At 73.6% G+C, this 49,143-nt stretch carries 38 protein-coding genes and 1 pseudogene (1 of these 39 only partly in view); 18 read left to right on the top strand and 21 right to left on the bottom strand.

Features of this window, described 5'->3' with window-relative positions:
• Positions 1-618: 618 nt before the first annotated feature.
• The gene (locus AB0N04_RS10390; protein WP_363363947.1) at positions 619-2,673 is read right to left on the bottom strand and encodes a hypothetical protein; all 2,055 of its coding nucleotides are present in this window, start codon (positions 2,671-2,673) and stop codon (positions 619-621) included.
• 275 nt (positions 2,674-2,948) lie between these two features.
• Between AB0N04_RS10390 and AB0N04_RS10385 the strand changes: the two genes are divergently transcribed.
• The 3 genes from AB0N04_RS10385 to AB0N04_RS10375 all read left to right on the top strand — a co-directional run bounded on the left by AB0N04_RS10385 (position 2,949) and on the right by AB0N04_RS10375 (position 6,098).
• Positions 2,949-3,158: a hypothetical protein gene (locus AB0N04_RS10385; protein WP_360222319.1), complete on the top strand. Its 210-nt coding sequence runs from the start codon at positions 2,949-2,951 to the stop codon at positions 3,156-3,158.
• Positions 3,145-4,536: an amidase gene (locus AB0N04_RS10380; RefSeq protein WP_360222322.1), complete on the top strand. Its 1,392-nt coding sequence runs from the start codon at positions 3,145-3,147 to the stop codon at positions 4,534-4,536. Before AB0N04_RS10385 ends, AB0N04_RS10380 begins: the two co-directional genes overlap by 14 nt.
• A gap of 365 nt (positions 4,537-4,901) precedes the next feature.
• Positions 4,902-6,098 (top strand): enoyl-[acyl-carrier-protein] reductase FabV, encoded by a 1,197-nt coding sequence (locus AB0N04_RS10375; RefSeq protein WP_360222343.1) that lies wholly within the window; start codon positions 4,902-4,904, stop codon positions 6,096-6,098.
• A gap of 137 nt (positions 6,099-6,235) precedes the next feature.
• Here the strand turns inward: AB0N04_RS10375 and AB0N04_RS10370 are convergent, their stop codons facing one another.
• The 4 genes from AB0N04_RS10370 to AB0N04_RS10355 form a co-directional block, all read right to left on the bottom strand.
• A complete protein-coding gene (locus AB0N04_RS10370) occupies positions 6,236-7,507 on the bottom strand; it encodes a bifunctional GNAT family N-acetyltransferase/ATP-binding protein (RefSeq protein ID WP_360222325.1) in 1,272 nt (423 codons plus the stop codon).
• A 182-nt stretch (positions 7,508-7,689) separates the two neighbouring features.
• Complete coding sequence (locus AB0N04_RS10365; RefSeq protein WP_360222328.1) at positions 7,690-8,784, bottom strand: serine hydrolase domain-containing protein; 1,095 nt, start codon at positions 8,782-8,784, stop codon at positions 7,690-7,692.
• A 288-nt stretch (positions 8,785-9,072) separates the two neighbouring features.
• Positions 9,073-15,207, bottom strand: coding sequence for a DUF5979 domain-containing protein (locus tag AB0N04_RS10360; protein WP_360222331.1), 6,135 nt, complete (start codon positions 15,205-15,207; stop codon positions 9,073-9,075).
• Between the two features lie 419 nt (positions 15,208-15,626).
• Positions 15,627-16,127: a diadenosine tetraphosphate hydrolase gene (locus tag AB0N04_RS10355; protein ID WP_360222334.1), complete on the bottom strand. Its 501-nt coding sequence runs from the start codon at positions 16,125-16,127 to the stop codon at positions 15,627-15,629.
• Between the two features lie 295 nt (positions 16,128-16,422).
• Between AB0N04_RS10355 and AB0N04_RS10350 the strand changes: the two are divergent.
• Positions 16,423-16,635 (top strand): annotated as a pseudogene (locus tag AB0N04_RS10350) (kinase); the annotation flags it as partial.
• A gap of 109 nt (positions 16,636-16,744) precedes the next feature.
• On the opposite strand, the gene AB0N04_RS10345 reads toward AB0N04_RS10350, so the two are convergent.
• Positions 16,745-16,972 carry a hypothetical protein gene (locus tag AB0N04_RS10345; protein WP_360222337.1) on the bottom strand — a complete coding sequence of 76 codons (228 nt, stop codon included), beginning with the start codon at positions 16,970-16,972 and terminating at the stop codon, positions 16,745-16,747.
• Positions 16,973-17,454: 482 nt separating this feature from the next.
• Here AB0N04_RS10345 and AB0N04_RS10340 point away from each other — a divergent pair, with 482 nt between their 5' ends.
• The 3 genes from AB0N04_RS10340 to AB0N04_RS10330 all read left to right on the top strand — a co-directional run bounded on the left by AB0N04_RS10340 (position 17,455) and on the right by AB0N04_RS10330 (position 20,147).
• Complete coding sequence (locus AB0N04_RS10340) at positions 17,455-17,658, top strand: cold-shock protein (RefSeq protein ID WP_035850027.1); 204 nt, start codon at positions 17,455-17,457, stop codon at positions 17,656-17,658.
• A 371-nt stretch (positions 17,659-18,029) separates the two neighbouring features.
• Positions 18,030-19,583, top strand: a complete 1,554-nt coding sequence (locus AB0N04_RS10335; RefSeq protein ID WP_363363940.1) for a DEAD/DEAH box helicase — start codon at positions 18,030-18,032, stop codon at positions 19,581-19,583.
• 183 nt (positions 19,584-19,766) lie between these two features.
• Positions 19,767-20,147, top strand: coding sequence for a CBS domain-containing protein (locus AB0N04_RS10330; protein ID WP_360215641.1), 381 nt, complete (start codon positions 19,767-19,769; stop codon positions 20,145-20,147).
• 157 nt (positions 20,148-20,304) lie between these two features.
• Here the strand turns inward: AB0N04_RS10330 and htpG are convergent, their stop codons facing one another.
• A complete protein-coding gene (gene htpG, locus AB0N04_RS10325) occupies positions 20,305-22,263 on the bottom strand; it encodes a molecular chaperone HtpG (protein ID WP_360215644.1) in 1,959 nt (652 codons plus the stop codon).
• 199 nt (positions 22,264-22,462) lie between these two features.
• Entirely contained in the window at positions 22,463-23,173 is a 711-nt protein-coding gene (locus tag AB0N04_RS10320) for a type III effector protein (RefSeq protein WP_360215647.1), read from the bottom strand.
• 299 nt (positions 23,174-23,472) lie between these two features.
• Here AB0N04_RS10320 and AB0N04_RS10315 point away from each other — a divergent pair, with 299 nt between their 5' ends.
• The gene (locus AB0N04_RS10315; RefSeq protein WP_360215650.1) at positions 23,473-24,006 is read left to right on the top strand and encodes a DUF4383 domain-containing protein; all 534 of its coding nucleotides are present in this window, start codon (positions 23,473-23,475) and stop codon (positions 24,004-24,006) included.
• Between the two features lie 172 nt (positions 24,007-24,178).
• Here the strand turns inward: AB0N04_RS10315 and AB0N04_RS10310 are convergent, their stop codons facing one another.
• Entirely contained in the window at positions 24,179-26,155 is a 1,977-nt protein-coding gene (locus AB0N04_RS10310) for a glycosyltransferase family 4 protein (RefSeq protein WP_360215653.1), read from the bottom strand.
• Positions 26,156-26,465: 310 nt separating this feature from the next.
• On the opposite strand from AB0N04_RS10310, the gene AB0N04_RS10305 reads away from it, so the two are divergent.
• The 5 genes from AB0N04_RS10305 to AB0N04_RS10285 all read left to right on the top strand — a co-directional run bounded on the left by AB0N04_RS10305 (position 26,466) and on the right by AB0N04_RS10285 (position 31,595).
• Positions 26,466-27,812: a glycosyltransferase gene (locus AB0N04_RS10305; protein ID WP_360215656.1), complete on the top strand. Its 1,347-nt coding sequence runs from the start codon at positions 26,466-26,468 to the stop codon at positions 27,810-27,812.
• A gap of 673 nt (positions 27,813-28,485) precedes the next feature.
• The gene (locus AB0N04_RS10300) at positions 28,486-29,187 is read left to right on the top strand and encodes a DUF4232 domain-containing protein (RefSeq protein ID WP_360215659.1); all 702 of its coding nucleotides are present in this window, start codon (positions 28,486-28,488) and stop codon (positions 29,185-29,187) included.
• Between the two features lie 215 nt (positions 29,188-29,402).
• Positions 29,403-29,843 carry a VOC family protein gene (locus AB0N04_RS10295; RefSeq protein WP_360215662.1) on the top strand — a complete coding sequence of 147 codons (441 nt, stop codon included), beginning with the start codon at positions 29,403-29,405 and terminating at the stop codon, positions 29,841-29,843.
• Between the two features lie 213 nt (positions 29,844-30,056).
• Positions 30,057-30,962, top strand: a complete 906-nt coding sequence (locus tag AB0N04_RS10290) for a ribosome-inactivating family protein (protein WP_360215665.1) — start codon at positions 30,057-30,059, stop codon at positions 30,960-30,962.
• Positions 30,963-31,178: 216 nt separating this feature from the next.
• Positions 31,179-31,595, top strand: a complete 417-nt coding sequence (locus tag AB0N04_RS10285; RefSeq protein WP_360215668.1) for a hypothetical protein — start codon at positions 31,179-31,181, stop codon at positions 31,593-31,595.
• A gap of 75 nt (positions 31,596-31,670) precedes the next feature.
• On the opposite strand, the gene AB0N04_RS10280 is transcribed toward AB0N04_RS10285, so the two are convergent.
• Positions 31,671-32,063 carry a MerR family transcriptional regulator gene (locus tag AB0N04_RS10280; RefSeq protein ID WP_360215671.1) on the bottom strand — a complete coding sequence of 131 codons (393 nt, stop codon included), beginning with the start codon at positions 32,061-32,063 and terminating at the stop codon, positions 31,671-31,673.
• Between the two features lie 60 nt (positions 32,064-32,123).
• Between AB0N04_RS10280 and AB0N04_RS10275 the strand changes: the two genes are divergently transcribed.
• The 3 genes from AB0N04_RS10275 (at position 32,124) to AB0N04_RS10265 (ending at position 34,646) form a co-directional block, all read left to right on the top strand.
• Entirely contained in the window at positions 32,124-33,533 is a 1,410-nt protein-coding gene (locus AB0N04_RS10275; RefSeq protein WP_360215674.1) for an MFS transporter, read from the top strand.
• 209 nt (positions 33,534-33,742) lie between these two features.
• Entirely contained in the window at positions 33,743-34,147 is a 405-nt protein-coding gene (locus AB0N04_RS10270) for a hypothetical protein (RefSeq protein ID WP_360215677.1), read from the top strand.
• A gap of 139 nt (positions 34,148-34,286) precedes the next feature.
• Positions 34,287-34,646: a hypothetical protein gene (locus AB0N04_RS10265; RefSeq protein WP_360215680.1), complete on the top strand. Its 360-nt coding sequence runs from the start codon at positions 34,287-34,289 to the stop codon at positions 34,644-34,646.
• Positions 34,647-34,767: 121 nt separating this feature from the next.
• On the opposite strand, the gene AB0N04_RS10260 is transcribed toward AB0N04_RS10265, so the two are convergent.
• Both AB0N04_RS10260 and AB0N04_RS10255 read right to left on the bottom strand, forming a co-directional pair.
• A complete protein-coding gene (locus tag AB0N04_RS10260; RefSeq protein WP_360215683.1) occupies positions 34,768-35,397 on the bottom strand; it encodes a TetR/AcrR family transcriptional regulator C-terminal domain-containing protein in 630 nt (209 codons plus the stop codon).
• Between the two features lie 18 nt (positions 35,398-35,415).
• A complete protein-coding gene (locus tag AB0N04_RS10255) occupies positions 35,416-35,892 on the bottom strand; it encodes a hypothetical protein (protein WP_360215686.1) in 477 nt (158 codons plus the stop codon).
• A 147-nt stretch (positions 35,893-36,039) separates the two neighbouring features.
• Here AB0N04_RS10255 and AB0N04_RS10250 point away from each other — a divergent pair, with 147 nt between their 5' ends.
• A complete protein-coding gene (locus AB0N04_RS10250) occupies positions 36,040-36,606 on the top strand; it encodes an isochorismatase family protein (RefSeq protein ID WP_360215689.1) in 567 nt (188 codons plus the stop codon).
• Positions 36,607-36,686: 80 nt separating this feature from the next.
• Here the strand turns inward: AB0N04_RS10250 and AB0N04_RS10245 are convergent, their stop codons facing one another.
• The 3 genes from AB0N04_RS10245 to AB0N04_RS10235 form a co-directional block, all read right to left on the bottom strand.
• The gene (locus AB0N04_RS10245) at positions 36,687-37,595 is read right to left on the bottom strand and encodes an SDR family NAD(P)-dependent oxidoreductase (RefSeq protein WP_360215692.1); all 909 of its coding nucleotides are present in this window, start codon (positions 37,593-37,595) and stop codon (positions 36,687-36,689) included.
• Positions 37,596-37,652: 57 nt separating this feature from the next.
• Entirely contained in the window at positions 37,653-38,864 is a 1,212-nt protein-coding gene (locus tag AB0N04_RS10240) for a phosphodiester glycosidase family protein (RefSeq protein WP_360215695.1), read from the bottom strand.
• Between the two features lie 176 nt (positions 38,865-39,040).
• Positions 39,041-39,661: a hypothetical protein gene (locus AB0N04_RS10235; protein ID WP_363363930.1), complete on the bottom strand. Its 621-nt coding sequence runs from the start codon at positions 39,659-39,661 to the stop codon at positions 39,041-39,043.
• 523 nt (positions 39,662-40,184) lie between these two features.
• On the opposite strand from AB0N04_RS10235, the gene AB0N04_RS10230 reads away from it, so the two are divergent.
• A complete protein-coding gene (locus AB0N04_RS10230) occupies positions 40,185-40,886 on the top strand; it encodes an alpha/beta fold hydrolase (RefSeq protein WP_360215701.1) in 702 nt (233 codons plus the stop codon).
• A 427-nt stretch (positions 40,887-41,313) separates the two neighbouring features.
• Here AB0N04_RS10230 and AB0N04_RS10225 read toward each other — a convergent pair whose 3' ends face one another.
• From AB0N04_RS10225 to AB0N04_RS10200, 6 genes are all read right to left on the bottom strand, one after another.
• A complete protein-coding gene (locus AB0N04_RS10225) occupies positions 41,314-44,970 on the bottom strand; it encodes an ATP-binding protein (RefSeq protein ID WP_360215704.1) in 3,657 nt (1,218 codons plus the stop codon).
• A 404-nt stretch (positions 44,971-45,374) separates the two neighbouring features.
• Positions 45,375-46,082: a hypothetical protein gene (locus tag AB0N04_RS10220; protein ID WP_360215707.1), complete on the bottom strand. Its 708-nt coding sequence runs from the start codon at positions 46,080-46,082 to the stop codon at positions 45,375-45,377.
• Positions 46,083-46,121: 39 nt separating this feature from the next.
• Positions 46,122-46,523: a hypothetical protein gene (locus AB0N04_RS10215; RefSeq protein ID WP_360215710.1), complete on the bottom strand. Its 402-nt coding sequence runs from the start codon at positions 46,521-46,523 to the stop codon at positions 46,122-46,124.
• 224 nt (positions 46,524-46,747) lie between these two features.
• Positions 46,748-47,404, bottom strand: coding sequence for a DedA family protein (locus AB0N04_RS10210; RefSeq protein ID WP_360215713.1), 657 nt, complete (start codon positions 47,402-47,404; stop codon positions 46,748-46,750).
• A 60-nt stretch (positions 47,405-47,464) separates the two neighbouring features.
• The gene (locus AB0N04_RS10205) at positions 47,465-48,109 is read right to left on the bottom strand and encodes a dihydrofolate reductase family protein (RefSeq protein ID WP_360215716.1); all 645 of its coding nucleotides are present in this window, start codon (positions 48,107-48,109) and stop codon (positions 47,465-47,467) included.
• Positions 48,110-48,733: 624 nt separating this feature from the next.
• A protein-coding gene (locus AB0N04_RS10200; RefSeq protein WP_360215719.1) for an alanine--tRNA ligase-related protein crosses the window boundary here: on the bottom strand, positions 48,734-49,143 show its 3' end. It continues 757 nt past the right edge of the window; the window shows 410 of its 1,167 coding nt (coding positions 758-1,167); its start codon lies beyond the right edge, outside the window — the gene reads right to left on this strand; the stop codon is at positions 48,734-48,736.

The following is a 49,143-nucleotide window of genomic DNA, read 5'->3' as shown; positions in this document are numbered from 1 at the left end:
ACCCCGTACCCCAGCGCCGACAACCGCTCCGCCACCCGCCGACCCGTCTTACCCGTACCACCCACCACCAGCACCACACCGGCATCGACCGGAAGGTCCACAACATCCTTGGCAACCACGGTGACCACTCCCCTCGGAGACGTCGAATCAACCTGCGGACCCGGGCCCGTCCGTGCGTCCCGTGCGTCCGTCCTCGTGTCCACCAGTCAATTCCACCGCGGGCCGGCGAGCCATAGCCCCCGCACTCACGTCCATGCGCGAGCGTCTACGTCCCTTCCGCAGCCCCGAAGTCCGAGGCCACCGCCCCTCCGCCACCCACCAGAACACAGCCGACCCGCCACGAACCACCGTGTTCCACCCGCTCTCCAGCGGCCCTCTAGCGCCCGCACAACGCCCCCACACACCGCCGCGCGCGGCCGCGACCGGCGGGCCCCGGCGCCGACTCCGGGCAGCCCGGGCGGACTCGGCGCGAACCCGGTGCCGCGGCCACGCGCTCCGGCCACGAACGGTCGACGCCCCACCGCGGCAGGTGGGCCCGGCGGCGGCACCGGGCCCACGACCCTTCCTCCCGTCGAGGTAAAGCCCTTCCGGGGGCGGGCCGTCGGCGAACGCCGGCGGTCAGTGGTGGGCCAGGACGGCGAGGTCCGCGCCGAAGCCGACGGCGAGCCGCCCGTCCGGGGCGACGGCCAGCCCGCGGATCCCGGCGGGGAAGGCGTACCCGCCGATCTGCCGGCCCGTGCCGGCGTCCCACACCCGCACGGTCCCGTCGTCCCCTCCCGCCGCGACGACGGGGCGGCCGTCCAGCAGGCCCACCGCCCCCGCCCGCACGTCACCGCCGGGCACCGCGAAGGACGGGCCCGCCGGCTCGCCCGTGGCCACGTCCCACAGCCGGACCGCCTCCGTCCTGCGCCCGGTCAGCAGGACGGAGCGGCCCCCGAGCGACTCCAGGGCCATGGCCCCGGACTGCTTCGGCCGCTCCCCGACCCACCGGCTCTCCACCAGGTCCCACACCCGCCCTTCCCAGGTGACGCCGACGAAGCGCCCCTCCACCACGGCGAAGAAGGTGATGGACGGGCTGGTGTACTCGCTCGTCGACCGCCCGTGCAGCGGTTCCCGGGTGGCGAGGTCCCAGATCCGCACCGTCTCCACGGAATCGCGGGCCAGGAGGGCGGGCCGCCCGTCCACCGCGCCCACCGCCAGCAGCCCCACCGCGGTGTCCCCGGCGGCGAGCGGCTCCCCCGGCTCCCCGCCGTCCAGGTCCCAGCACCGCACCCGGGCGTCCGCACCGCCGCTGAGGACGACGGGGCGGCCGTCCACGACGGCCGTGGTGACCGCGTGCACGGGGCCCGCGTGACCGGTCGACCAGGCACCCGCCCGCTGGTCGCCGTCGAGGTCCCAGACCCGGACCGATCGGTCCTCACCGCCGGTCAGGGCGAGGTGGCGCCCCTTCGCCACCGCCGTCGCCACTCCCCGCACCGCGCCCTGGTGGCCGATCAGCGGCAGGCGCAGGTGCGTGCGGGCAGACAGGTCCCAGACCTGGACCGGCCCCCTGCCCTCGAAGGCCACCACGGCGGCGGGGCGGCTCCCGAGCGTCGTCACGGCCGCCGCCGCCACGTACGCCGGGCCGGGCTCGCCCACCGGCTCGCCCGTGGCCAGGTCCCGGACGGCGGAGTCGAAGGTGGTGGCGCTGACGGCCAGCGGGACGGCGGCCTCAGGGTCCGTCGCCAGCAGGTGCGTCCTGGCGTTGAGCTCCATGGTGACGCAGCGGCGGTACCCCCCGCCGTCGCCCTCGTCGTCCTCGTCGTCCGCGTGGTCCTCCCGGTCACCCTCGGGCGCCTCGACGTGGTCGCCGCCGGCGCTCAACTCCCGCCCGGACAGCAGGTCCCACCGCCGGACGACCCCCTCGTCGTGACCGGTGACGGCGACGGGGCGGCCCTCCAGCACCGCCAGGGCCAGCGCGTGCACGCTTCCGGTCCGCACGGTCAGGAGCGCACCGCCGCCGGTGCGGTCGGCCAGGTCCCACACCCGCAGCATTCGGTCGGTGCCGCCGCTCACCACGACCGGCCGGCCGTCGACCAGTCCGGTGGCGAGCGCGTTCACCCACGAGTCGTCCGCGCCCCGGTGGGTGGCGACCAGTTCGCCCCCGGCGAGGTCCCAGACCAGGACCGTCCCCCGGGAGTGGCCGGTGACCGCCACGGGGCGGCCGTCCACCACCGCCGTGGCCAGCGCGCGGACCGCGCCCATGGAGCCGGTCGTGACCGCCCCGGCCTTCCCGCCGGTCACCACGTCCCACCAGGCCAGCGTGCCGTCCTCGCAGCCGACGACGGCGAGGGCTCGATCCGCCGCGACCACGCCCGCCACCGCGACCACCCCGGCCGGCGCGGGCACCGCGTACCGCAACCGGGAGTCCAGATCGGTACCGGTCGCCCACCGCACGCCCCAGGCCTCGCCGGGCCCGCCGGGCTCCCCGCCGGCCGTCACCGCGGCCAGGCTCCTCGCCAACTCCCGTCGTCCGTACCGGGCGGCGTCCAGCGCCAGCAGCTGCCGCCGCACCCGCGCCCCGGACTCCCGGTGCACGTGCCCAGACGCCCGGTACACGGCGGCGGCCGCCAGCTCCTCCGGCCCGACGGCCCCGTCCAGCGCCGCCACCACCTGCTCCGGATCGCCGTTCACCAACCACCCCGGATCGGCCAACCGCCCACCCGTAGCCCCGCCTTCACGGCCCGCGCCGTCCCCCGGAAAGTCATCGGTCATGCCCCGCACCCTACGGCCCGGCCCCGGGCCGCGCCCTGGCCGCACCCGGCCGCACCCGGGCCGCCCGAGGGAGGTAAAAGCAAAAGATTTGCTTTAAGAGCCCAGCGGACCCTACAGTCCACTAACGCAAACATTTCGCTTTTGTGGCGAGAGGGCTCCGCTGCTCCCGCCTCGACCGAAAGGAACGACCCGCCATGTCCACCGCCGGACTCACACCGCCGGAGGCGGCCCGCTGGGCCGCCCTCGCCGGTCTCCCGCTCGCCGCCGACCGGCACACCGCCGTCGCGACCACCGCGAACCACATCCGGTCCGTCGTCGCCGTCCTGCGCGAGCTGGACTTCGAGGACACCCCGCCCGCCGCCGCCTACCGCGCGGAAGGAGGAGGCCGCCGTGCAGCCGTATGAGCTCTCCCTCACCGCCGCCTCGGACGCGATCCGCTCCCGGCGGCTGTCCCCCGTCGAGCTGGTGGAATCGGTCCTCGCCCGCGTCGACCAGGTCGAGCCGCAGCTCGGCGCCTACGTCGCCGTCACCGCGGACCGGGCGCGCCGGGCCGCCCGCGCGGCCGAGCACGAGGTGGCGCACGGCCGGTACCGGGGGCCGCTGCACGGCGTCCCGATGGGGCTCAAGGACCTGATCGACATCGCGGGAACGCCCACCACCGCCAGCTCCCGGGTCCGTGCCGGCCACCGTGCCCGGGCCGACAGCACGGTCGCCGCCCGGCTGGCGGACGCCGGCGCGGTCCTGGTCGGCAAGACGCACACCCACGAGTTCGCGTACGGCCTCACCACCCCGCAGACCCGCAACGCCCGGGCCCACGACCGGATCGCCGGCGGTTCGAGCGGCGGGTCCGCGGTGGCCGTCGCCTCGGGAACCGCGACCTTCGCCCTGGGCACCGACACCGGCGGGTCGATCCGGGTGCCCGCCGCGCTCAACGGGGTCGTCGGCCTCAAGCCGACCTACGGGCTGGTGCCCCGACACGGCGTCACGTCGCTGTCCTGGTCGTTGGACCACGTCGGCCCGATCACCCGCACCGTCGAGGACGCCGCCACCGTCCTGACCGCCCTCGCCGGGCACGACCCGCGCGACCCGGCCTCGCTGGACGTGCCCGCCGCGGACTACCGGCCGGCGGACGACCCGGACCTGACGGGCCTGCGCATCGGCCTGCCCCGGACCCACTACTTCGACCACGTCGACCCGGAGGTGGAGAGCGCCGTCCGGCACGCCGTCGGGCACCTGGAGGCCCTCGGCGCGCGGCTGGTCGAGGTCGACGTCCCGATGACCCGCTACCTCCAGGCGACCCAGTGGGGCCTGATGGTGCCCGAGGCCACCGCCTACCACGAACGCACCCTGCGCACGGTGCCCGAGCTCTACCAGGCCGACGTCCGCGTCCTCCTGGAGGCCGGCGAGCTGCTGACCGCCGGGGACTACCTGCGGGCCCAGCGCTCCCGGACCCTGATGCGGCAGGAGTGGGCCCGCCTGTGGGAGACGGTGGACGTGATCGCCGCCCCGGCCGTCCCGCTGACCGCGGTGCGGGCGGGTGAGGAGACGGTCACCTGGCCGGACGGCACCACCGAAGGCGTCTCCGACGCCCTGGTGCGCCTCTCGGCACCCGCCAACATCACCGGGGTACCGGCCCTGACCGTCCCGGCCGGCCAGGACGCGGCGGACCTGCCGATCGGCCTGCAACTCCTCGGCCGCCCCCTCGGGGAGCACACCCTCCTGCGCGTCGGCCACGCCTTCGAGCGCACCCGCCCCACCCCCGCCCCGACACCGGCGGCCTGAACGCGCGGCGGCGTCGGCCGCTCCGGCGCCGACCGGCCGCGGGGCGGCTTCCGGTGGGAGCCGGATAGCCCACGAAGGACTCCGGTGGCAAGGGCGGACCCTACAACCGCGGCGGGGATCCTCCGTCGTGCTCTGGCACGGGCGGCGGTCGGCGGGGCGAAATACGATCACCGACGACGCACACCCCGGGCACGGTCACGGGGTCGCCGGCCGCGCCCCGCGTGCGGCCCACGGCGCCCCGTCATGCGCCCGGACGTCGCCCGTCCCGGGCGAGCAGGTCGGCCACCGGCGCCCCGCCGGCGGCCCGGCGGGCCTGTTCGATCGGCACGGCCGCACCCCACTGGAGAGGGCACCACCGCGTGAGCATGCAGCAGATCACCCCGAAGCAGCGGGGCTACCTGATCGTCAACTCCCACCCCACCGGCAGCGCGGCCGGTGTCGAGGAGCTCTGGGGGTCCATCGCCCCGGCCGCTCCCGCCGGGCGGGCACCGGTCGTCCTGGTGCTCGGTTCGAGCGCCGGGTACGGGCTGGCCATCCTGGTGGCGGGGCTGCGGCGTCTCGGCGTCCGCGGTGTCGGTGTCGGCTTCGAGGCGGCCGCCAACGAGCGGCGCACCGCGACCGCCGGCTGGTACCGCACCGCCGCGACCGCCGGGCTGGTCGAGCAGGCCGGCGGCGACTTCACCTTCGTCAACGCCGACGCCTACGCGGACGCCACCCGGGCGGAGGTGCTCGGGGTGCTGGCCGAGCACTACGGCCCGGTCGACTACCTCGTCTACTCGCTCGCCTCGCCGCGGCGCACGGACCCGGCGACCGGTGAGGTCCACCACTCGGTGATCAAGCCCGTCGGCGCGGCCTACACCTCCCCCTCGCTGCTCTTCCCGGACGGCCTCCCCGAGGTCGGAGCGGTCGACCTCGCCCCGGCCGACGAGGCGGAGCGCGCCGCGACGGTGAAGGTGATGGGAGGTGAGGACTGGCGGCTCTGGGTGCAGGCCCTCGCCGACGCGGACCTCCTGGCCGAGGGCTTCACCACCGCCGCGCTGTCCTACGTCGGCTCGGAGATCACCGCGCCGGTGTACCGGCAGGGCACCATCGGCGCCGCCAAGGAGCACCTGGAGGACACCGCCGGGCGGCTGCAGCGCGAGGTGCTGGGCGACCGGGGCCGGGCGTTCACCGTCGTCGCCGGGGCGGCCGTCACCCAGGCGTCCACCGCCATCCCGTCCATCGCCCTCTACACCTCCCTGCTGCGCAGCGTGCTCGGTGCGGACGGCTGGCGGACGACCGCCGACCAGGCCGTGGACCTGTGGGAGCAGCTGAGCGGGGCGAAGGCGCCGGTGCTGGACGAGCGGGGCCGGATCCGGCTGGACGGCTGGGAGCTCGACGCCGACGTGCAGGACGGGGTGCGGAAGCTGTGGGCCGACCCCGCGGCGGCGCTGGCCGCCGATCCGGACGCCCCGGCCTGGTTCTACAACCAGTTCCGGCAGCTGTACGGCTGGGACGTGCCCGGCGTCGACTACTCCGTCGAGGCGGAGGCGGTCGTCCCCTGGCCCGCCCGGCGGCGTTAGGACCTCGGCCGGGGTGGGCCGACATCAGCACCCGCCCAGGCCCACCCACACCCGCCCAGGCCCACCCGAGCCCGCCCAGGCCCGCCCAGGCCCGCCGCGGCCGGACGAGCCCCGGGTCACAGCCTCGCGGCCCCGGGTCACAGCCTCGCGTGGGCGCCGATGTCGGCGCGGAAGGCCTCGACCATCGCGGCGGTGACCGTCGGGCGGCTGGCGCCGATGGCGGCGAGGTGGTCGGCGGTGGTCGCCCCCGGGACGGCGTCGTCCCGTTCGAAGGCGGTCTGTGCCGCCATGCGCGCGGCGTGCTCGATGTCGGCGGGTGAGAAGCGGTCGCTCGCGGCGACGAGCGCGGGGACGTCCACGTCGGCGCGGTCGGTGTCGAGCGCGTAGCGCGACCAGATGGCGGCGCGGGCGTCCGGGTCGGGCGGGCCGATCGGGATGACGTAGTCGAAGCGGCCGGTGCGCAGGAAGGCCGGGTCGAGCGAGCGTACGGAGTTGGTGGCGCAGACCAGCAGGCGGCCGTCGCGTTCGCGGAAGCCCGGGATGAGCTTGAGCAGTTCGTTGGTCACCCCGTGCATCGCGCCGGCCTGCCCGGCCTCGCCGCGGACGGGGGCGATCTCCTCGACCTCGTCGATGAAGACCAGTACCCGTTCCAGCTCGCCGATGCACGCGAACGCGCTGCGCAGGGCGGCGGCGAGGTTGCCCTCGTCGGCGAGGCGGGAGGGCAGCAGTTCGACGAACGGCCAGCCCAGGCGGGAGGCGATGGCCCGGGCGAAGGTGGTCTTGCCGGTGCCGGGCGGGCCGAAGAGGGTGATCGCGCGCGGGGGCCGGACGCCGTGGCGGGCCGCGCGCTCGGGTTCGGCGAGGGGGAGCACGATCCGGCGTTCGATGAGCTCCTTCTCGGCGGTCATCCCGGCGACGCGCTCCCACAGGTCTCCGCCCAGGAGCCGACCGCCGAGTTCGTCGAGGGTGCCGGCCGCGGGGCCGGCGGCGGGTTCGGTCTTCTCGAAGTAGGCGGCGGCGGGCCGTCGTTGGTAGCCGGCGTTGTGCAGTCCTTCGCCGAGCAGTTCGTCCTCGGGCAGCACGTAGGCGATGCGCCGGACGCGGGCCTCGACCAGCCGTCGCTCCAGTTCGCGCAGGAGTGCGCTGGCCAGGCCCCGGCCGCGCCAGGGCGGGGCGATCGCCACGCGCATCACCCAGGCCCGCTCGCCCGTCCCGGCCAGCTGGGCGAGGGCGGCCCCGATCGGCGTGCCGTCGTGGACGGCGACGACGGCGGGCTGGCGCGCGGTGAGCGCGGTGATGCACTCGGCGAGCGAGAAGACGGATTCCTGCCCGAGGGCGGCGGTGCTGTCGATCAGGTGGACGACGGCGGCCAGGTCGTCCTCGCGGTAGTCGTGGATCAGCCAGTTCACGTGCGGCGCTCCCTGCGGCGTCCGGTGGTGCGGGTTGCGGCGAAGGTAGGCGGGCCCGGGCGGGCCCGTCGTGCGCCGCCCGGGACAACACGGTGTGGACGAACCGTACGGGGAGGCGTCTTGCGTTCGGGTGCGGTGGACCCCGTTCGCCGCACCCGGGCGGACTGCGGGCGACGCTCCCGTCAGCTCGCCTTCGGCCCGTCCTGGAACACCGCCTTGACGAGCTTGTCCATCACCTTCGGGAACACCTCCGCCGGGTTCAGCTCGGCGTCCCCGGTCGTCACCCCGGCGGTCAGCGTCCTGCTGCCGTCGGGGTTGCTGTACATCAGCGCGCCGTACCCGCCCGGGGCGCCGCCGTTGTGGTGGTAGACGGTGCCGCCGGTGTCCGGGCCCAGGTCCTGGACGAACAGCCCGAGGCCGTAGCCGAGCGGCCCGTGCGGCGTGCGCATCTCGGCCAGCAGCGGCGCCGGCAGCAGCGTGCCGCCGTTCAGCGCGGAGATGAAGGTCTGGAGGTCCCGGGTGGTCGAGTACATGCCGCCGGCGCCGAACAGGAGGGAGAGGTTCTGGCGGGAGACGTCGGCGACCTTCCACTCCTCGCCGTCCTGGTAACGGTAGTAGCCGTGGGCGTGCGGCTCCGGGAGGTCCGTGACGTCGCCCGACAGCACGGTGTCCCGCAGTCCGAGCGGCCCGAGGATCCGCCGCTGCATCTCCTCGCCGTAGGGGCGGCCCGCGAGCCGCTCGATCAGCAGCGCGGCCAGCGTGTAGTTGGTGTTGGAGTAGCTGAAGCCCGCCCCCGGCTCGAACCGCGCAGGCTTGGAGAGGGCGAGCGCTATCAGCTCCTGCGGCCGGTAGCTGCGCAACCGGGTGTCCACCCACTCCTTGCCGGTGGCGGGGACGCCCAGCACGATCGTGCCGTCCTCGTAGTACTCGCCGGTGTAGTTGAACAGCCCGCTGGTGTGCTGCAGCAGCATCCGGACCGTGATCCGCCCGTCCAGCCCGAACTCGGACAGGTGGTCGGCCACCGGGTCGTCCAGGCCGATCCTCCCCTCGGCCACCAGCTGCAGCACCGCGGTCGCGGTGAAGGTCTTGACGACGCTGCCCGTCCAGAACCGGCCGTCCGTCGGCGGTTCGGCACTCTCGCCGAGCTCGCGCACCCCGGCGCTGCCGACCCACTCGCCGCGCTCGTCGTGCACCCTCAGCTGCACCCCGGCGAAGCCGGCGTCGACCGCTTCCTGGATCGCCTGCTGCAGTTCGGGGCGGGGGTCGATCGTCTGCATGATGCTTCTCCCGTGCTTTGCGCTTCGTGTTTCTGACAACGGAAAAGCTACGTTGCTTTCCAGATGCCAACAACCCACTCGTTGCGCAAAACTGACATACACGCAGGTCATGGCCGTGAAATCGTTGCAGAGGCTCTAAATCTAACGCAACGACAGCTGGCGATTCATTGCAATGGATGAAGACTGAACGCTCTGCGTGGAGCGGGCCCTCCCACTCCGGGGCCGAACAGCCCTCCGGCTCCCGGCGCGAGCGCCGGGAGCCGGAGGGCTGTTGCCGCGGTGCCGCCGCTACCGCGACCTCCTCCTGAACACCACGAGTCCGAGGCCGAGAGCCGCGGTGACCAGCGCGATGACGGCCAGCCGGGTGCCGTCGGTGGTCGTCCCCGTCCCGGGCAGCGGTCCCGGGTGCGGGGACGTGCTGGGGTGCGCCGGGTGTGAACCGGAGTGGGAGTGCGTCGGAGTCGGGTGGGGCGAGGGGCTGGGCGACGGGCTCGGCGAGGGGCTCGGCGAGTGCGAGTGCGTCGGCGACGGGCTCGGCGAATGTGAGTGCGTCGGCGACGGCGAAGAGCTCGGCGACGGCGACGGGCTCGGCGACGGCGGGTTCACGGGGAACTCGTTGGTGAAGGTCACCGCCCCCTGGTCACCCACCTGGACCGTTCCCGCGGGTGTCCCCGGGTCGGTGTCCTCGACGGTGACGACGGCGTTCGCCGGCGGGTCGACCTCGGTCACCGTGCACCGCGCCCCGGCGGGCACCCCGATGGTGCGGTGTCCGTCCGCGTCGAGGGTGAACCGGGCGTCCTCCGGCGGCAGGGTGACGGGCAGTTCCCGGCCGTCGGCGTCGAGGAGCACGCAGGTGACCGCGAAGGCGTACGGGCCGGAGCCGGTGCCCTTCACCTTCTTGTCGACGGTCAACCGGGCCCGGCGGAAGGTGTTGACGGCGGTGACGGCGACGGTCCGGCCGGTGCCGATGACGACCGCCGTGTCCGGCGAGTGGTGGTCGACGGCGTGCGTCGTGGCTCCGCCGGTGCGGCTCTCGGTGGCCCAGCAGCGGGCCCCGGCCGGCAACGGGTACCCGAGGTCGTCGATCTCGCGCTCGCCCGCGCCGTCGAGCGTGTACGGGCGCCGGTCCACGAGGGTGCGGACGGAGCCGTTCCCGGAGGCGACGGTGCAGGTCAGGAGCAGGGTGAAGCTGCGGTCCCGGGCGAACTCGGCCGCGTCGCCGGTGACCTGCTTGACCAGCTTGAGGCCGCCGGTGGTGAAGGTGTTGGTCGCGGTGACGGTGATGTCGGGGTTCGCGGTGGTGACGACCGCCGCGTCGGCGAAGCCGCCGTGGTCGACCGCGGCGTCGGTCGCACCCGCCTTGTCCGGCTCCTCCGCCCAACAGCGCGCCCCGATGGGCAGGTCCGGGATGCGGATGCTCCCGCCCGCCTTGAGGTCGTAGCGCTTGCGGACGACGAAGGCGACGGCCGGTGCGCCGTCGGTCCCCTCCGCCTCGCGGACGCAGGTGACGCGGAGGCTGAAGACGGCGTCCCGCACGTACGGGGCGTCGGCAGGGGCGCCGGTGACCTCCTTGGTGACGGTCAGGGTGCCGAGCGAGAAGGTGTTGGTGACGTCGACGACCACGGTGTCGACCGGGCCGCCGCCGGGCCGGACGGTCACCGGGCCGACCGGGGGCGGAGTGCTGTCGGCACCCGCGGTGTCGGTCTCGGTGACGGTGCACTCGGCGCCGGCGGGCAGGTCGTCGACGGTCCCGGTGAGGCCGGGGGCCTTGAGGGCCAGGCCGCGGACGACCGCGTCCGGCTTCCCGTCGAAGGAGCAGGCGATGCGGAAGCGGAACGTGCGGTCGGCGTACCGGGTGCCGGGGCCGTCCAGCTTCTTGGTGACGCGCAGGGATCCGGTCGGGAAGTCGTTGGTGACGGTGAGGCCGGCGGCCTTGCCGGGGACGGAGTCGACGACGGCGGTGCCGGTGCCGCCGCCCGCGGAGTCGGTGGCGCTGACGGTGACGGTGGTGGCGCCGCCGGCGGCGGGTTCGGTGGCGGTGCAGCGCGCTCCGCCGGGGACGTGGTCGAGGGACTGGAGGCCCTCGCCCGCGAAGACCAGGTCCTTGGGGAAGCCCGTCAGGGGCTGTCCGGCGAGGGTGCAGTCGACCCGGACGGTGAAGGGGCCCTTGCCGACGTCCTTGGCGGCCGCACCGGTGACGGCCTTGCGGATCCGCAGGCTCGCGGTGCGGTACTCGTTGCTGATGACCAGGTGCTGCCCCTCCTGGTCGGGGGTGGCCGGGGTGATCACCACCTGCTGGGCGTTGGCCTCGCCGAGGCTGGGGCTGGTGGCTCCGGCGGGGTCGGTCTCCCAGACCCGGCAGGTCGCTCCGGCGGGCACGCCGACCAGCGCCATGGGCGTGTACGGGGTGATGTCCCAGGTGCCTTCGCGGACGGTCCGGGCCGGGCCGCCCTCGGGGGTGACGGTGCACCGGTAGGCGAGGGTGTAGGGGCCGGGCGGCAGGCCCTCGGGCAGGCCGGTGACGGCCTTGTCGACGCGCAGGTTGCCGAAGCGCATGCCGATGCCGACCTTGGGCGGCTCCGTGGTGGGGAGGTCCTCGGGGGCGCCGTCGCGCACGACGGTCTCGGAGTGCGCGAAGGAGTTCCAGGCGATCGACGGGTCGTGCGGCTGGGTGAGGTCGACCGGCGCGGACATCGGCAGGCTGATGAACACCTCCGCGCCGGGCTTGAGCAGCGGGTCGAAGCCGATGCCCAGCTCGATCCCGGTGGCGTCGGGGGTGAACGCGTCCTGCCAGTTGCCGGGCTCGCACGCACGGCCGGGCGTCCGGACGGTGGCGCCGCAGGGGCTGGTCACGGTGGAGTACCGGGTGGTGAGGGCGCCGGGGCCGGTGAGGACGGGGGCGCCGGCGAGGGCCGGGCGGGGCTGCCACTCGGTGCCGCGCTGCTGGTCGCCGAGGAGGACCCCGGTGTCGCCCTGGTGCGGGAGGACGTCGAGCAGCCTGATCCGTTCGGCCGGCTCGGTCCCGGTGTTGACCGCGTGGATCAGGTATTCGTACTTCTGGCCGGGCAGCACGAGCGCGGTGCAGGGGTACTGGGTGTAGGTCCGACCGCCCTGCCGGAGGACGGGGCAGCCGGGTGAGTCGGTGGCCGCGTAGCTGCGGGTGGCCGCGTTGTAGAAGCCGAGGCCGGGATCGCCGGTGACCCACTTGGCGGCTTCGAACGCGGTGCCGGCCAGGGTGCTGATCTCGGCGCGGGACGTGCAGTAGGTGCCCGGCCCGAAGTCGGCGGTGTCGTCGACCGCCTTGCCGTCGCGGTCGGAGTCGTGTCGGCAGTCGAGGTCGGGCCGGGCTCTGGAGCCGGCCCCGGCGGTGTTCTGGACGACGGTGTCGCCCGGGACGCCGGGGGCGAGCCGAACCTGGAAGGTGATCCTGATCTCGGCGCCGGGGAGCAGCGTGAATCCGCTGAAGTCCCAGACGGCCTTGGTGATGCGGCCGGTGGCGTCGCGCTGCGGCTGGTAGGCGGGTGCGGGGGGCGGGTTGGTGCCCGGTCCGCTCGCGGTGATCCGGAAGGGCAGTCCACCGGCGCCGGCGTAGGTCTCGTCGAAGCGCAGCAGCGCGGGGACGGGGTCGGCGACGACCGGGTCGGGCAGCGGGCCGGTGCCGGTGTTGCGGACGGTGATGGTGAAGGGCGCGCTCTCGCCGGGGCCGATCCGGCTGTCGGGGGTCTTGGTGACGGCGATCCTGGCCGTGCCCTCCTCGAGGGTGAGGGTGGCGGTGCTGTCGCCGAAGGGGAAGAGGGTGCCGGGCTGCTGGAGGCTGCTCTCGCCGGCGGCGCGGGCCGTGTCCCGGAGGGTCCCGGGCACCTGGGTGGCCGGGTCGGAGCGCAGGGTCGCGCGGGCGGCGACCTTGAGGCAGACGGTGGCCTGCGGGCAGGGGCCGTCGGGGTGGTAGCCGGCGCCGGGGGTGAGCACGTGGCCGCCGCCGGATCCGGTGAAGGTGAAGCGCAGGCCCCTGACGTCGCCGGCGTCGACGCCGGCGGGCAGGGCGGGTGTGGTGTCGCCGGTCGGGGTGCCGGTGGTCCAGCCGGCGGCGGGTGTGTCGCAGGCGGCGGTGCAGGCGTCCACCCGGACGCGGTCCGCGCCGGGCGGGAAGCTCACTCCGGCGATCCGCAGGAGGTCGACGGCGTCGAAGAAGTCCGCGTCGGTGTCGGTGACGACGAGCTGCCGGAGGTTGGTGTTGCCGGTGTTCTCGGCGCGGATCCTGAGGTCGACCTCCGGCCGGGGGACGCCGGGCAGGGTGCGGGCGACGGTGGAGGGGGCGAGGCTCTTCTGGACGGATCCGCCGGTGCGGGCGGGGGCGGTGGTGGTGTCCTCGTGGGTGCAGGCGGGGCCGCCGACCGGGTTGCCGCCGCTGGTGATCTGCATGCAGTTGCGGAAGCTCCGGCCGTCCGGCACGCCGTCGCGGCGTACGACGGTCACGGTGACGATCAGTCGGCCGTGCGGGGCCAGGTCACCGTCCACACGGGCGCGGACGCCCCGGGCGCGGTCCAGCAGGGCCCGGTCGGCGGCGTCGTACGGGACCCACCCGCGGGCGGTGGGGTCGTACACCTCCAGCTGGACGGGCAGTCCGTAGGGGTAGCGGTAGGAGACGGTCAGGTCGGTGAGCCCGGCGGCGTCGAAGACGGTGCCGCTCGCGGTGGGGTCGGCCGGGTCGGTGATCGCCGGCCGGGCCATCGGGCCGTTGCCCTCGTTCGCCAGGTCGAGGGTGAAGGTCACCGGCTGGCCGGGCGGCAGGTCGTTCTGGCTGGCCGTCTTGGACTGGCGGACGTCCGTCCTCGGGTCCTCGACCGGCAGGGACCGGCAGGCGGTGGAGGTCCCTTCCCCGGCCCCGTTCACGGGGTTGCCCGCGGTGGCGTCCACGCAGTTGCGCACGCCGTCCCTGGTGTCGTCGGCGGTGACCCGGTCGTTCAGCGTGCCGTGCAGGGCCAGGCCGGCGGCCGCGTTCGGCGCGATGGTGCCCAGGCCGGTGGCGTCGGTGCCGGTGAAGGTGGCCGACACCCGGCTCGGGGGGCTGCCGGGCGGGCACCCGGTGGCGGGGAGGTCCTGGGTGGTCGGCGGCTGGGCGAGGCTGACGGCGGCGGGCGTGCTGCCGTCCCGGCAGGTCACCCGCACCGTGGCGGCGCTCGCGCCGGCGGGGAAGGTCACCCGCAGCCTGCCGACGTCCACCTTGTCGAACGCGCTCGGGGTGTGCGTCGAGGGCTCGGTGACGGTGATGGAGGCGACCGGGAAGGAGGCGGTGTTGCGGCCGGTGGCGAGCACGGTGACGGGGGCCCGGGTGCCCAGGACGGCGCTGCCGTCGGCGGTGAAGTCACCGTCGGTGTCGGAGAAGAACTCCTTGCCCGCCTCGACGGTGGCGATGTTGGGCAGGATGTCGTAGTCGGCGCAGGCCTGTTCACCCGTCACCTTCCCGGCGACCGGGTCCTCGGCCGTGGTGGCGGCGCAGTTGCGGACGCTCTGGCGGGTGGTGGGCGCGAGCGGCTGACCGGTCGAGCGGACGGTGTCCCGCAGCTTCAGGTGCAGCGGCACCTCCCCGCCCTCCCGGTCGTACGGGAGCGGTGTGCCGCCGGAGCCGGTGAACTCCAGCCGCACCCCGGTCACCGAGCCGGCCGGGGCCTGACCCGGCAGCTGGAGGTCGGGGCCCGCGGTGGGCGGCCCGGCCAGGTACTCGTCCGCCGCGCACGGCGAGCCGACGGGCTTGGTGCACACCAGGACCCGCACCCGGTCGGCACCGGCCGGGAACCGGGTCACCGGCCCGACGCCGGTGAGGTCGAAGTGGTCGAACGTGGCCGGGGTGTCGTCCTCGACGGTGAGCCGGGACACCGCCGCCGAGGTGGACGATCCGTTGCGCACCCCGAGCGTGACGGTGCTGTCGGCGCGCGACTGCGCCACGGCGGACCCGTCGGCCCACTTCTTGCTCGTGACCGGCCGCACGACCCGCGGGATCCGCACCGTGACGTCGGCGCCGTCCTCGGCCGGGGAGGCGTTGTCGGCCTTGATCGTCGCCGTGTTCCGGACGGTCGCGCCGTCCTGCAGGGTGGTCTCCTTCGGCACCCGCATCCCGATCGGGAGGTTGCGGCTGGCGCCGGCGGGCAGCCCGGTGCTGCCGGCCGGCGCCGGCGGGCTCGGCAGCGGTTCGGCGAAGGTGATGGTCAGCTTCCGCGTCGAGGCGTCGTAGACGACCGTGCGGGTGTCGGTGGTCCTCGGCAGCGAGGTGATGTCGAACTCCGCCGGCAGGACGTCCTCGATCACCGGGTTGACGCAGGAGGTGGTGAGCGAGGAGCAGCTCGCCGTGAGCTCGTAGGAGAACACCCCGCCGGCCTCCACCGGCATCGTCGCGCCCGTCACCCGCTTCTGGATCCCGACCACCGCGTCACCCGCGGCCCGCGCGGCGCCCGCCCTCTCCCCGCCCGACGGCCGCCCGCTCGGCGGGGGCCCGGCGGACGCCCCACCCGCCAGGGTGACGGCGAGGAGCCCGCCGATCGCTGATGGAACGACCACTGGCCAGAGCCTGGCGAAAGCCGGTCGAACGAACATGGGACCCCTCATCGGCGGTGGCACGACTCACACGGACGGGGCACATGATGTAACGGTCCAGTGACATGATGTGACTAATGCACGCGTGTCGCGCCCTTGATCAACCGATCAGCCGCCCACCCTCAGCCATCCGGCACCCCGCCCGCGACGCCCGCCACTCCCCTGAGCCACCCCCGGTGGCACCGCCCCCGAGAACCACCCGAGACACCCTCACCGCGGGAAGGCCCTGCCCGCCCCTCCCCCGTCCCGTCTCATCCCGCGCGTTCCGGACCAGCATCCGGGGCGGACAGCACGTCGAGCGCGTGGCCGATCGCCTCGCGCAGGGCGTCGTGTTCGGGGCCGAGCGCGCTCGCCGGGTCGCGCCAGTTCTCCGCGGGGTACCGCCACACCGGGTGGCGCACGAGGTCCGGGCTCTCCCATTCGAACCGGGGCCACACATGCGCGTGCAGGAAGCCGTCGGTGTTGCCGAGGATCTCCAGGTTCACGCGCCGGAACTCCGGGTCCAGCCGCCGGCAGGCCCGCTCCACGGCCTCACCCAGCCGGTCCATGTCCGCGAGGAAGGCCAGCCTCTTGCTCCGCGGCAGTTCGGACAGGCGCTGCACGTCGGGCTCGTCCACCAGGAGAACCGAATACCCCGGCAGGAACTGCACGTCACCGATCACCGCGAACCCGGCGTCGAGCCGCCGCAGCACGGTGGGGTTCGTGCCGTTCAGCGCACTGCCGATCCTGTCGTCCCGCCAACTCTCGACCATGACGGAAGACCCTATCCGCGCGTGGCCGGAGAGGACCCGGCCGGTCGGCTCGCGATGCTCGCCGCCGCCGTACGGGTCGAGTGCTGAACGCCGAGTGCCGAGCAGAAGTGGCGTGCAGCGCCGACCGGGGCGGCGGCCCGGGCGTCGTTCCCACCGAAGGGCTCCGTTTCGGTCCGGCCCGTCAGCCTGCCGCCACCGATGCCGCAGGAGCGGCCCGGACGGGCGTGGTGCGCAGGTTGACGAGGCGCAGCCCGCCCGGCTGGCGGGCGGGGGGGGCGGCGCGAGGGCGCCGGACGGCGTGAGGGCGGCGGACGGCCGGGGGATCGCCGTCGTCGGCCAGGACGTCCTGCGGCGCGACGTGCTGCGGGAGCGCGACGTCGCGGGTGGGGCGAACGTCGGCCTGATCGACCTGGTCGCCCGTCACGCCCTCGACCACGGCTTCCACGTCGTCGTCGAGGGCATCCTCGCCGCCGACCGCTACGGCCCCATGCTGGCCCGGCTCGTCGCCCCCCGGCGCTGGGGGGCTTGCGCCTGGGGCGCGCGGAGCTCGGGCAGATCGCGCGGAGCCCGTGGTGGTGCCGGCACCGGTGATCTCGGAGAACCGCGTGCGTTCGGTGTCAGAGTTTGAACATCGTGGCGTAGGGCTGGGCAATGCGTTCCTGCCGCGATCCGAAGTCGACGAGCACCGCGATGGCGCTGTCGCCTTCGACACCGATCGCCCGGCCGAGGCCGTACGTGTCGTGGGTGACGCGGTCACCGACGGCGAAGTGCTTGCGCGGTGCTTCAATCGGGGCTTTGAAGGGGCTGGCGGGCAGGACACGGCGGACTGCTGGAGATTTCTTCATCCCCCGCAGTATGCGCCGAAAATCGCGGGAGCGCGCCTTCTTCGCGCACTCGATTCCGGAGTGCCTCCGGCCGGCCGGTGGGCGTGGCACGTCGCTTTCGCGGGCCCGCCGCGCCGGGGGAAGGATCGTCGCCTACGCGGCTCGCCCTCCCCGGGGAGCGACCGACCGGTGCCCGAAGGTGGCGGATGATATTCCCAACTAGGTTGCCAGGTAGTCACTTTGAAAGCACTACTACCTAGTGACCAGCGCCTCCCGGCAAGGGCGGCCGCAGAACCGGGGTCGGAACATCCACCCACGGCGGGCCCGGGCCTGCTAGAGTCGTTGTAGTTGCAGTAGTGGTTCCCATGAACTTTGTGTGCGCCTGCTGATGTATTCGCAGGCGCATTTTTGTGTCCCGGCTCTTCCCCGGGTGGGTGCTCATCGCGGCGACTCGGAGCGCGCACTGTGCGCGCTCCGGACAGCCCCTCTAAGGAGATTTCTTTATGGCTAATGGCACTGTGAAGTGGTTCAACGCGGAAAAGGGCTTCGGCTTCATCGAGCAGGAGGGCGGCGGCGCCGACGTCTTCGCCCACTACTCGAACATCAACGCCAACGGCTTCCGTGAGCTGCTCGAGGGCCAGAAGGTCGAGTTCGACGTCACGCAGGGCCAGAAGGGCCCGCAGGCCGAGAACATTCGCCCGCTGTAGTACTTCTGCCACGGCACCCGCCTGGTAGCGAGGGGCCCGCACCGCGTACACGATGCCCGGTGCGGGCCCCTCGGCATTGCTCCGCCCTGCACGTCCCCGGCCTTTCAGGCCCCTTGGCTCCGCCACCGGCGGCCATCCCCACGCGAGACGAGCAGCGCCGCGTCCGGACCGCCGCCCCTGCCGTGACATCCCACGGTTCGAGGATCTCCGTTCCCGCCCCGGCGGTGAGCGCCGACCCGAAGTGACGTGCCGAACGGGTTTCACCGTCCACGCCCCGCGCTCCACACTCTTCGGCCCGTTCCTCGCGACCTCCTGCCGGCGCCCCGCGCCGCGGATCCGCCTCGCGACGTGCCACCCCCAGGAGGTTTCCCGTGAACCGCTCCCACCGCTCCCAGTACCAGAACGCCGACTTCCGTTCCTCGGCCTCCTCCCGATCCGCCGGCGCCGCCTACGGCTCCCGCTCCCGCGGCGGCTCCTTCTACGGGGACCGGCCGTCCGGTGGCGGCCGGAGCAGTCGTCAGGGCGGCGCCCCCCAGGGCGAGTTCTCGATGCCGGTGAGCACCACCCCGGCGTTGCCCGCAGTCGAATCGTTCGACGAGCTGGACATGCCCGAGGCCCTGCAGTCGGTACTGATCCGCCAGGGCGTCACCACGCCGTTCCCGATCCAGGCCGCGACACTGCCGAACTCGCTGGCCGGACGTGACGTCCTCGGACGCGGACGAACTGGATCCGGCAAGACCATCGCGTTCGGTCTCGCGGTCCTGGCCCGCGTCGCCGGCCATCGCGCCGAGCCTCGCCGCCCGCTGGCCCTGGTGCTGGTCCCCACCCGCGAGCTCGCGCAGCAGGTGACCGACGCCCTCACTCCGTTCGCGCACGCCGTGCGGTTGCGGATGGCGGCCGTGGTGGGCGGGATGTCGATCAGCCGCCAGGCTCAGGCGCTCAACCGCGGGGCGGAGGTCGTGGTGGCCACCCCCGGCCGGCTCAAGGACCTGATCCAGCGCGGCGACTGCCGGCTCGACGGCGTCGGCGTCACCGTACTCGACGAGGCCGACCAGATGGCCGACATGGGCTTCCTGCCCCAGGTCACCGAACTCCTCGAACAGGTCGCCGCGGACGGGCAGACGATGCTGTTCTCCGCCACCCTGGACCGCAACGTCGACCGCCTGGTGCGGCGCTTCCTGAAGGACCCGGTCACGCACTCGGTGGACCCGTCCGCGGCTGCGGTCAGCACCATGGAGCACCACGTGCTGCAGGTGCAGAACTTCGACAAGAACGCCACGATCGCCCACATCGCCTCCCGCGAGGGCGGGGTGATCATGTTCACCGACACCAAGCACGGCGCGGACAGCCTGGTCGAGGACCTGCTCGCGAACGGGGTCAAGGCCGCGGCCCTGCACGGCGGCAAGTCCCAGCCCCAGCGCACCCGCACCCTGGAACAGTTCCGCACCGGCCAGGTGACCGCGCTGATCGCCACCAACGTCGCCGCCCGCGGCATCCACGTCGACGGGCTCGACCTCGTCGTCAACCTCGACCCGCCGAGCGACCACAAGGACTACCTGCACCGCGGCGGCCGCACCGCCCGGGCCGGCGAGTCCGGCACCGTCGTCACCCTCGTCCTGCCCAACCAGCGCCGCGCGACGGCCCGCCTGATGGCCACCGCCGGCATCACCCCCGTCACCACCAGGGTCACCGCCGGCGACGAGGAGCTCGCCCGCATCACCGGCGCCCGCGTCCCCACCGGCGTGCCCGTCGCCATCCCCGACCCGGTCGTCGAACGCCCCCGCCGCAACGCGGCCACGAACCGCGGCCACCGCGGACGCCCCGCCCCCACCGGCGGCGAGACTCGCGCCAACGGTGCGAGCCGCGGCGCCCGGGGCTCCTCCGGCCGCCGCCGGACACCCAGGCGCATCGCCCTCGCGGCCTAGCGGCTTGTCTGACGATTCGCGTCGCATCAGCACGCGGCGGGAAGTGTCAGACAAGCCCTGGCGGACAGGCCCGGGCCGGACCGCTCCCGCGGTTCGGCCCCGGCGGACCAGGCGGCCGTCCCGCCGCCCGTACCCCGACCACCGCCGGCCCCGGCGAGAACGACACGACACCACGGAGCCCCCATGGCCCTCACCCTCCAACGCCCCGCGACCACCACCACGGTCCACGACCTCATGACCGACCCCGAGCTCCAGATCAGCGACGACGTCATGCTCGACATGGCGATCCACATCCTCGACGGCTCCGGCGCCGACCACCTCCTGGTGCGCGACGACGACGGCCGCTGCGCCGGGCTGCTGACCCGCCGGCACCTCGCCCCCTTCCAGGTCCGCACCCGGTCCACCGAGCGCACCCCGGTCCGTGGCATCACCTTCGACCGTGCCCCGTTCGCCACCGGCGACATGCTCGCCGCCACCGCGGCCTCCGCCATGCGCGCCCGCGGTCTGGCCGTGTGGCCGGTGGTCGACCCCGACGGCCACGCAATCGGCCTGCTGAGCTTCTAGACCGGCGGCCCGGGCGCGCCGGGACGACCGGGCGGCACGGGATCCTGGAATCGCGTGCCGCCCCGGCTGGTGTGCCGGTCGGCCCGGGCGGTCCCGGCCGAGTGACGCGGGTGCGGCCGGCCGGGCACTGCCGACGACGGGCCGCACCCGCGGACGGCTACAGGGTGCGGGCGAGGCGGTCGGTGAGCAGACGGGTGAAGCGGGCCGGGTCGGGCAGGTCGCCGCCTTCGGCGAGCAGGGCGCTGCCGTGGAGGAGTTCTGCGGTGTCCGCGAGCGCCGGGTCGTCGGGGTTCGCCTGGTGGGCCTGGTGCAGGGCGGTGACGAGCGGGTGGCCTGGGTTAAGTTCGAGGATGCGCTTGACCTGGGGGAGGTCCTGGCCCATGGCCCGGTACATCCTCTCCAGGGTCGGGGTGAGATCGTGGGCGTCGCCTACGAGGCACGCGGCCGAGGTGGTCAGGCGGGTGGAGAGGCGGACCTGCTTGACGTGGTCGGCCAGGGCGGTCCGGAGCCACGCGAGCAGAGCGGCGAAGTCCTGTTCGCGCTGGGCCTTCTGCGCCTTCGCCTCCTCGCCGCCGTCGCAGTCGGCTTCGTCGTCGAGGTCGACCTGACCCTTGGCGATGGACTGGAAGCGGTGGCCGTCGAAGGCGGGGATCTGGTCGGTCCACACCTCGTCGACGGGGTCGGTGAGGATGAGGACCTCGTAACCCTTGGCGGTGAAGGCCTCCATGTGCGGGGAGTTCTCCGCCATGGCGCGGTTCTCGCCGGTCAGGTAGTAGATCGCGTCCTGGCCGTCCTTCATCCGCGCGACGTACTCGCGCAGCGTGGTCGTCTTCTCCACGTCGTGGGTGGAGGCGGCCGAGACGAGTTCGAGGAGGGTGTCGGTGTTGTCGCGGTCCTCGAGCAGGCCTTCCTTGAGGACCCGGCCGAACTGCTCCCACACCTTCGTGTAGGTCTCGCTGTCCTTGGTCTGCATGGTCTTGATGGCGGCGAGGACCTTCTTGACCAGGCGCCGGCGTACCGCGGTGATCTGGCGGTCGTGCTGCAGGATCTCACGGGAGACGTTCAGCGACAGGTCGTGGGCGTCCACGACACCCTTGACGAAGCGCAGGTAGTTCGGCATCAGCGCGTCGCAGTCGTCCATGATGAACACGCGCTTGACGTACAGCTGCACCCCGCGCTTGGTGTCGCGGGAGAACAGGTCGAACGGGGCGTGGGCGGGGATGAACAGCAGCGCCTCGTACTCAAACGTGCCCTCGGCGCGCATGTGGATGGTCTCGGCCGGGTCCTGCCAGTCGTGGCTGATCTGCCGGTAGAACTCGTGGTACTCGCCCTCCGTCACCTCCGAGCGCGGGCGTGCCCACAGGGCCTTCATCGAGTTCAGCGTCTCCGGCTCCCCCGCGGCCTCGTCCCCGGAGGCGGACTCGGCAGCGCCCTCGGCCTCGCCCGTGGCGCCGACGGGCTCGGGGGCCATGCGGATGGGCCAGCGGATGAAGTCCGAGTACTGCTTGACGACCTGGCGGATCTTCCACGCCGCGAGGTAGTCGCCGAGACCGTCCTCGCCGTCCGCCGGCTTGAGGTGCAACGTGACCGAGGTTCCCACCGGCAGACCGTCCGCCGGCGCGATGGTGTAGGTGCCTTCTCCGTCGGACTCCCACACGGTGCCCTGATCGGTACCGGCTCGGCGGGTGTGGAGGGTGACCTTGTCGGCGACCATGAACGCCGAGTAGAAACCGACGCCGAACTGCCCGATCAGGTGCTGCGCGGCGTCCGCGTCCTTGGCCTCCTTGATCTTGGCCAGCAGGCTCGCGGTGCCGGACTTGGCGATGGTGCCGATCAGGTCGACGACGTCCTCGCGGGTCATGCCGATGCCGTTGTCCCGCACCGTCAGGGTGCGGGCCGCCGCGTCGACCTCCAGCGTGATGTGCAGGTCGGAGGTGTCGGCTTCGAGGTCGGTGTCGGTGAGGGATTCCAGGCGGAGCTTGTCCAGGGCGTCTGAGGCGTTGGAGATCAGCTCCCGCAGGAAGATGTCCTTGTTCGAGTAGATCGAGTGGATCACCAGCTGCAGCAGCTGGCGTGTCTCCGCCTGGAACTCCAGCGTCTCGGTCGGGCTGGCCACGGGAGGCGTCTCCTTCAGTCGAAAGGCTATCGGGCAGTGAGGGGTTCGAGTCTGGTTGTCGGGCCGTGCGGGCGTGCCGCGCGGCCGGCGGCGGGCATCTCCTCGGTGGCGGCGCCAGCGGGGCAGGGCCGCCGGCATCGGTGACGGTCCACCACCGTTGCCAGCCAGGGGACACGGGGGCCGCACGGCGTCGACTCGCTCAGGCCCCGACCTGGCCGGCGCCGTCACGCACCGGCCGGGGCGTGCGGCGGTGCCGACCGCTGTCGGCGCGCAGTCGGTCGGTGCGGACGGTGAGCTCATCGAGGCGGCCGGCGATGGCCGGGTGGGCCGCTTCCAGAAAGGGCCGGGTCGCAGCGAGCGGGGCGAGCAGGTGGACGGCGTCGTTGTCGCCGAGCGCGTCGAGCAGTCGTTCCATGACGGGCGCCGCCGAGGCGTTGAGGCCGTCCAGAGCGCCGATCTGTCCGGCGAGGCGGCGCAGGTCCGCCGCGTTGTCGCGGGCCCAGGTGGTCACCGCGCGGTCGGCGGCGCGCTGATCGCGTGCGGCCTGGACGCGCTGCTCCCCGGTGCTGCCGGCCTCGGTGCCGGCGTCGGCGTCGGGGCGCATGCGCAGGTAGCGGCGTTCGGCGGCCTGGCGGCTCTGGACGCCCATCGGTTCGGCGAGGTCGGCCCAGGTGGCGCCGGCGCCGCGGGCGGTCTCGATCAGACCGGTCTCCCAGCCGGCGAGTTCCTCGCGAAGATGGCGCAGCAGCAGGAGCGCGGACAGGGCCTGGGCCGGGTCCTGGTGGCCTGCGTCGTCCGGGGGCGCGTGGCGGGCGGTTCGGGCGGCGGCGTCCATCGCGCCCAGCGCGGCGGCGGCGGCCAGGAACGAGGCCGGCCCCACCCTGGCGGCGCCGACGTCCGGAGTGTCCATGTCGTCACTCTTTCGCTGACTTGATGTGTGTCATCGTCCGGATGACAGATTACAACATCCGGTGCCGCGCCACACCGGTGAGAACCACCCGGAAGGCTCGACCTGCCCGGCGCCCTGCCGGAGACCGGCGAGGCCGACCACCTGTGCCGGGTCCCCAGAAGCGAGAACGCGCTGGGCAGGGGATCGAAGCGCAATCGATGCGGCACCGCTGCGACTACGCCCCTGGGCTCATCTGGCCGAGTCTGCAGAACGGGCCGCACGGTGCGCGCCCACCGGATCCTCCCGAGATGGAGCACACCATGAAACTGCACGATGAACTGCCGGTCGACCACCGACTGTCCCAGGTCTACCGCGTCGGGGCCGGTCTGTGTGGTGCGGCCCTCCTCGTGTTCGGCTGCCTCGGATTCGCGGACGGGCTGTCCTTCTTCAGCACCTCCGGGGAGACCGTCGCGGGCTTGTCCAGCAACGGTCTGCTCAGCCTCGTGTCGGTGGTGACGGCCGTCGTACTCGTCGGCGGTGCGGCCGTCGGCGGGAACACTGCTTCCACGATCAACATCACCGTGGGCGCGCTGTTCGTCCTCAGCGGCTTCGTCAACCTGGCACTGCTGGACTCGTCGGCCAACGTCCTGGCCTTCCGCATCCAGAACGTGCTGTTCAGCTTCGCGATGGGACTGGTGATCGCCACCTTCGGCATGTACGGGCGGGTGAGCGGCAGGCTGCCGCTCGACAACCCCTACTGGCGCCACCGCCACGCGCGGTCGACTGCTCGCAACCGGCCTGCGGGGGTACCCGGCGTGGTGGCGCGCTCCGGCCTTCCCGGGCGGCCGGCGTGAGCGGACCGCTCCCGCACCCGGGTGTTCGCCGATCAGCCCGGGCCGCGCTTCCCCGCCCCGGGGAAGGGCGGCCCGGGTTCGGACGCCCGGTGCTACTGATCGAGGCCCGCCCGGTGCTGCGCGCCGGCGGGTCGTGGAGCCGCCGCCGTACGCCGCCTCCCTCGGCGGGATCTCACCCATCGCCTTCCCGACCTGCACCGGCCGGGTCCGTGCGGCACGTGGCCCGGTAGGCGTCCGCGAGGGATGCCGCCACGGCGTCGATACCGAACCGCTCCCGCACCGTCGCAGCCCCGGCTGCCGCCATGGCCGCGAGCTCGGCCGTCGAGGTGAGGACGAACGAGCGCAGGCCCTCGGCAAGCGCGTCCGCCGATTCAGTGGCCAGCAGCCGCCCGTTGACTCCGTCGTGCAGATAGTGGGAGGCCCCGCCGCGCCGGGGGGCGGCCACGGGCAGACCGGCTTCCATGGCCTCGAGCACGGCAAGGCCGAACTCCTCCTTCGCGCTGGGGCACACGTAGAGCGCCGATCCCGGTCCGCGCCGTGCCAACGCCTTCTCCAGGAGACGGACACGCCGGTTGGGCAGGGCGGGCCACAGTGCCGCCCGGCTTCGTGCGACCGGGTCCGCGGCCAGGAGTTCGGTGACCCTGGTGCTGACCGCCGTTTCGATGGTGGTCGGGTCGGTAGGCGACCCACCGACCAGCAACAGGGTCGTGCGGTGGTGCAGGCCGGCGAGCAGCCAGGCCTGCACCAGCCGCTCCTGCTGTTTGACGGGGTGAAGCCGCCCCACGCAGAGCAGGAGGGGGAGCTCACGATCGGTGGCGTCCAGGCCGCCGCCGTTGCCACCGCCGCGGAACAGGCGTGCGAGCATGCTGTGTCCGGTCGCGGCGTCGTCAGGAGCGGGCCTGAACGGCGCAATGCCCTCGGGCTGGACATGGACCGACCTTCCGTCCAACTGCGGGAAGTGTTCCGATAGTTCCTTCACTCCGTTCCGCCCGGGCATGGCGACCAGCAGGTCGGCGCGGTCCACGAGGCGGTCGGCGACGAAGATCCGGTGCATGTCCAGGCGCAGCGTGCGGCCTGCATCAGTGGTCTGCTCAGGGGCCAGGCCGGCGTGCCGTTCGTCCATCGTCCGGTGCGGATCGGGGGTGACCGTGAAGGCGAGCTTGGCGCCGTAGCGGCGTGTGGCCTGGGCGATGGCGAGGGAGGCGTCGTCGGCGAACCTGACGTGAGTGATGTCCGGTCGGGCGCCCGGGAGTTCGAAGACTCGGGTCGTCCACCATGCCAGTGCGGGCTGATGTGCGGCTGCGTTCTGCGGATCGAGTGCCTCCGGTGAGTCCACGGGCAGTCGCACAAGCAGGTGCGCCGCGCTCAAGCGGCTCACCTGCTCCGAGCATTGGGCTTCCGAGGGCTGGGCGGCCGTCAGGGTGAGGACCCGTGCCGCGCGCGCGTGGGTCGTCAGGGCTTCGCCCAGAGCGGTCAGCAGCACGCTCATGCCACCGCTGAGTCCGGCACCGGGTTCCTCCAGGCGGCCCAGCAGCATCGACTGCGCGACGACCGGATAGGCCGTGAAGGGCTTCGTCAGCGAGTCGAACGCCGCCCTGAACCGCTGTCCCGCCGACGACCCGGGGCGGGCCCGCTCGTGGCATGCGGCGAGGAGCAGTTGCTCGTAGGCGTCCAGGCCGATGTCCGAACCCGGCAGCACGAGGCCCCCGTCCGGCACTCCCGAAAGGTAGCGCCAGAGCGCATGCCTCTGGAGCCGTCCGGTGGGCTGCAGTCCGGCGGCCTCCCTCGCGGAGAGGGGGCGGAGGCTGTTCGCGTCCGCCACATCGAGCAGGAAGGCGGTTCCGGCGGGACCGGGAGTCGCGAGCAGCCGTCGGCGGATCTCGGCGCTGGCGCTGAGGCCGTCGTCGGGATCGCAGCTGCGTTCCCATGCCTCGGCGAGAGCGGTCCGTTCCCACGGTTCCAGGTCCGGGATTGCGCCTGCGGCGGCCAGCACCCTGGTCGGCATCGCGCGCTCGCGCCTGGCCAATCGCCTGAGCCGTGCCGCACGGCGGTCCGAGTGGGACAGGAGTGAGTCCGGACGGGCCCGGGTTCCCCCGTACTCGGCCCGCGCCAGGCGTCCGAGCAGATCACCACCGGTGACGGCGCCCACGCCCTGGGTCCAGTGGAACCGCCGCCAGGCGGCGAGAGCCCCGGCGCCCGCGGCACCGGGCCGTCGCGCTGCGGCGGCCGGACCAGGCGTGACTTGGTGTGTCATCGGTCTTCCTCCCATACCTCCGAACGGTCACCGGCACGTTCGGAGGCAGGTAGTGGAACGGATTGGACACGGTGCGTCGGGTCCCGGCACCACGGCATCCGCCCTGCGCCGCACGGCCCGGCCGCGTCGTCCATCCGTGGCTCTCAGGGGATTCCTGGCATCATCGGAAGCCGCACGCGATCCGAAGCCCTTGACGGAGGACACCATGGCCCGCGTCGCCGTGATCAGCCCGCCTTTCCACTCCCATGCTCGGCCGCTCGCCGCGCTCGGTGCCTCACTGGCCCACCACGGCGCACGCGTCGACTTCGCCTGCACCCGTGCCTTCGACGACCTCGCCACCCGGAGCGGGCTCGGTTTCACCGAACTCTCCGTAACCCGAAACGCCAACCACGGCATCGCCGAATCCACCCGCCAGGACGACGCCGAGGCCCAGCGCCTTCGCGAATTCCTGGACGCGACGTTCGACGGGCCGACGGCAACCCTCCTCACCCAGGCGCGCCACCGCGGCGACGACATGCTCGCCGAACCCGAACGCGTCCTGCGCGACCTCGCGGCCCTTGACGCACAGCTGCGCCCGGACTGGTACCTCGTCGACCAGCTCTCCTACTCCGCGACCCTCGCCCTGCACTGCCTCGGCCTGCCCTACGCCACCTTCTGCCCCGGCCACCCCAGCTATCTGCCGGCCCCCGACGCCTACTTCGGGCTGCCGTACGCGTGGCCCGAAACGCTCCGGCCCGCTCCCGCCGATCTCGACCGACTGCGCGCCGCGGTCGCGGCCAACGACGCCGCCTTCACCGCCGTCTTCAAGGCGATCGCCCGCCTCCACGCTCCCGGCAGGCCCGAGCCCGACCGGGCCTTCACCCTGTGCTCACCGCACGCGGTCGTGTTCAACTACCCACGTCTGCCCTGGCTTCCCCCCGCCCCGCGAGGCCCCAAGGCCTTGTACGCCGGCCACCTGCTGCCGCACCGCGGCACCGCGGTGCCGGACGCGCCGTGGCGGGCCGTGCTAGCGCGCATGACCGCAGACGGGCGCCCCGTGGTGCTGGTGGCGCTGGGCACCTTCCTGTCCGCCCGCCACGACGTCCTGGCGACCGTCACGGCAGGAATCCTCCGCCACACCTCGGCCTCCGTCATCGTCGCCGCCGGCAACCGTGTCGCCGATGTCACGGGCCACGCGTTGCTGCACGACGCCCCGCCCGAACGGCTGCACGTGGCCCCGGTCATCCCGCAGCAGGAACTGCTCTCCCATGCCGCCGCCATGGTCCACCACGGAGGCAACAACTCCTTCACCGAATCCGTGCACGCCGGCGTCCCCGCACTCGTCCTGCCCTTCTCCAGCGATCAGTTCGCCATCGCCCACGACGCCGAGCGCGCCGACCTCGGCCGCTGCCTCGACCCCAACACGCTCACCCCGGAATCCGCCGGATCCGCAGTCGCGGACCTCCTCGCCGGAGGCGTCAGCGGGGCCGCCGAACTCAGCAAGCGCATCCGCGCCCGTGGCCCCGACTGGACCGCAGCCGCGCTCCTGACACACATGCCCGCAAGCCGCTGAACACACGGCTCGGGCACCGCGGGCGAGCGAAACGCTGCGAGTGGCGACCGGCTGCAGCCGACGGACGCTGGAACTGCACCGACGGGTCGAAGGAGCCACCACCGTGAACGGACCCGGCTGCGGGCGGGCCGGCTGCGCCCGCGGCAGCTGTCTGGGCGATCGTGCTCGCGCTCGTCCTCCGCCGGCTCGCCTCGCGCACCGTTCCTGCGGGCGGGTTCGGGCGCCTCGCGGACGCGGTGACGCTCCCGATCCCCCGGGTGCCGGCGGGAGCATGACCAACAGGGGTGCGCGCGATGGTCGCCGGGCCGCTCGCCGCGCACCGTGAAGGCCCTGGATCGGCCGGCCACGCGGGTCGGCCCCGGTACCTGCTGCCGTGGTCGCGACGTCATCGCGGGCCCAGGTCAACGGCGTCCACGTCACGGATCCGTCCCGGCGGGCGGCCGCGACGTGGGAGGTGTGCGGAGGCGTCCTGAAACAGCGTCAGGGCAGGTCAGCGGTGGTTTGCGGGACGGCGTGGCGGGTGGCGGCGCGGGTGGTTCCCGGCCGTACATGTCACAGCACTGTCCTGGCCGCGGCCCGGGCGGAACGGTTCGCCCGGCGGAACGGTCCCGATCTTCGGAAACCCGCTCACACCGAGCACCGAGCACCGCCCGCCCCACCTGGAGGAAACACCGTGCGCGTCCACAAGCTCGCCTTCGCCACCCTGGCCGTCACCGCCGCCCTCTCGCTCACCGCCTGCCAGAACGACGAGCCGGGCACCGCCCAGGGCGCCCCGACCACCGCCCCGGCCGCGACCACCGGTGCCGCCCCCGGCGGCGCTCCGGCCCCCAACGGCCCGGCCTCCAACGCTCCGGCCCCCAACGGCCCTGCCTCCAACGCCCCTGCGCCGAGCGGACCGGGAAAGACCGCCACGCCGCCCGCCGCCGCACCGGCCGGCTCCACCGCGGCCGGGGGTCCCGCCAAGTGCCGGACCGCGGACCTGACCCTCACCGCCACGGACCACACCATCACCGGCGACCCCGCCAACACCGTCGTCGTCGAGCTGAAGAACCACAGCGGCAAGGACTGCACGCTCTCCGGATACGCGGGCGTCGACCTGAAGACCTCCGCCGGCACCCTGTCCGCGAAGCGCTCCGGCGAACCGGTCGTCGCGGGCACCGTGAAGAACGGCAAGTCGACCTACTTCGGCATCACCTACCCGGCCAACACCACGGGCGGCTCCGGCGTCCGGATCACCGGCCTGGTGGTGACCCCGCCGGACGAGACCCAGTCGGTCACCCTGCCCTGGCCCGGCGCCGGCTCGCTCCCCGTCACCGACACCGCCGGATCCCCGGTGAAGATCGGCCCGATGGGAAGCGCCGGCCAGGGCGAGTGACCACGGGCGAACGGCCCCACCCGAAGGCGCAGCGCCGTCCGGCGACAGCCCGCCACGGCAGCCCGCCACGGCAGCGCGACACGGCAGCGCGCGGCGCCACCGGGAGCAGGCGCCCGGACGGCGGCCGGGGCAGGATGTCGAGAACGCCCCACCGGCTCCGTCCCGGGGACATCGGTGGCCACCACCGGCTGCACGAGGGAGAAGGAGGAACCGGCATGGCGGTTCAGCGGATGGACAACGTCGGCATCGTCGTCGAGGACATGGACGCCGCCGTCGCGTTCTTCGTGGAACTCGGTCTGGAACTGGAGGGCAGGGGGGAGGTCGAGGGCCTCTTCGCCGACCAGTGCACCGGACTCGACGGCGTCCACTGCGAGATCGCGATGGTCCGGACCCCGGACGGCCACAGCCGGCTCGAGCTCGCGAAGTACCGCAGCCCCGCCGCGACCAGCCCCGGACCACGCAACCGGCCGCACAACGTCCTGGGCACCCACCGCGTCATGTTCGCCGTCGACGACATCGAGGACACCGTCGCCCGCCTGCGGCCGCACGGCGCCGAACTCGTCGGCGAGATCGCCCGGTTCGAGGACAGCTACCTGCTCTGCTACCTCCGCGGCCCCGAGGGCATCATCGTCGGCCTGGCCGAACAACTCCACTGAGCAGCCGCGACCGGCCCACCCGACCGCCGAGCGGGACGCCGACGGCCACGCCCGGGGTGCGTCCCGGACCGAAGGCCGTGCACGCACAGGTCAGACGGCATGCGCCACCAGGCATCAGCGCACGCGCGAACCCGCGCACGATGATCCGGCACACCGGAACACGCCCGGAGGGCGCCTCGGCGTTCCCCGGGACATCATCACCAAGGAACCGCGTTGAAGAAGAACACTGCCGCGCTGCTGTCACTCTCGGCGGCCACCGCTCTCCTGGTCTCCCTCGCGGGCACCGCGTCCGCGGCGCCCGCCCTCACCGGCACACCCGCCGCAGGGAGCCGGCCGCAGTCCGCCGCCCGCGCCGCAGCACTCCAGAGCTGGCCCATCATCGACTGGGACATCACCGACATCACCTCCGGCGCGGGCCAACACGCAGCCCGCTACTGGAACCTGATCGACGCGATCCACCGCAACACCTACGGCGACGCGACCGGCGCCGACAGCGGACTCGTCCAGCAGACCACCCGCAACGAGAACCGGCTGATCCAGATCCGCGTGATGAACGGCGGGGCCCACCTCGTCTCCGTCTACCTGTGGGCCGACAACCTCTACATCGCCGGCTTCTACTCCCCCGGCGCCAACCAGCACTGGGCCTTCCAGGACGGCCGCCAGCAGCAGTTCCAGACCGATCTCGGCATCACCGCACGCCTCATGCCGCGCACCGGCAACTACAACGGCATCACCGGCGGCAGCACCCGCGAGAACCTCTACCTGGGCGCCACGAACATCTTCGACGCGCTCTACGGACTCCACAACGTCGGCCAGTGGAGCGAGACGACCATCGACCGGGGCATGCTGATGGCGATCACCATCTTCTCGGAAGCCGCCCGGTTCGGCCCGATCTTCAACCGGGTCTACGGGAACATCAACGGCTGGACCAACTACCAGCTGAGCGTGGACTACCGGGACATGGAGAACCAGTGGGGCAGGCTCTCCCAGGCCGCCCACGCCTGGCGTCAGGGCCGCGCCGCCTCCGTGCGGCTGATCGGCAACAACGTCACGAGCTTCGACCAACTGCGGCGCGTGGTCGGCTTCGTCGAGCTCCACGGCTCGGAGGCACTCCTGTAGCAACGGCCGGCTCGCCGGGGCACCGGGGCCGCCCGGACGGCAGGCCGCTGCGCCGGTGGACGGGCGGCACCGGGAAGCAGTGGGGCGCGCCGGGCAGCGGCCATGGGCCGACCGGGTGACCTGCCCGTACCGCTCCCCCGCCCTCCTCGTTCAACCCCGGTATCCGCCGCGACCGACCCGGCGGTCCCACCCACGGGGAACACGAAGGAGGGCCGGATGCACCCGGTCACCACCAGGGCCTGCGCACTCGCCACCGCGGCCGCGGCCGTCCTGCTCGCGACCGCCGCCCCGGCCGGCGCGGCCACCGGGCGGCGCAGCAGCGACGCCTGCACCCACAACTGGTCCGGTCCGCAGGTCTGCATCGCCATCGACGGACACGACGACTGGGCGCGGCGCCTGACGGTCACCTGGACCAACCCGGGCGCCACCGCCAGGTCCACGGCACTGCTCCACGAGGGCGACCGGCAGGTCGAGGTCCACGAGCGGATGACCGGCACCGCCCGGGGCGGGAGGATCACCGCCGAGTGGACCGACATCGAGGTCGCCTGGGGCCGCCTGTGCGGGTCGTTCACCGACACCCCGAACGTGTGGGCCTGCGTCGACATCCACTCCGGCGGCGTCTACTCCCGCTGAACCCCTGCCCCGTTAGCCCCGGCGCTCCGCCCGTCCGAGTACCGCCCCGTGGAGGCGCAGCACCACGGCCCTGGGCTACAGCGCCTGGTCGGGGGCCGCCAGGAGTACGCACTGCTCGAAGTTCATGCAGCCGCACGCCATGCAGTCCGCGACCGCCCGGCGCAACGCCTGTGTCTGGCTGATGTGTTCGTCGAGCTCGGGGAGTTTGCGGGCGGCGAGTTCGCGCCACTGGCGGGTGACGCCGGGTGAGGTGTCGCCGTTCAACAGCTCGGCGATCTCGGCGAGGGTGAAGCCGGCCCGCTGCGCCATCCGGATCAGCGCGACGCGCCGGACCGTGCTGGTCGGCCAGACCCGCCGGCCCGCCTCGCGACGGGCGCCCGGCAGCAGTCCGCGCTCCTCCCAGTAGCGCAGCGCGGACGCCCGCACCTGTGCCGTCCGGGCCAGTTCGCCGATCCCCAGATACCTCACGCCGACGCTCCATCGAACCGGGTTGACTTCACGCGCGCTTGAAGCACGAGTGTGACGTGCATGTTCTCATCTCCGGGGCGCCTGCTGCCCGGCGCCTACCGCCCGTTGTTCGCCGTCCGCCCGTTCCGCCGGCTGTTGCCCGTGTTCGCACTGTCGGACCTGGGGGACGGCATGAGCACCGTCGCCGTCGCCTGGCTGGCGCTCTCACTCGCCCCGCCCGGTGGGCAGGGCACGCTGGTCGGGGTCAGCGTCGCCGCGTACACGCTGCCGGGTGCGCTCGGCGCGCTGGTGCTGGGCCGCTGGCTGCGGCGGCTGCCGGCGCAGCGGCTGCTGGTCGCCGACGCCGTCCTGCGGGCACTACTGCTGGGCGCGATCCCGATCGCGCACCTGGCCGGGGTGCTCGGCCCGACCGGCTACGTCGTGCTGCTCGGCGCCTCGTCGCTCTTCCACGCCTGGGGCAAGGCGGGCAAGTACGCGCTGTTCACCCCGCTGCTGGACGACGGCCTGCGGCTGGCAGCGAACAGCGTGCTGAGCACCAGTCTCTCGAGTGCGACCGTCCTCGGCCCCGCGCTGGCGGGCCTGCTGGCGGGCACGGTGTCACCGGCGTGGATCATCGGACTTGATGCCGCCACCTTCGCCGTGCTCGCGGTGCAGGCCGGCCGGATCGCCCTGCCGACGGTGCCGACCGGAGCCGGCAGGACGGCCGGGGCGAGCAGGACGGCCGGGACTCCCGGCACGGCCGGTGCCGGTGCCGCGCGGCAGGGGCTGGCGGTGCTGCGGCACCACCCCGAGCTGCTGGGACTGCTGGTGCTGACGTGGCTGTTCAACTTCGCCTACGGGCCGGTCGAGGTCGCGCTGCCGCTGTTCGTCGGGCACTCCCTGGACGACGGCGCGGGCCTGCTCGGTGCCTACTGGGCAGTGTTCGGCGCCGGAGCCGTCCTCGGGGCGCTCGGCGCGGGAGCGGCCAGGAGGCTGCCGCTGTGGCCGACCATGATCGCCATCGTCGCGGGGCACGGCGTCGGACTGTTGCCCTTCGCGGCCGCGCACACCGCCGTGCCGTCCCTGATCGGCTTCGCCGCCGCGGGGATCGTCTACGGGCCGTACTCGGCACTGTCCCTCGCGTTGCTGCAGGACAGGACGCCGAGCGGCTCGCTCACCACCGTGCTCGCCGCCCGCAGCGCGGTGCTCATCACGGCCTCGCCGCTGGGTGCCACGCTCGGCGGACTGCTCCTCGACCGGGTGTCCGCGCCGGTCGTGCTGTGCGGCTGCGGCGTCGCCATGATCCTCATAGCCGCCCTCGCCGCCACTTTCCGCGCCTTCCACCACTTCCGCCCAGTGCGGCGGACCCTGCACCCGTGTACAGGCGAACACCACCTGGCCATCCCCCTCGACGACCCTCCGAAGAGCCCCACGGACCCCGCGGACCCCGCGGAGCAGCACCGGAGCGGTATGCCCGCGCCCGGACGGTGAGATGCCCGCGAGCACGACCCGGGCGAGGGCCGCCGGGCCCGACCGGCGACCGGATGCCGGGACGGATGCAGTCATCCGGCTGATCCTCCACCCCTCCCCCGGGACCACGGTTCACCGTCGGATGACGGATGCCCGGCCCGCGGCTGCCGGGGACAGTGGAGACGTTCCGCGAGCAGACACACCATCACCACACCACCGGAGTCATCACCGTGAACAACCTGTCCGGCAAGCTCATCCAGACGGCCGGCGCCCTGGGCCTCGCCGTGGCCGCGCTGACCACCCTCTCGGTCTCCCCGGCGGCGGCGGGCACCGCCGCCACGGCCGGCTGCACCAAGGCCTTCCGGTTCGACAACGTCCAGGTCGAGGTGGACAACTGCTCCGACGGATGGGTGTGGATCAAGGTCGGTGACGGCACCTACTACAAGGGATCCGTCCGCGCCACCGACGAGTTCGGCTCCGAGAAGACCGAGCTGGCGGTGGACCAGGGCAAGGACGTCGCGACGAAGTACATCGGGAAGATCAAGAGCATCAAGATCTGTGGCACCAAGTACCTCGGCTGGGCCCCGCCCCGCCCGTTCTGGACCTACTGCAGCAACCAGATCAACGTCTACTGAGCAGCACCCCGGGCTGCCGGACCGCATGGTCCGGCAGCCCGGGACCCTCGGCGCAGCAGGCGCGGCGCAGCACCTTCCGCCCCCTCGTCGCCACGGCCCTTCCGGCACCACCAACACACCCAAGGACGGTGGTTCACGCATGTTCACCTCGAAGACGATGCTCCGCGGCGCGGCCGCAGCGGCGACCGCGGTCGCGGCCCTGATCGGCCTCGGCGCCGGACCGGCGCAGGCCGCCGGCTGGCCGCCGCTCCAGCCGGGCGCACACCTGTACACCGGCACCGGAGGGAGCGGGACGGCCACCACGGTCGACCTGGGTGACCTCGGCACCTGCCACACCCTGTCGGCGCCCGCCCGCTCGGTCCAGATCGCCGATGGCTCCGCCTCCGTGACGCTGTACCCGGGCCCGGGCTGCACGGGTGCGGTCCCGTGGGCCACCGGCTCGCTGGCCCAGTCCAACCTGCCCTGGGCGATGCTGAGTTACCGGGTGGTCCCGGCCTGACACAGGCCGCGGCGGCTTCGGACGTGCAGGCGGTCGGCCGCCAGGAGGCCGGCAGCCCGGCGGCGGCGAGCCGTTGCTCCGCCACCGCCGGGCGCGCCGCGGCGGCCTCCCGCTCCGGCGATCAGCGGTGCTCGAACCCGGTGACCATGGCCTGCAGGCCCGCGTCGAACCACCGCTGGTAGTAGTCGAGCTCGGCCTGGTCCTGCGCCGCTTCGGCCCCGTCGCCCTCACCCCCCTCGGCCCGCTCCCCCTCCGCGCCCGGGCGCGCTCCCACCTGCGCCAGGGCGTGGCCCAGCGTGTAGACGCCGACGGACTGGATGCGGATCAGCGCCTCGTCCTGCGCGACGCCGGCGGCGGTGAAGCGCTCGAGCAGCACGGCCAGGACCGGGACGGCCGTGTCCGGGTCGACCGGGTGGGTGGCCAGGAGGGGCACCGCGTTCGGGTGTTCCAGCAGCATGCGGCGGTAGGCGGCCGCGAATCCGGTCAGTGCCCCGCTCCAGGTCGGCCCGGCGTCCAGGTCGGCCAGCGCGGTGGCGAACAGGTGGTTGACCACCGCGGACAGGATGGCGTCACGGCCCGGGAGGTGGCGGTACAGCGACATCGCCGCCACCCCGAGGTGCGAGCCGATCCGCCGCATCGTCAGCGCGTCCAGCCCCTCGCGGTCGAGCACCTGGATCGCCGCGGCGGTGATCTGGTCCACGCTGATCTGCGCGGGGCGGCCTCCCCGGCCGGGTCGTGATGCCTGGTTCATGCCCTCAGCGTGACAGAGTCACCCGGCCAGGGTGACGGCGAGGGTGCTGGCCGTCATCGCCAGGGTGAGGACACCGACCACCATGTGCTGGACGTCGGGCACCACCGCGCGCCCCTGCGTGGGCAGGACCTTCAGCGTGCGGGCGTAGTCCCGGGCGTAGGAGTCCCGCTGCGCCGCCGTGCTGATCCCCGCGTAGGGCAGCCACCAGCTGGCCACGTGGCCGACGGTGACCAGCAGGCACAGCACCAGGGCCGCGATCCGCGAGGCCTGGTGGTCCAGCGCGATGCCGCCGGCGATGAGCAGCGGGATCGGGTAGTTGACGGCCGCGTCGCCGAGCCTCTCGCGGCGGTTGTCCCCTCTCAGGTCGTTGAGCGGGAACATCGGCACCCACTCGGTGAGCATCAGCCAGGCCAGCCAGACCAGCGGCATCGTGACGGCGATCGTGTGCATGGACATCCCCCTGCGGGTCGAGGCGTTCGCGTGCGGCTGCAGCATTTGAGTACAACGTAAGCTTACGTGGTAAGCATACATGCGGGAGATCGCACCCCACCGCCCCAGCAGCCCACCGGCCCCTCCGACGCCGGTGTCCGAAGATCGGGCTAGGGTGGTCGGGACCGCGATCCGACACGCCACGGGGGGACCATGACCACGCTCGCCAACCGGCCGAACAGCGCCGTGATCGTCATCGACATGCAGAACGGCGTCGTGGCGGAGGCCCACGACCGCGACCGGGTCATCGCCACCATCGCCGCCCTGGTCGACAAGGCGCGCACGGCCGGCGTGGACGTCGTCTGGGTCCAGCACAACAGCGACGAGCTGCCCCGGGGCAGCGAAGCCTGGCGGTACGTGCCCGGGCTCGTGCGGCGGGACACCGAGGCCCTGGTGCACAAGACGTACGGCGACTCCTTCGAGGAGACCGACCTGGAGTCCGTGCTCGCCGAGCGCGGCGTCGGCCGGCTCCTCGTCTCGGGGGCGCAGACCGACGCGTGCATCCGCTCGACGCTGCACGGCGCCATCGCCCGCGGCTACGACACCACGCTGGTCGCCGACGCCCACACCACCACCGACCTGAGCCGGTTCGGCGCCCCCTCCCCCGACCAGGTCATCGCCCACACCAACCTGTACTGGCAGTACCACACGGCCCCCGGCCGGACGGCGGGCACCGTCACCACCGCCGACGTCACCTTCACCAGCGCCTCCCCCGCCTGACGAGCGCCGGAGCCGGCCCCCGGCAACCCGGCGCGTCCCGCCTGGCTCCGGCGCCCGGACCGGCGTGCCGCCGCCCGACGTCACCCTCCACGGGCGGCGCGACGTCGGTCGACGGTGACGGAGAGCTTCGACGTCGGCCGGGCTTGCTCCCCCCTCCCCGGATCGGCGCGAGCTCGACGATCCGGCGGGGGATCGGAGAGCCGACACCCGGGCCCGGTGCCGCAGGCCGTCAGCTCGCGGCCTGCTCCGCGGGGAAGTCGGTGCTGAGAGTGACCTCCCGCCAGCCGTCGAAGGGGCCCTGAGCGCGTCGAGCTTGGCGGTGGCGATGTCGTAGGCGGCCTTGCCCAGCAGCAGGCGCAGCGGTGGCTGTTCGGCCGTGACCGCGTCGATGACCGCCCGGGCGGCACGGGCCGGATCCCCGGGCTGGTGACCGTGGGTGGCCAGGGTGCCGGCGCGCCGCGCGCCCGCGGTGGGGCGTAGTCGTCGATGGCGGTGGCGGACTGGCGCATCGACGGCCCGGACCGGTCGGTGCGGAACGCGGCGGGCTCGACGATCGTCACCTTGATGCCCAGGGGGGCGACTTCCGCGGCGAGCGCCTCGGAGAGGCCTTCCACGGCGAACTTGGTGGCGTGGTAGTAGCCGGTCGCGCCGAAGCCGACCAGGCCGCCGAGCGAGGAGATGTTCACGATGTGGCCGGCGCGGCGGGCGCGCATGCCCGGCAGGACGGCCCTGGTGGTGTCGACCACTCCGAAGACGTCGGTGTCGAACAGGGCGCGGACCTCCTCGTCCTCGCCCTCCTCGACGGCGGCGAGGTAGCCGTAGCCGGCGTTGTTGACCAGGACGTCGATCCGTCCGAAGGCGGCCTGCGCCCGGGCGACCGCCGTCGCGATCTGCCCGGGGGCGGTGACGTCCAGCGGCAGCGCGAGGGCGCGTTCGCCGTGCCCTCGGACCGCCTCGGCGACCTGGCGGGGATCCCGGACGGTGACCACACGGCCGGATGCCCTGGTCGGCGGTCCGGCAGTGCCCGTCGGACGGCCGGCCGGGTGTCAGCGGGAATAGAGCGCGATGCCGTTGGGGACGCGGCGTTCCTGTCCGTGGTCGAGGGAGTTGCGGACGTCGACCCGCCCGGTCGCGTGGTCGCGCGTGACGAGGGTGCTGGAGGCACCGCCGTCGAGGTAGACGCCCTCCTCGCAGGCCAAGGTCCCGAGCAGGTCGGCGAGTTCGGCGAGTGTGAGTCCGGTGGACGTCCCCTCCCGGCCGTCGGTGACCACCAGGTACAGCCGGCGGCCGCCGTCGGCGATGCCTGCGGCCGTCCGGGGTTGCACGGTGGCGGTGTCCAGGTCGGGCAGGAGGCGCCCGCCCCTGAGCAGCGGGTAGGCGCCCAGGGCGAAGACGAAGGGGACGCGACTGGTGGAGGCCAGCCGGTACTCCACCGTCACGGGGGTGCCCGGGGCGAGGGCCTTCAGTGCCCCGGCACCGGCCTCGCGTCCCAGCAGCACCTCCGATCCGGATGCGATCGGCCCCTCGCCCGGGGCCTCGGCCGTGGCGTCGACCCGACCATGACTGACCGTCAGTTCGAAGGTGTCGTGGGTGCAGGGCGCCGCGCGGTCGTGGTCGCGGCCGCACGCGGCACGGGCGCGTGGGGTGCTGCCCCACTGCGGGGTGAACACGCCGATGGAGCCTTCGGGGAGCGCGTACTGGTTGAGGCCGCCCAGCGGTACCGGGCCGGCGGGGGTTCGCAGGACCCCGTCGAGGGTCAGGCGTGCGGTGCGGGCCCGACCGTCCACGCCGACCCCGATCACCTCCTGGCCGGTGGCCCCCGACGGCAGGGCCCCACCGAACCGCTGGCCTTCGGGGACGGCCGCCTTCAGCGGTCGACCGTCGAGCACGGCCGCCCCCACCGCGGCTCCGGTGGCCGGGATGCCGGGGTGCTGCTCCTCGGTGATGTCGAAGAAGTCCCCGTTGACCGCGGCGACCGCCCCCTGACGCTCGGCCATCGAGGACACCGGAGCCCGGTCGGCCACCGCGCCGGGATACAGCAGCCCGACCCGTACCCGCGGGTCGTCCAGGTCCACGCTCAGCACGTGGACCCTGGTGGCGCCGTGCCCGGTGGCGAAGGAGAAGGCCCGGTAGTCGATCCCCGGGGCGACGTCCTCGACCACACCACCCGGCGACGGATCCGCGGCGCGCGCGGGACGGCCCGCCCCCACGGTCAGGACGAGCAGGACGACGGCGGCGACGGCACGGACCCGGTTCACGCCCCCACGGTCCCGTCCGGGCGTCCCGGGGCAGGGCAGGCACAGCACGAGCCCGACGGACGTCACCTGGACGGCGCCCGGTGTGCCGGGGCGGCCGCCGAAGGCGCGTCAGGGGGTCGCGCCATCCGGGGCACCCTCGGCCGGGCCCGAGCAGGCCGCTCCGCCGGGGCGATCGGTCAGCGGCCCGGATCCGAGGGGCTCCCCATCGTCGCGGGGACACCGTCCGGCAACCGCACCGCGTTCGTGCACGGATACCCGGCCACGACGTGCTTGGCGTACTTCAGTGCTATGCCGAGGACGGCCCGGCCGACCTTCTCGGACGCCGGGTCGGTGAGTTCGCCGGCCCTGACCGTGATCGCCACGTACGGCTGGCCCATGCGCACACTGTCCGGGTTGTCGCACCGGAACCCCAGCGACACCCGCTCTGGCCAGACCCACCCCTGCACATCCGCGCCGAAGTCGAGCCGGCTCGGCCCGTCGCGGCGGCGCGACGCATCCGGGCCCAGGGTGTCGGTCATGACGGCCTGGTCGATCGACAGCACCTGGATCCACACCAGGTCCTCGGCCGTCTGCTGCCCCACGTCGCACTGGTGCGCCTCGCGGGCGGGGTGGAGCTCGGTGTGGTCATCGTCCGACTGGTACTGCTCCATCAGCTTCCCGTGCACGTGATCCGCCAGGGGCAGGAGGTCCGCGCGGGTGAGCACCGACCAGCAGGCGCCGGCCGGCAGCTCCACGGGCGCGGGCTCCGATCGCCACCATGCGACTCCCGCCCCGACCCCGCCGAGCACCACGGCCACCCCTCCTGCGGCGAGCCACCGCCGCCGGCGCCGCCCGCCCTCAGCCATTGACAGCCCGCATGAACAGCCCCGAACTGTCGGCCGCCCCCACCCTCACCTGGTTCGCAGCCGCCGTGGGAAGAGCCACGGATTCACCCGTCGCTCGAAATCCAGATCAACCATCCGAACCCCCCAGTTGCGCGGTCTGCCTGTCATGAAGCCCCCGGTCGACCCCGATCATCAGGGCGACTCTCCAGCAGCGTACTGATGGATCCCTGTCAATCACGTGAGTTGAGCAAGCCTTGAGGATGGACGCCTTCGCGGGGAGGGCGAAGCGTACGGGCTTGCTCGCACGCATTCGCCCAGCCCGGCTGCCACCACCGCAAGCCTGAACGGGCACGCCGCTCGTCCGGATGCCGTACCGCGACGTCGGCGTCAGAGTGTCAGTGCCACCCGCTAGCGTCAGGCCGGGCGTGGGAGACACCCCCGCCCACCGCAGGCCCCCGGACCCGCAGGCTCGAAGACCCGCAGGAGGAGGACCACCATGGCCACCTTCACGCTCGTTCCCGGTGCCGACGGCCATGCCTGGTTCTGGCACCGGCTGGTGCCCGAACTCCGGGCGCGCGGGCACGACGCCATCACGATGGACCTGCCGGGCGAGGACTCCGCGGGGCTGGAGGAATGCGCGCAGGCCGTCGTCTCCGCCGTGGAGCAGCACGGCGGCCTCACCGGGCCGCTGGTGGTGGTGGCGCAGTCGCTGGCGGGCTTCTCGGCCCCGCTGGTGTGCGGGCGGCTGCCGGTGCCCGTCGCCCAGTTGGTGCTGCTCAACGCCATGGTCCCGGTGCCCGGGGAGACCGCCGGGCAGTGGTGGGAGAACACCGGCCAGGCCGCGGCCAGGTCCGCCCACGCGGCCGCCACGGGCCGCGGTGCCGATCCCGCGTTCGACATGCAGGCCGACTTCTTCCACGACGTCCCGGCCGAGGTGACAGCGGAGGCGCTCTCGCTCGGCGGCTCGGCTCCGCCCGCCGCGCTGTTCGCGCAGCCGTGGCCGCTGACGCACTGGCCGCAGGTGCCGACCAGGTTCCTCCAGGGGCGGGACGACCGCTTCTTCCCCCTGGAGTTCCAGCGCAGGATCGTCCGTGAGCGGCTCGGCCTGGAGGTCGAGGAGGTCCCCGGCGGCCACCTGGCCGCACTCAGCCGGCCCCGGGAACTGGCCGACGCGCTGCTGCGCGCCCGGCCCGCGTAGCGGCGAGGTCGTCGCGGCTCCACGCGGCCCGGTCCGGCCGCTACTCCCAGTCGGTTCCGCGCTGGACGAAGCCCTCATCTGCCCCTTGGCCCGGTTCTGCGACGACACGCCCCAGCCACGACGACGTGTAGCGCGGGGGCGATCCCCGTCGTGACCCAGACGTCCCCCCCACCTCGACACGGCGCCGACCTGAACGCCATGGTGTGATCGAAAACGAGGTGACCGCCACCCGCCCCGGTGGCGGTCACCCTGCTCGGCAAGACCCTGCGGCACACCATCGATGTACTGCCCGCCTGGGCAGACGTGCAGCTGCCCGCCACACCGTCGACGAGCGGGAGGACGCCGGCGCCCGAGCCGCGCCCCGCCCACCCCGGGGCGGACCGCGTCACGGCTTGGCGGTCCCCCGCGACGCTCGACGCCGGCGCCGTCAGTCGGTCGGCACCTTGGCCAGGGCCGCCCGGACCGTGGCGGCCAGGTCGGGGACGTGCACACCCAAGTCACGGAGGTGGCGGGCGGTCCGTGTCACCGGCAGGTCGACGCGCCGGGCGATCCGGACGAGTTGGGCGAGCCGCATGGGCGACTCGGTCAGGTCGGGCAGCCGCTGGTCGTCGACGGTCAGCAGGCGCAGGGCCTCCCGCTGGGTCAGGTCCGCGGGGACGTCGTCATGGGACACGCGCAGTCCGTAGGACCGCAGCCGGACCACCAGCTCCCGGGGGCGCCGGCCGAGGTCCCTGGCGGCGAGGAGCAGGACGAAGAACGGGATCTCGTCGTCCGGGCCGAACCGGAACCACCAGACGTCGTCCATGTCGTCCGACGTGCTATGGAGCACGTCGTCGTAGCGGAACAGTTCGCGGTCGAGCTCGGTCGGCCGTCGGGGCAGGACCATGGTCCTGACGTGGTACGCGGCCAGCTTGTCGGTCAGGGCCCGAAGACTCAGGCCCTGGGTCTGAGCCACCTCCAAGAGCTGGTGGAAGCTGGGCGCGCTGTCCGTTCGAAACGGCGACCAGTCGACCTCCCAGCGGCCTGAGAGCAGCTCGAAGTCGTCCGGCGACTCCTGACAGGCTGCCCGGGGCGGGAGGGCGAATCCGAGCCGCTGGTACTCGGCGCGCACCTCTTCGGCGGACAGGTCCAGCCATCCCTGGGCTGCCACCAGTTGCCAGGGAGGCAGCGGTCCGACGGCGCTCGCCCAGGGCCACCGGCCGTCGTGATCCCGGCTGAGCCAGTTGACGTACGTCTGGTCGACCCCGTCGGGGAACTCGAACGGCTCCACGGCCAGGCCGTAGTGTTCGAGTCGCCGCCGTACCTCGGCCGGGCTCAGCCCCGTCCGCAGAGCGGCCTGGGCCACGTGTCCGGGAGGCACGGGACCGTCCATCCAGACGGCCCGGTGGTCGGCGATCTCGCCGTCCCGGTGGAGCAGCCGGAGATCGACCTCGTCGGGCACGCCCTCCGGCAGCCCGTCCGGCACGGAGGGGAGACCGTAGACCCGCAGCTGCTCGGCCGCCTGCCCCGGAGTCACTCCGAGTGCAGCTCCGATCTCCAGCAGGTCACCGACCGTCGCGAACGAGCGGCGATGGCCGTACCTCCCGTCGAGCCACGTCATGTCCGAGGTGTCCTGCCCGTCCAGGGCGGCGGTGTCGGCACCGATGACGAGGTCATCGACTCCGAACAGCCGTCGCCGCTGCGCCGGGCCGGCCGGATCGCAGCCGAGGCGCCGCGCTACCGCGAACACGTCGGAGCGCCTGGTGTGCCCGAACGCACCGCGGTTGCCGGTGAGCGCTTCCAGATCGGATGGGCGAGCCCTGACGACCTGGCGCGGCTCCTCCAGCTCCGGCACGAGCTCGGCCAGTTCACGTGCCAGGTCGGTGCCCCCATGGGCCAGCATGCGCCAAAGCAGGATGTGGTCCGGGAGAGAGAGGAGCGCGCCGTCCGTCAAACGTGTCGTGCGACGGTTCGCCGCCAGCAGGCTGTCGAGAATGGCCTGGTCCCAGGGAAAGCAGCCGGCCGTCGCGGGAAGCGGAGGCCGGCCGCGGTCCCCGAGTCCGCGGCCGGCCTCGAACGCCGCCTCCGCCACGAGGTCCGCCGTTCGCGGGCTGCTCTTTGCCACCTCCCGCATCCATTCCAGGGTGAGGAACCGCGCCCCGCTCGCGACCAGGTCCGGCGCCGCCGCCACGAGCAACGCCTCCACGTGGGCCGCCACGTCGTCCAGGACGGTGAGACGGTCGGTGCTTAGGTGGCGTGGCGCGTGGTCTCCGCTCAGGTTCACCACGACGCCCCGGAGCCCCGACAGCACACCGACGTTCCGGCCCGCCTCGGTCCGGAGGCCGTCCACCAGCAACATGCCCTCGGCCTCGCACCAGATCACCTGCACGCCGGGTGGACTGTCCGCCCACTCCACCAACTCCTCGCGGTCCCGGCCGATCGTCCTGCCCGTGTCCCGGGGGGCGAGGACACCGGGCTCCCACGCCTTCCGTCGCCCGCCGTGCTCAGCCGTCGTGGCGAACTCGGCGATGCGCAGGACGCCGTCCAGGGCGTCCAGGGCCGACCAGGCGCGGCGCCTCTCCCGCAGGTACAGCCGTACCCGAGTGCCCGGCCGCGTGCCCCGTTCCTCCTGCTCGACGATCCGGAACAGGTGGTTCGGCCCGAGGATATGGGCCTCGACCAACGGGCCGGGCACGCTGTCCAGTCCCATCCGGCAGGACGTCACGCGGATCTCGTCCGCGAGCATGAAGTAGGACAGCACCCCGATTCCGAACCGGCTGTTGGGGTGGAGCCGCACCGGGGGTCGCACCCGCTCCCAGGCTTCCTGCTCGAGCAGGAAGTCGGGCTGTTCAGCGAAACGGTCGCCGGCATGGGAGAACACGCCGCGCAGCTCCGCCTCGCCCATGCCGATGCCGTCGTCCGTGCACTCGAGGTAGTCACGGCCGTCCTCGTCCACCCCCTGGACGAAGTCGATCCGCCCTTCGTACGGGTGGAAGGGCCGGCCGGACCGCTCCAGGTACTGGGTCCTGGCACGCCGGTAGCGGCACGCGTCGAGGGCGTTCTGGTAGAGCTCGCGCACCGCCAGGCCGTGGTCCTTGTAGAGCTGGGTGCCGATCAGCAGACCGCGCACCCGGCGGTCGTTGAGCCGGAACCGAGCACCGCTGGTGAAGGTTCCCGGCGCCGGGACGACACCGTCGGCGGAGATCCGCGCGGGCAGCGGCGGCATCGGCTGGGTGACCCTCTCGGGTACGGCACGCCCGACGGCGAGGAGCAGGCCGTCCAGCCGTTCCGCGTGCTCGCGCAGGGCCTCGACCACCGCCTCGTGTTCGCAGACCGCTTTGAGGACGGGCAGTTCGGGCGAGCCGCCCCATGCCATCGCGCGCACGGTCCGCCGCACCCCGTCCAGGTCCACCGCGTTCGGGACGCCGATGTGCTCGACCACCGTCTCGGGGAGGACGACGGGCTCGACCGCGGCGCCGTACGCGACGGCCAGTAGCAGGCTCGCGCGCCGCTCCCGGATCCGCTGCCGTCCCGGGCCCGGCAGCAGCTCGTCGGCTTCGAGCTGACCGAGGTGCTCGGGGTGACAGATGTCCGCGCCGATCCGCAGGCCGGCGAGGAGCCGGGCCAGCCGTCGCGCGCTCAGCACCTCGGTCAGTGGACCGCCCTCCCCGGCGAGTTCGGCGGCCAGACCGGCGAGGACGTCCGCCCCCTTCCCCTCCTCGGCGAGCCAGCGGTGGTACAGCCACCAGCCGATCACCGGTGCGGCTTCCGGCCGCAGGTCGGCACGGCTGAGCAGGAGGTCGTGGCCGCCCAGGGACGACTGGTATCCGGCGCGCGGCCCGGACGCTCCGGGCCGGGGGCGCAGGTCGGCCGGGTCTGCCTCCAACCGGGAAGCCGTCAGTAGGAGTTGATGGGCCTGGTAGAGGTAGGGCAGCAGAACGAGCAGGCCGGCCTCGGCGGGGTAGAGGTCCAGCGCGCCATCGGGCTCCCCAAGCAACCATTCCACCCGGTCCGCGAACCGCGGCGCGAACTCGGGATCGGCCCACGGGTCGTCGGCGATCCGCTGCTCGGCGGTGTCGCGCAGGGCGGCCAGCCGCCCCGCCAACCGGGCCGCGTGCCGGCGGTGGGGCTCGGCGTCACGCGGCGCAGTGTGAGCCCAGACACCCGACTCCCACACAGCCCTGGTCCACGGTTCAGTCGGCGGAACGGGCTCTGCGGGCGCCTGCACCGTGACCGAGGCCGCCTGGATCACCGGCGCCTCGTACGTCCCCCCGTTGATCGTGTTCGTGACCACGTGCCGATCCACCCGCTGTCCTCCCCAGTCACTGCGTGGGCAAAGTGTAGGGGTCGGGCCGTACCAGGGTCGTGCGGTGCGGGGATCGGCGACACCGGGAACCGGTCGGACAGGACGCGACATCACTGCCGCTTCCACCGGCCCCGACCACGACGAGGCGGCCCGGGCCCTCGCCACAGCGCTCATCCGGCCAGAGTGTTCCACACGACAGGATGTCAGGCCGGCTCCGCGGCCTGGCGCAGGAGCACCGTCGACGAGACCGCGGCGGCGTACCAGGTGTTCGCCGTCTCGTCCGCGGCCGGGGCCCAGGCGGCCACCACCGGGAGTGCGCAGTGGTCGCCGGCCTCCAGGGGTGGCAGCGTCCAGGAGAGGTCGTGGTGGCGGGCGAAGTCGACGCCCCACCCGTTGAACGCGTTGGCGTGCACCTCGTCGATCAGCGCCGCCCACCGCCGGGGCGCCTCGCCCGTTTCGGCCGACCAGCAGATCGCCTCCTCGTCGTTGCCGCCGACGGTGAGGCGGGTCGTCTCGTCGTCCACCGTGATCGCGGCCAGGCCCTGGCCGCCGTCCCAGCCCGCGTCGGCGGTCTCCGGGAGCCGCAGGGGCAGCCCCGCCGAGAACCGCACCCGCCGGAGCGGCCGGACGGCGTCGATCCGCCAGACCGCCGCACGGCAGCCGGTCAGCGGGCCCCAGGCCTCGGGGTCGAGCCGGGCGTCGTACGGGGTCAGCAGCAGCTCGACGCGCGCCGCGGGGCGGGTCCAGCGGGCGACGCTGCGGCCTCCCGCCAGGTCGAACCGTTCGTCGGGCAGTGGCGGGAGGCCGTCGTCGCCGATGGCCGTGGCGAAGGTCAGCGGGCCGAACGGCGTGTCGACGGACGGCCGGTCGGACGGCCGCACGCGGGTGCGGGGAACGGTGGGGAGCAGCACCGCGCCAGCCTAGGGGGCCCCGGCACGGGCTGCGCGCCACTACCCCGCCGGGGTCCCGCCGGTCCTCGCCCGGCTCCGCTGCGGCGGCAGGCAGGGCCCGCTGCGCGGCGCCGACTCGGCCAGGTGCCGTCGGACGGAGCCCATGAGGCCCGCGGCCTCCCGCAGGTGCAGCGCCTCCATGGACGGGGCCCCGGGGCACGGCCGGCTCGACCACCGGTGGGCCGCTTCGAGGGACCGCAGTGCCTGCGCCAGCAGGTCTCCGCATCCGCGCATCGAGGTGACCTGGGCCAGCTCCCGGACGGTGCGGCCGAGCAGGATGCCCAGGTCCTCGGCGTCCGGCCACGCCCCGTCGCTGAAGTCGTGGCCCCAGAACGAGAGCTGCGAGGCGCACGCGCCGAGATAGACCGAGGACCTCTCCTGCCAGAAGGGTGAACGCGACACGGGTGGCGGAGACTGGTCCGGGGCTGTCAGCACCCGGACATGATCGACCCAACTGCGCTACCCCGCAGGCGAATCCGCGAATCCTGTAGACGTCCTGATACACACGCGCCCCGCCGACCACCACGCGAGGGGCCGGTGAGGGAGAAGTGTCGCGTGTGGTGCTTCGGGTCGCCGCGGTGCCCATCGGCAGCGGTTCCGGAGCCGAGCCGCCCGAGTCGCCCGCTTCAGGGCTTCGGTCCGCCGTTGTCACCGTCGTCCGACGGCGCACCGCCCGCGCTCCCCCGCGAGCGGTGCCGCCGCAGGAACCAGACCAGCAGGGCGACGGCGACGATCCCGGCGATCGCGATGGCGGCGACCCGGCCGACGGTGCCCTCGACCCTGGTGTAGGCGGCTCCGGCGAAGTAGCCCAACAGGGTGAAGCCGACACCCCACGCGACACCGCCGAGGGCGTTGTAGAACAGGAACCGGCGGTACGGCATCCGGGACATCCCGGCCAGCGAGGGCACCAGCGGGCGGAAGAAGGCGACGAAGCGGCCGACGAAGACGGCCGCCGGCCCGCGCCTGCGGATCAGGTCCTGCGCCGTGCCGACCCGCTCGACGTGGCGCCGCAGCGGGCGGGTGCGGAGGATGGTCGGGCCGAGGTGGCGGCCGATCTCGTAGCCGACGGTGTCGCCGAGGACGGCCGCGCAGACCACGACGAGGACCATCCAGGCGAGGGAGACGCTGCCCCGGTGGGCGAGGAAGCCGCCGAGGACGGCGGCGGTCTCGCCGGGGATGAAGAAGCTGAAGAACAGGGCGTCCTCGGCGAGGACCATGCCGCCGATGGCCGCGTACACGACCGGGCCGGACAGGCTGCGCAGCCAGTCGGTGATCGCGTGCATCGGCCACACCTCGTCGGCGATCGTGCCTGTTTCCGCCCCAATGTAACGCTTGCCTTCGTGTCACCTCCGCCAGAACAGGTGGTGCGTCACCCCGCTCGGGCTGGGGACGACGTCCAGGTGGAAGCGGTCGAGCAGCTCGTCGGGGGACTCCCAGAGACGTACGCCGGATCCGAGCTTCACCGGCGAGACCGCCACGTGCAGGGTGTCGACGAGGTCGGCGTCGAGGAACTCCCGGATGGTGGTGGCCCCGCCGCCGAGCCGGACGTCCTTGCCCTGGGCGGCCTCCCGCGCCCGTTCCAGGACGGTGGCCGGGTCGCCGTCGACGAAGTGGAACGTGGTGTCGCCGAGCGTCAGCGAGGGGCGCTCGTGGTGGGTCAGGACGAACACCGGGGTGCGGAACGGGGGCTCGTCGCCCCACCAGCCCTGCCACTCGTGGTCCTGCCAGGGGCCGCGCTGGGGACCGAACTTGTTGCGGCCCATGATCTCGGCGCCGATGTTGCGGGCGTAGTCCCGGGTGAGGTAGTCGTCGAGGCCGCGACTGCCCCCGGGGTCGGTGCGCATGGGCCAGCTCGCCGTGGCGCCGGCCCAGGAGAAGAGCCGCCCGGGGTCGACGTGGCCGAACGGCCGCTCCAGGGTCTGGTCCTCACCGGCGCCGATCCCGTCGCTGGAGACGTTGAAGTTCTGGACTCTGAGCAGTTGAGCCACGTGGTGCTCCTCCTGTGTCGTCGACGGCACGGCCGGGATCCGCCGTCCCGCCGATTGTTGCACCCCCCACTGACAATGACGGACGCACCGTCAGACCGGCTGCCCGGCCGACGCGTTCAGGCCCCGTCCCAGGTCCGGCAGGCCGGTTCGTGCCAGGTCCTCCGCACGACCAGGCCGGCCCGGGTGAGGTGCTCGCTGGACCAGGTCCGGCAGCATCCCGCTCCGCTCCGCCGGGGCGGCGCCGACGGCTTCTGGACGCGCAGCGGGACTGGGGCCGCAGGCCCGGCGGCGGGGGTGTGGACGGCGGCGGCGGTGTGTGCGGCGGGGGTGCGCACGGGGGCGGTCGGACGGTGCTGCCGGCGCCGGGAGTGCCTGGCCGAAGGAGTCGTCATGCCGGAGGCTCTGCCCCGTACCCGGCCCCGCCGAACCAGTCCACCACCCGGACGGCCCAACGCCGGCACCGGCCACCGGCCGCTGACCTGCCGGTTCGCCCGACCCTACGCCCCCGCCGCCGGCCGCGGACCCGGCGTGCGCACGGCGGCTGCACGCCCCCGCCGCGCGGTGGATCCCGCCTCCGTCACCGGGGATCCACCGCGCACGGCCACACCGCCGGGCCCCGCGCCGTCACCGCGTCCGCAGGTTCAGGACGAGGTCGCGCGGCAGGCCGTGGGTGTCGTGGAGGTAGTGGAGGTCGTCCTCGGTCAGCGGGCCGCGGAAGCGGGGTCGGGAGAGCACCTGGCGGCCGCGTTCCAGGAGACGGCCGAACCGGCGCTCCTCGTCGAGCAGGACCTGGCGCACCTGCTCCGGGTCGACGTCCTGGCGGAAGCGGTCCAGGGTGTGCCGGACCAGTTCGACCGGCAGGTCGCCGAGGCCGCGCTGCGGGTCGTCCCGGCGGAGCACGGTGAGCACCCGGCGCACCAGTCGGCGCAGCACGTAGCCGCGACCGGTGTTGGTCGGGCGGACGCCGTCGCCGATGACGACGACGGCCGAGCGCAGGTGGTCGCAGACCAGCCGCAGTGACGGTTCGTCCAGCC

It is taken from the genome of Kitasatospora sp. NPDC051702, from assembly GCF_040681575.1.
In the GTDB taxonomy this organism is placed as follows: Bacteria; Actinomycetota; Actinomycetes; order Streptomycetales; family Streptomycetaceae; genus Kitasatospora.
This window is presented reverse-complemented; position numbering and strand designations above follow the sequence as displayed.

What these genes read in the sequence shown, in the direction of transcription:
- AB0N04_RS10385 (WP_360222319.1), top strand. Translation starts at nt 2,949, where the DNA reads ATGTCCACCGCCGGACTCACACCGCCGGAGGCGGCCCGCTGGGCCGCC.
- AB0N04_RS10375 (WP_360222343.1), top strand. Translation starts at nt 4,902, where the DNA reads ATGCAGCAGATCACCCCGAAGCAGCGGGGCTACCTGATCGTCAACTCC.
- AB0N04_RS10365 (WP_360222328.1), bottom strand. Translation starts at nt 8,784, where the DNA reads ATGCAGACGATCGACCCCCGCCCCGAACTGCAGCAGGCGATCCAGGAA.
- AB0N04_RS10355 (WP_360222334.1), bottom strand. Translation starts at nt 16,127, where the DNA reads ATGGTCGAGAGTTGGCGGGACGACAGGATCGGCAGTGCGCTGAACGGC.
- AB0N04_RS10345 (WP_360222337.1), bottom strand. Translation starts at nt 16,972, where the DNA reads ATGAAGAAATCTCCAGCAGTCCGCCGTGTCCTGCCCGCCAGCCCCTTC.
- AB0N04_RS10340 (WP_035850027.1), top strand. Translation starts at nt 17,455, where the DNA reads ATGGCTAATGGCACTGTGAAGTGGTTCAACGCGGAAAAGGGCTTCGGC.
- AB0N04_RS10330 (WP_360215641.1), top strand. Translation starts at nt 19,767, where the DNA reads ATGGCCCTCACCCTCCAACGCCCCGCGACCACCACCACGGTCCACGAC.
- AB0N04_RS10320 (WP_360215647.1), bottom strand. Translation starts at nt 23,173, where the DNA reads ATGGACACTCCGGACGTCGGCGCCGCCAGGGTGGGGCCGGCCTCGTTC.
- AB0N04_RS10315 (WP_360215650.1), top strand. Translation starts at nt 23,473, where the DNA reads ATGAAACTGCACGATGAACTGCCGGTCGACCACCGACTGTCCCAGGTC.
- AB0N04_RS10305 (WP_360215656.1), top strand. Translation starts at nt 26,466, where the DNA reads ATGGCCCGCGTCGCCGTGATCAGCCCGCCTTTCCACTCCCATGCTCGG.
- AB0N04_RS10295 (WP_360215662.1), top strand. Translation starts at nt 29,403, where the DNA reads ATGGCGGTTCAGCGGATGGACAACGTCGGCATCGTCGTCGAGGACATG.
- AB0N04_RS10285 (WP_360215668.1), top strand. Translation starts at nt 31,179, where the DNA reads ATGCACCCGGTCACCACCAGGGCCTGCGCACTCGCCACCGCGGCCGCG.
- AB0N04_RS10275 (WP_360215674.1), top strand. Translation starts at nt 32,124, where the DNA reads ATGTTCTCATCTCCGGGGCGCCTGCTGCCCGGCGCCTACCGCCCGTTG.
- AB0N04_RS10265 (WP_360215680.1), top strand. Translation starts at nt 34,287, where the DNA reads ATGTTCACCTCGAAGACGATGCTCCGCGGCGCGGCCGCAGCGGCGACC.
- AB0N04_RS10260 (WP_360215683.1), bottom strand. Translation starts at nt 35,397, where the DNA reads ATGAACCAGGCATCACGACCCGGCCGGGGAGGCCGCCCCGCGCAGATC.
- AB0N04_RS10255 (WP_360215686.1), bottom strand. Translation starts at nt 35,892, where the DNA reads ATGCTGCAGCCGCACGCGAACGCCTCGACCCGCAGGGGGATGTCCATG.
- AB0N04_RS10250 (WP_360215689.1), top strand. Translation starts at nt 36,040, where the DNA reads ATGACCACGCTCGCCAACCGGCCGAACAGCGCCGTGATCGTCATCGAC.
- AB0N04_RS10230 (WP_360215701.1), top strand. Translation starts at nt 40,185, where the DNA reads ATGGCCACCTTCACGCTCGTTCCCGGTGCCGACGGCCATGCCTGGTTC.
- AB0N04_RS10210 (WP_360215713.1), bottom strand. Translation starts at nt 47,404, where the DNA reads ATGCACGCGATCACCGACTGGCTGCGCAGCCTGTCCGGCCCGGTCGTG.